General features: G+C 49.9%; 46 protein-coding genes, 1 pseudogene and 1 riboswitch (1 of these 48 running past the window's edge). Of the genes and pseudogenes, 28 read left to right on the top strand and 19 right to left on the bottom strand.

Going from position 1 to position 57,671, the window contains the following annotated elements; genetic code table 11:
• Nucleotides 1–40: 40 nt before the first annotated feature.
• The 7 genes from ACO6V1_RS02020 to aroQ form a co-directional block, all read right to left on the bottom strand.
• Complete coding sequence (locus ACO6V1_RS02020; RefSeq protein WP_422465593.1) at nucleotides 41–1,294, bottom strand: MFS transporter; 1,254 nt, start codon at nucleotides 1,292–1,294, stop codon at nucleotides 41–43.
• Nucleotides 1,295–1,468: 174 nt separating this feature from the next.
• Complete coding sequence (locus ACO6V1_RS02025) at nucleotides 1,469–3,013, bottom strand: hypothetical protein (protein WP_422465595.1); 1,545 nt, start codon at nucleotides 3,011–3,013, stop codon at nucleotides 1,469–1,471.
• On the bottom strand, nucleotides 3,003–4,076 hold the full coding sequence (locus ACO6V1_RS02030) for a hypothetical protein (RefSeq protein WP_422465597.1): 1,074 nt from the start codon (nucleotides 4,074–4,076) through the stop codon (nucleotides 3,003–3,005). The genes ACO6V1_RS02025 and ACO6V1_RS02030 overlap by 11 nt, the downstream gene beginning before the upstream one ends.
• Nucleotides 4,077–4,275: 199 nt before the next feature.
• A complete protein-coding gene (locus tag ACO6V1_RS02035) occupies nucleotides 4,276–6,195 on the bottom strand; it encodes a hypothetical protein (protein WP_422465599.1) in 1,920 nt (639 codons plus the stop codon).
• Between the two features lie 30 nt (nucleotides 6,196–6,225).
• Nucleotides 6,226–6,948, bottom strand: coding sequence for an epoxyqueuosine reductase QueH (locus ACO6V1_RS02040; RefSeq protein WP_422465601.1), 723 nt, complete (start codon nucleotides 6,946–6,948; stop codon nucleotides 6,226–6,228).
• Nucleotides 6,949–7,045: 97 nt separating this feature from the next.
• The gene (locus tag ACO6V1_RS02045; protein ID WP_422446098.1) at nucleotides 7,046–8,293 is read right to left on the bottom strand and encodes a hypothetical protein; all 1,248 of its coding nucleotides are present in this window, start codon (nucleotides 8,291–8,293) and stop codon (nucleotides 7,046–7,048) included.
• A gap of 102 nt (nucleotides 8,294–8,395) precedes the next feature.
• On the bottom strand, nucleotides 8,396–9,205 hold the full coding sequence (gene aroQ / locus ACO6V1_RS02050) for a gamma subclass chorismate mutase AroQ (protein ID WP_422465603.1): 810 nt from the start codon (nucleotides 9,203–9,205) through the stop codon (nucleotides 8,396–8,398).
• A 192-nt stretch (nucleotides 9,206–9,397) separates the two neighbouring features.
• On the opposite strand from aroQ, the gene ACO6V1_RS02055 reads away from it, so the two are divergent.
• Entirely contained in the window at nucleotides 9,398–10,345 is a 948-nt protein-coding gene (locus ACO6V1_RS02055) for a 1-aminocyclopropane-1-carboxylate deaminase/D-cysteine desulfhydrase (RefSeq protein ID WP_422465605.1), read from the top strand.
• Between the two features lie 16 nt (nucleotides 10,346–10,361).
• A complete protein-coding gene (aceK, locus tag ACO6V1_RS02060) occupies nucleotides 10,362–12,167 on the top strand; it encodes a bifunctional isocitrate dehydrogenase kinase/phosphatase (RefSeq protein WP_422460692.1) in 1,806 nt (601 codons plus the stop codon).
• Nucleotides 12,168–12,186: 19 nt separating this feature from the next.
• On the opposite strand, the gene ACO6V1_RS02065 is transcribed toward aceK, so the two are convergent.
• Nucleotides 12,187–12,759, bottom strand: a complete 573-nt coding sequence (locus tag ACO6V1_RS02065; protein ID WP_422446090.1) for a PhnA domain-containing protein — start codon at nucleotides 12,757–12,759, stop codon at nucleotides 12,187–12,189.
• A gap of 149 nt (nucleotides 12,760–12,908) precedes the next feature.
• Nucleotides 12,909–13,913, bottom strand: a complete 1,005-nt coding sequence (locus ACO6V1_RS02070) for a DUF1853 family protein (RefSeq protein WP_422460694.1) — start codon at nucleotides 13,911–13,913, stop codon at nucleotides 12,909–12,911.
• A 148-nt stretch (nucleotides 13,914–14,061) separates the two neighbouring features.
• Here ACO6V1_RS02070 and ACO6V1_RS02075 point away from each other — a divergent pair, with 148 nt between their 5' ends.
• From ACO6V1_RS02075 to pepN, 7 genes are all read left to right on the top strand, one after another.
• Nucleotides 14,062–16,539 (top strand): ShET2/EspL2 family type III secretion system effector toxin, encoded by a 2,478-nt coding sequence (locus tag ACO6V1_RS02075; protein WP_422460696.1) that lies wholly within the window; start codon nucleotides 14,062–14,064, stop codon nucleotides 16,537–16,539.
• Nucleotides 16,540–16,630: 91 nt separating this feature from the next.
• A complete protein-coding gene (locus tag ACO6V1_RS02080; RefSeq protein ID WP_422465607.1) occupies nucleotides 16,631–19,141 on the top strand; it encodes a ShET2/EspL2 family type III secretion system effector toxin in 2,511 nt (836 codons plus the stop codon).
• Between the two features lie 181 nt (nucleotides 19,142–19,322).
• A complete protein-coding gene (locus tag ACO6V1_RS02085) occupies nucleotides 19,323–20,207 on the top strand; it encodes an NAD(+) kinase (RefSeq protein WP_101747476.1) in 885 nt (294 codons plus the stop codon).
• Nucleotides 20,208–20,228: 21 nt separating this feature from the next.
• Nucleotides 20,229–21,095 (top strand): rhomboid family intramembrane serine protease, encoded by an 867-nt coding sequence (locus ACO6V1_RS02090; RefSeq protein ID WP_422465609.1) that lies wholly within the window; start codon nucleotides 20,229–20,231, stop codon nucleotides 21,093–21,095.
• A gap of 11 nt (nucleotides 21,096–21,106) precedes the next feature.
• Nucleotides 21,107–21,376 (top strand): YeaC family protein, encoded by a 270-nt coding sequence (locus ACO6V1_RS02095; protein ID WP_101747473.1) that lies wholly within the window; start codon nucleotides 21,107–21,109, stop codon nucleotides 21,374–21,376.
• Between the two features lie 75 nt (nucleotides 21,377–21,451).
• Nucleotides 21,452–22,330 carry a DUF2797 domain-containing protein gene (locus ACO6V1_RS02100; RefSeq protein WP_422465611.1) on the top strand — a complete coding sequence of 293 codons (879 nt, stop codon included), beginning with the start codon at nucleotides 21,452–21,454 and terminating at the stop codon, nucleotides 22,328–22,330.
• A gap of 49 nt (nucleotides 22,331–22,379) precedes the next feature.
• Entirely contained in the window at nucleotides 22,380–25,037 is a 2,658-nt protein-coding gene (gene pepN / locus ACO6V1_RS02105) for an aminopeptidase N (protein WP_422465613.1), read from the top strand.
• A gap of 130 nt (nucleotides 25,038–25,167) precedes the next feature.
• Here pepN and ACO6V1_RS02110 read toward each other — a convergent pair whose 3' ends face one another.
• On the bottom strand, nucleotides 25,168–25,668 hold the full coding sequence (locus tag ACO6V1_RS02110; RefSeq protein WP_422446075.1) for a lipocalin-like domain-containing protein: 501 nt from the start codon (nucleotides 25,666–25,668) through the stop codon (nucleotides 25,168–25,170).
• 359 nt (nucleotides 25,669–26,027) lie between these two features.
• Here ACO6V1_RS02110 and ACO6V1_RS02115 point away from each other — a divergent pair, with 359 nt between their 5' ends.
• The 4 genes from ACO6V1_RS02115 (at nucleotide 26,028) to ACO6V1_RS02130 (ending at nucleotide 31,880) form a co-directional block, all read left to right on the top strand.
• Nucleotides 26,028–27,059, top strand: coding sequence for a YCF48-related protein (locus ACO6V1_RS02115; RefSeq protein WP_422446073.1), 1,032 nt, complete (start codon nucleotides 26,028–26,030; stop codon nucleotides 27,057–27,059).
• A gap of 89 nt (nucleotides 27,060–27,148) precedes the next feature.
• Nucleotides 27,149–29,518 (top strand): efflux RND transporter permease subunit, encoded by a 2,370-nt coding sequence (locus tag ACO6V1_RS02120; protein ID WP_422460706.1) that lies wholly within the window; start codon nucleotides 27,149–27,151, stop codon nucleotides 29,516–29,518.
• 181 nt (nucleotides 29,519–29,699) lie between these two features.
• A complete protein-coding gene (locus tag ACO6V1_RS02125; protein ID WP_422460708.1) occupies nucleotides 29,700–30,998 on the top strand; it encodes an OmpP1/FadL family transporter in 1,299 nt (432 codons plus the stop codon).
• 156 nt (nucleotides 30,999–31,154) lie between these two features.
• Entirely contained in the window at nucleotides 31,155–31,880 is a 726-nt protein-coding gene (locus tag ACO6V1_RS02130) for a hypothetical protein (RefSeq protein WP_422446069.1), read from the top strand.
• Between the two features lie 47 nt (nucleotides 31,881–31,927).
• Here the strand turns inward: ACO6V1_RS02130 and ACO6V1_RS02135 are convergent, their stop codons facing one another.
• The gene (locus tag ACO6V1_RS02135) at nucleotides 31,928–32,686 is read right to left on the bottom strand and encodes a sulfite exporter TauE/SafE family protein (protein WP_422446067.1); all 759 of its coding nucleotides are present in this window, start codon (nucleotides 32,684–32,686) and stop codon (nucleotides 31,928–31,930) included.
• A 181-nt stretch (nucleotides 32,687–32,867) separates the two neighbouring features.
• Between ACO6V1_RS02135 and ahpC the strand changes: the two genes are divergently transcribed.
• The 6 genes from ahpC to ACO6V1_RS02165 all read left to right on the top strand — a co-directional run bounded on the left by ahpC (nucleotide 32,868) and on the right by ACO6V1_RS02165 (nucleotide 36,733).
• Entirely contained in the window at nucleotides 32,868–33,437 is a 570-nt protein-coding gene (ahpC, locus tag ACO6V1_RS02140; protein WP_422446065.1) for an alkyl hydroperoxide reductase subunit C, read from the top strand.
• Between the two features lie 193 nt (nucleotides 33,438–33,630).
• Nucleotides 33,631–35,214 carry an alkyl hydroperoxide reductase subunit F gene (ahpF, locus tag ACO6V1_RS02145; protein ID WP_422446063.1) on the top strand — a complete coding sequence of 528 codons (1,584 nt, stop codon included), beginning with the start codon at nucleotides 33,631–33,633 and terminating at the stop codon, nucleotides 35,212–35,214.
• A gap of 160 nt (nucleotides 35,215–35,374) precedes the next feature.
• A complete protein-coding gene (locus ACO6V1_RS02150) occupies nucleotides 35,375–35,668 on the top strand; it encodes a DUF1016 N-terminal domain-containing protein (protein ID WP_422446061.1) in 294 nt (97 codons plus the stop codon).
• A complete protein-coding gene (locus ACO6V1_RS02155) occupies nucleotides 35,650–35,955 on the top strand; it encodes a PDDEXK nuclease domain-containing protein (RefSeq protein ID WP_422446059.1) in 306 nt (101 codons plus the stop codon). Before ACO6V1_RS02150 ends, ACO6V1_RS02155 begins: the two co-directional genes overlap by 19 nt.
• A complete protein-coding gene (locus ACO6V1_RS02160) occupies nucleotides 35,952–36,299 on the top strand; it encodes a hypothetical protein (protein WP_422446057.1) in 348 nt (115 codons plus the stop codon). Before ACO6V1_RS02155 ends, ACO6V1_RS02160 begins: the two co-directional genes overlap by 4 nt.
• A gap of 29 nt (nucleotides 36,300–36,328) precedes the next feature.
• A complete protein-coding gene (locus ACO6V1_RS02165) occupies nucleotides 36,329–36,733 on the top strand; it encodes a hypothetical protein (RefSeq protein ID WP_422460710.1) in 405 nt (134 codons plus the stop codon).
• A gap of 14 nt (nucleotides 36,734–36,747) precedes the next feature.
• Here the strand turns inward: ACO6V1_RS02165 and ACO6V1_RS02170 are convergent.
• A pseudogene (locus ACO6V1_RS02170) lies at nucleotides 36,748–36,879 on the bottom strand (SDR family oxidoreductase); the annotation flags it as partial.
• Between the two features lie 158 nt (nucleotides 36,880–37,037).
• The gene (locus ACO6V1_RS02175; RefSeq protein ID WP_422446163.1) at nucleotides 37,038–37,370 is read right to left on the bottom strand and encodes an SDR family NAD(P)-dependent oxidoreductase; all 333 of its coding nucleotides are present in this window, start codon (nucleotides 37,368–37,370) and stop codon (nucleotides 37,038–37,040) included.
• 113 nt (nucleotides 37,371–37,483) lie between these two features.
• On the opposite strand from ACO6V1_RS02175, the gene ACO6V1_RS02180 reads away from it, so the two are divergent.
• The 4 genes from ACO6V1_RS02180 to ACO6V1_RS02195 all read left to right on the top strand — a co-directional run bounded on the left by ACO6V1_RS02180 (nucleotide 37,484) and on the right by ACO6V1_RS02195 (nucleotide 44,164).
• Nucleotides 37,484–38,545 carry a homeobox domain-containing protein gene (locus tag ACO6V1_RS02180; protein ID WP_422446053.1) on the top strand — a complete coding sequence of 354 codons (1,062 nt, stop codon included), beginning with the start codon at nucleotides 37,484–37,486 and terminating at the stop codon, nucleotides 38,543–38,545.
• Nucleotides 38,546–38,658: 113 nt separating this feature from the next.
• Nucleotides 38,659–39,672: a homeobox domain-containing protein gene (locus ACO6V1_RS02185; protein ID WP_422465615.1), complete on the top strand. Its 1,014-nt coding sequence runs from the start codon at nucleotides 38,659–38,661 to the stop codon at nucleotides 39,670–39,672.
• A gap of 478 nt (nucleotides 39,673–40,150) precedes the next feature.
• Nucleotides 40,151–41,719 carry a long-chain-fatty-acid--CoA ligase gene (locus tag ACO6V1_RS02190; protein WP_422465617.1) on the top strand — a complete coding sequence of 523 codons (1,569 nt, stop codon included), beginning with the start codon at nucleotides 40,151–40,153 and terminating at the stop codon, nucleotides 41,717–41,719.
• A gap of 228 nt (nucleotides 41,720–41,947) precedes the next feature.
• Nucleotides 41,948–44,164, top strand: coding sequence for a YgiQ family radical SAM protein (locus tag ACO6V1_RS02195; RefSeq protein ID WP_422446047.1), 2,217 nt, complete (start codon nucleotides 41,948–41,950; stop codon nucleotides 44,162–44,164).
• Between the two features lie 306 nt (nucleotides 44,165–44,470).
• Here the strand turns inward: ACO6V1_RS02195 and ACO6V1_RS02200 are convergent, their stop codons facing one another.
• The 4 genes from ACO6V1_RS02200 to ACO6V1_RS02215 all read right to left on the bottom strand — a co-directional run bounded on the left by ACO6V1_RS02200 (nucleotide 44,471) and on the right by ACO6V1_RS02215 (nucleotide 51,260).
• The gene (locus tag ACO6V1_RS02200) at nucleotides 44,471–45,208 is read right to left on the bottom strand and encodes a hypothetical protein (protein ID WP_422446045.1); all 738 of its coding nucleotides are present in this window, start codon (nucleotides 45,206–45,208) and stop codon (nucleotides 44,471–44,473) included.
• Between the two features lie 120 nt (nucleotides 45,209–45,328).
• Nucleotides 45,329–47,035: an RING finger protein gene (locus ACO6V1_RS02205; RefSeq protein WP_422446043.1), complete on the bottom strand. Its 1,707-nt coding sequence runs from the start codon at nucleotides 47,033–47,035 to the stop codon at nucleotides 45,329–45,331.
• Between the two features lie 139 nt (nucleotides 47,036–47,174).
• A complete protein-coding gene (locus ACO6V1_RS02210; RefSeq protein WP_422446041.1) occupies nucleotides 47,175–48,665 on the bottom strand; it encodes an ankyrin repeat domain-containing protein in 1,491 nt (496 codons plus the stop codon).
• A 129-nt stretch (nucleotides 48,666–48,794) separates the two neighbouring features.
• Nucleotides 48,795–51,260 carry an ATP-dependent helicase gene (locus tag ACO6V1_RS02215; protein WP_422465619.1) on the bottom strand — a complete coding sequence of 822 codons (2,466 nt, stop codon included), beginning with the start codon at nucleotides 51,258–51,260 and terminating at the stop codon, nucleotides 48,795–48,797.
• A 170-nt stretch (nucleotides 51,261–51,430) separates the two neighbouring features.
• Here ACO6V1_RS02215 and ACO6V1_RS02220 point away from each other — a divergent pair, with 170 nt between their 5' ends.
• Nucleotides 51,431–52,018 carry a thymidine kinase gene (locus ACO6V1_RS02220; RefSeq protein ID WP_422446037.1) on the top strand — a complete coding sequence of 196 codons (588 nt, stop codon included), beginning with the start codon at nucleotides 51,431–51,433 and terminating at the stop codon, nucleotides 52,016–52,018.
• Between the two features lie 193 nt (nucleotides 52,019–52,211).
• Here ACO6V1_RS02220 and ACO6V1_RS02225 read toward each other — a convergent pair whose 3' ends face one another.
• The gene (locus ACO6V1_RS02225; protein WP_269674865.1) at nucleotides 52,212–52,817 is read right to left on the bottom strand and encodes a MarC family protein; all 606 of its coding nucleotides are present in this window, start codon (nucleotides 52,815–52,817) and stop codon (nucleotides 52,212–52,214) included.
• Between the two features lie 354 nt (nucleotides 52,818–53,171).
• Between ACO6V1_RS02225 and ACO6V1_RS02230 the strand changes: the two genes are divergently transcribed.
• The 4 genes from ACO6V1_RS02230 to ACO6V1_RS02245 all read left to right on the top strand — a co-directional run bounded on the left by ACO6V1_RS02230 (nucleotide 53,172) and on the right by ACO6V1_RS02245 (nucleotide 56,157).
• Nucleotides 53,172–53,456 carry a hypothetical protein gene (locus ACO6V1_RS02230; protein WP_422446035.1) on the top strand — a complete coding sequence of 95 codons (285 nt, stop codon included), beginning with the start codon at nucleotides 53,172–53,174 and terminating at the stop codon, nucleotides 53,454–53,456.
• Nucleotides 53,435–53,510, top strand: a riboswitch (SAM riboswitch). Its footprint overlaps the gene before it by 22 nt.
• 49 nt (nucleotides 53,511–53,559) lie before the next feature.
• Nucleotides 53,560–54,612, top strand: a complete 1,053-nt coding sequence (locus tag ACO6V1_RS02235) for a methionine ABC transporter ATP-binding protein (RefSeq protein ID WP_422465647.1) — start codon at nucleotides 53,560–53,562, stop codon at nucleotides 54,610–54,612.
• Complete coding sequence (locus ACO6V1_RS02240; RefSeq protein ID WP_422465621.1) at nucleotides 54,602–55,258, top strand: methionine ABC transporter permease; 657 nt, start codon at nucleotides 54,602–54,604, stop codon at nucleotides 55,256–55,258. The genes ACO6V1_RS02235 and ACO6V1_RS02240 overlap by 11 nt, the downstream gene beginning before the upstream one ends.
• Before the next feature lie 74 nt (nucleotides 55,259–55,332).
• Nucleotides 55,333–56,157: a MetQ/NlpA family ABC transporter substrate-binding protein gene (locus tag ACO6V1_RS02245; RefSeq protein ID WP_422446031.1), complete on the top strand. Its 825-nt coding sequence runs from the start codon at nucleotides 55,333–55,335 to the stop codon at nucleotides 56,155–56,157.
• 35 nt (nucleotides 56,158–56,192) lie between these two features.
• On the opposite strand, the gene ACO6V1_RS02250 is transcribed toward ACO6V1_RS02245, so the two are convergent.
• Nucleotides 56,193–57,671, bottom strand: the 3' portion of a protein-coding gene (locus ACO6V1_RS02250; RefSeq protein WP_422465623.1) for a hypothetical protein. It continues 21 nt past the right edge of the window; only the last 1,479 of its 1,500 coding nucleotides appear in the window; the start codon falls outside the window, past its right edge; it ends in the stop codon at nucleotides 56,193–56,195.

Below are 57,671 nucleotides of genomic sequence, written 5' to 3' on the forward strand. Positions count from 1 at the left end.
ATGTTGTGTTTAAGGGTTGAAAGTGATTAAAGGCAGTTCCTCAGCATGCCGGTTTAGCCGTATCTTCGCTTTCCAGGAACTCCTCGGCATCAGAACGCGGGTCAATCTGCGCAACAATGGGTGTTGTTCGGGGTACTGGAATAAAGTGCTGCTCTTCGCTGGTGTAGATCGCAGGACGGTAAGCCATCCGAATCAGGAAGAAAAGACCGGTAACGCCCATCACCGTGATGAAATACAGCATCAGGCCTTCAGGAATATGGCTCATAAACAGTGAAGCGAAGATCGGGCCGATACACGAACCAAGGCTGTAGGCCAGCAGAAGTCCCTGGGTGCCGGCAACAATATCATCCGGGTGCATATGATCACAGCCGTGGCTGATGGCCAGTGGATAGAGCGTGAAGGTAGCGCCGCCAAACAGAAACAGTGCTGGATAATACAGCCAGCTCTCGTGGGAACTGAGGATCAGGGCAAAGCAAATAGCACAGCCAGCCAGGGCAACCAGAACCAACATTTTACGCCGATCAATAATATCGGACAGGTAGCCTACTGGAAATTGCAGTGCCATGCCGCCAATCATGGTGATGGCCAGAAAGAGCGCTACGGTGTGATCATCACTGCCGCTGAGATCGGCCAGGTAGATGGGCAGCATTGAATACAAACCACCCAGTATCAGGCCACCGGCAAAACAGCCGAGTACTCCGGAGGGTGTCAGTTCAAACAGCTTTCTGAATCCCAGGGTAGAAGCCTCTTCAATTTCCGGTGTCGGGATTCGGGTCATGGCCGGTGGGAAGATCGATAATGACAGCAGAATCCCGATCAGGATAAACGGCATCAGACTACTGCTATCCAGGAAGCCAACAAACAGCTGTCCGATAGCGTTGGCACCATAGAGTGACACCATGTAGAAAGACAGCACTCTGCCCCGGTTGGCGCTGTCGCTTTCACAGAGCAGCCATGACTCAACCACAACAAATATGCCCGCCACCGCCATGCCATTAAGGAAGCGCAGTACCAGCCAGCTGGTGGTATTCTCCGACAGTGCCAGGCTCAGTACGGTGGCACAGAGCAACGCCATAAAGCAGGCAAACGAGCGAATATGACCTACCCGGCAAACAATACTTTCTGAGCGAAATGACCCGGCCAGTAATCCCAGATAGTAGGCGGTACCCATAAGGCCGGCCAGAAAGTCATTGCCATCTGTCGCATTGATTCTCAGGGGAATCAGAGTCGTCAGGTATCCGCTGGCCAAAGCGAAAATAAACATGCCTGACAGTGGCGCAACAAAACGTATCATAGTTTGTAGCCCGATAACGGTGTTAACCAAATGAGCGATCTATTCCGGGTTTTATCGGCCTGACAGGAAAGCGGAATAGAGCAGCTCGAAGGGATTGCAGATGTTCTCAGCAACGAACGGGTTAAGATAATATTAGGGTTCAGAATCCGTTATTTTGAGGAACTCTGCAACTGATCAAAGCATTGTACATGCCCACCCCGCTGGAGCATTTTCATGGGCACCAGGCTTCAATATCTTCTTTGGCACCAGCATTGGCCACTCTTTCAGGCGGCCATTGTCGGTGAAGTAGGGGCGCTTCTCGCCGACCACGGTGATACCACGTTTCTTCAGTACTTTCCGGGCTTCCTCCGAAGCCAGCGTTTCCTGCGTCAAGGTGCCCGGATTCATCCGTATACCTTCACTCTTCAGCCGCTGCACCTCTTGCGCCAGTGCCTTTTGCGTTGCCGGGCTCAGCAGTGATGGGTCATGTTCGTACTGCATCTTTTCCAGCAGCGTCATTCCCGCTGGAATCGCCACCTGCCCCAGATCATACCAGCTGTTATGAATGCCATAAGTGACCCCTTTGTTCTGATCAGCCTTACAGGCCAGGTGGTCGGGGTCTGAACAGACAATAATGCCAGCCTCCCGGGCTGTTTTGCGCCGAACATTGTCATTAATAATCTGGTTCATTCTCTGCATTGGCTCAGTTGTCAATTCAAAGTTTTCAGAGATCCCGGAGCCGCAATGGTCATTCAGACCATAGGCTTTGGTGTAGTCTTTTTTGCGATGATCCTGAAGTCGCGTGGTTATCCGCGCCAGATCAGCCGCACCGTGCATGGCGGCTTCCAGGTGACGTTGGAATTCACTCTTGTTGCCAGACTCGGAGGCAAACTCGCCAGTCAGCTTCGCTGGTAAATCAAGACGTGCAGCATCAAAGCCCGGGGGCTCAGTCACCGTGAATCCGGGAAAATCAGCCCCGACCCCAAAACAACGGATAATGTCCAGTCGATCCGCAAAGCGTAATATACGCAGATACCAGCGCACAGGGTCAGGCAGGTTCTGCTCGTCTTTACCCCTGTTATCGTTTTCCTTGCTGACCATCGCCTGGGCCATATTACCCAGCAGCGGTTCAGGGTAGTGCCCGGTCAGGTCCCGTATGAAATAGCCCGCAGACCTTGTTTCTTCCGCTGATTTGTCGACATCTTCGGCAGCGGCATCATGGTAGATAATCGCCAGTGCCAGAAGTTCTTTTTCTATTTTTTCCAGGCGACGCAGCTGAAATTTTTCCAGCAATTCCATATACCAGAGCCCATTATTCCTGGCCCGCAGAACATGACTGCAGCTGTGCAGCGGTTTCCACACGGTTGGCATGGTCTGTCTGCCAAGGCTCTTGATCACCCGTTCCGGTCCCGGGCGGCGGTAATAATGCTGCAACACCGTCAGGATGGTTTTTTCATTATCACCGACATGATCAGGCAGGACCGGCGGTTCGCTGAAAGCGTTCACCACAAACTGTAACGCTGTGGGTGTCTCAGCTGCCAATGATGTTGGCGATGCACCGGAATCGTTCTGATGGAGCGATTGTTTCAGGCGTGCATTTTCACGCTGAGCCCTCTGGACATACGTTGGCCAATTCCGGTACAGAGGATATGTTTCCCGTTGCTCCCATAGATTATCAAGCCATTTGATAAAATCATTTGGAGAAAAATCATCAACAATCATCCTGCCTTCACGATTCAAAACTTCCTTTACGAAAAAAAGGCTGGTGGATTGGCAAACCACTCTGTTTTAATCCCAGAAGTTTCTCGTAACTGTAAAAACGGGGATCACTCACCAGCTGGATGGCCTGTTGCAATTTGTGCTCAACATCTGGTGAGACGGTTAATTCCGAGCTCAGTGCCTGTGTCCGCAAAGACATTGGCAGCAGATTTAACATGGCTCTGAAATTTTCTGGGGGTATGCCCTGTGAAATCGCAAAATAATCCAGAGAATCCGCATTCGTGGCCAGGTGTTTACTGTCCAGCTCCCCATCAAAATAGACCTGAACAGAACCTGTTCGGTGGCAATAAACAACCAGAGGCAATGATTCAAGCTCCAATGCCTCCTCACACTGACGCTTGTGCCGCAGGGTATCGGCAATATTTATCTGTGCATCAAGGTATACAACGAAGCATTTGATGTCTTCTTTGCCGTATTTGGTGAGCACCAGTTCCGGGTAATCCAGTTCAGGGGTGTCATTGCCGGGTTTCAATTTTGGTAAACTGAACGTTCCATCTTTTTGCAGGTGTCCCGAGGTGAAACGATGAGGATAAGCTCTCCAGGTGACTTGTTCGCCATGCTCTCGACGTCTATGAAACATTGTTGGCAGATCAGGCAGTAGCTTTGCTCGCAGTTGTTCCGGAGTCAAGCCAGGCTCCAGCAGCAGACGTTGAGTAAAAGCATCACATTTATAGACATACAGGCATTGTGGATCAACAATGCCTACCATCCATTGGCAATACCTCTTTGGTATGGGCTTGGTGGGCATCATTCCCCCCGGCAGGACGAGGGAGAAGGGTCTTGGTGACCCCTTACCTGAAAAGTACTGTTTTTCTGTATTTAAATAAATTCGCCGAAACGCCAGACGCCCACTCCTGGCGGCCCACAGTAGCGCTTGTCGCTCAGGCTCCCTGGGATGAGGAGTTCGCCGCTTGCAGTTCGATTTGCTGGCACTCCATTGGCCAGAGGCTGTTACGGACTGGGTGTCAGACTTTGGTTGAGGGCACAGGCTTGCGTAAGTCCCTGTTCCGTAGTCAACATCCATGGCAATACTCCATTAAAACTTGTCCTTCATGAGAGTAATTGGTTGGTGAAAAGTTCCATCACGGCCCTAAGGATCCGGCTTCTCTATCTTTCCAACGGTGTCATAACCGATTGAATTGGCTGAACAGGCCAACGAGTTAAGGAATGGAGCGAGTGGTAATTATGCGACAACTTCTAACCACAGAATTGACAGCAAACAATCAGTCAGACATCCGTAGTTCAGTGATCTTCGCTGTGTTACCGCCATGGATGGTCAACACATGGCCATTGATGCTAAAGGTGGCTGATATGATTGCACTATGATGGGAAGTGGTGGCTTTTTCTTCCCATGATCCATCGCTGTTCAGACCATAAACTTTCACTGTTCCATCGAAACTGGCAGTGACCACATGGCGGCCATCGACGCTAAAGGTTGCTAATCTAATATCGTTACCATTGGAGATGACGGCTTTTTCTCTCCATGATCCATTGTTCGTCAGGCCATAGATTTTCACCGTGCGATCTATGCTGCAGGTGATGACATGACGGCTATCGGGGCTGAATGTGGCATAGTAGACACTTTTGTTATGGGTAATGATGTTTTTTTCTTCCCATGATCCATCGTCCTTCTTGCCATAGATTTTCGCTTTGCCATCCGAACTGGAGGTCACCACATGGCGGCTATCGGCGCTGAATTTGGCTGAGTAGACTGTCTTGTCATGGGAAATGATGGCTTTTGCTTTCCATGATCCGTCTTTATCCTGGCCAGAGATTATCACCTTGCCATCGTCACTGGAGGTCATTAAAAAACAGCGACTATCGGGGCTGAATGTGACTGAGTTAACCTTTCCATTGCGGGAAATGATGGCTTTTTTTTCCCATGATCCATCGGCATCCAGTCTATGGATTGTTGCACTGCCCTTTTTTCTGGTGATCACCACATGGCGACTATCAGAGCTGAAGGTGACCGAGACAAAATGGGAAATAATGGCTATTTCCAGCCATGACCCATCGTCCTTCCTGGCATGGATTTTCGCCTTGCTATCCATGCTGGCGGTCACCACATAGCGGCTATCGGGGCTGAAGCTGGCTGTGTAGAGAAGGTCATCATGTGGAATGATGGCTTCTTCTGCCCATGACCCATCGTCTGTCAGGCCATAGATTTTTGCCCTCTTATCCCAACTGATGGTTACTACATAGCGACTATCTTTGCTGAAGGTGGCAAAATCGACCGTATCATCATGGGAAATAGTGGCTTTTTCTTCCCATGATCGTTCGTCCTTCTTGCCATAGATTTTCGCTGTGCCGTCGTTACTGTAGGTCAACACATGGCGGCTATCGGGGCTGAAGGTGGCTGAGCGTACCCAGTGACTGTGGGAAATAGTGGCTTTTTCTTCCCATGTTTGTTCGTCCTTCTTGCCATAAATTTTCGCATTGCCATCCATACTTGCGGTCACTACATAGCGGCTATTGGCACTGAAGGTGATTGATCTGACTTGCTTATCATGGGAGATAGTGCTTTTTGCTACCCATGATTCATCGCTCTCCTGGCCATAGATTTTACAGGCTCCAGAGTCACAGGCGATCACCAGGTGGCGTCCATCGGCGCTGAAGGCAGCTAAGTCCTTTAAACTATGACAGGGGATGCTGGCTAAAGTCTCTAATTTAAATGCTTTACATTGACTCATCAGTTTAGTGAGAGTGGAAAAGAACAGAGCAGGAAAATAAAAACACGCCTGGCGATCCATAATTGACTTGACTAATGCCTTATCCTTTGTAAAACGGCTCAACCAATTCTCGAGTTGACCTTTATTTTTTGCAGTGAGGATTGTTTCCGTAATGGCCAGGTGTGATGAAGCAATCTGGCGATACCACGCCCTTATCATTGATGCATCTTTTTTGAGCGTGTTGTAAATGCATGAATTCACCTGTGTTAAACGGGCAATATCACGAGTCTGCAAATAGGTATAAATTTTGGATTGTATTTCAAAGGGTAAATCGAGCAATAACGAAAGCTCATCCTTGTCACGAACAATGACTTCCCTGCGCGTGCTGATACCACTTCGTGCCCCTGATTGAGATTGAACTGGTGTTGATGAAAGTGCATCACCAATACCGGAACTACTCTTTATGCGATCCATAAATAGTCGACATTATTTGGCGAATGGTTTTCACGAAGATTTAGCGATAATGGCACAGTCCTCTTTTCTGTCCTGTGCATTGGTACTCTGGCCGTAAAAATTCACCAGTCTTTTTATCCGGCTGCGTCCCTGGGCCATTCGGTAGCGGTTGGTGTCCCTCAGGCTGTATACGCAGCCGCAGTATTCCTGTTGATAGAACGCTTCCCGTTTGGACAGCTCAATCATTCTCTGGCTGCCCCCTTGTTTACGCCAGTTGTAAGTCCAGTAGGAAACACCGGGGTAGTGCCCGGCAGAGCGGATGCCGCAGTCATTGATCTGTTCCATGTTCTTCCAGCGTGAAATACCCAGTGTGCTGGAGATCACCGTAAAGTGGTGTTCATAAGCATAAAGGGCGGTTCGTTCAAAGCGCATATCAAAACAGACGGTGCAGCGTTTGCCCCGTTCCGGCTCATTTTCCAGGCCCCGGGTGCGGGCAAACCAGTTGTCGGTATCATAATCAGCATCAATAAACGGAATATTGAGTTTGTCACAGAACCGTTTGTTTTCATCCTTGCGAAGCCGGTACTCCTCAGCGGGGTGGATGTTCGGGTTGTAAAAGAATACGGTCTGCTCAATACCCGATGCCTGAATCGCTTCCATCACTTCACCGGCGCAGGGGGCACAGCAGGAATGCAGCAGGATTTTTTCAGCACCATCAGGAATATTCAGAACAGGACGTTGATAATTTTCCAGGGAGAGAGGGGTGTTTTTCATGGCAGCCATACCAGTCTGACAGGTAGAGTGTTTACACAACCGGTAAGCATAGCAAAATATTGTCGTAAACCTGCTATCCAGCAGCAGAACCGATGGTTTAATCGCTCCTATTGGTAAACAGCATTTGTAATGCCCCCTGATGAGCCTCAAATAATTGATGGTAGTTTTGACAAAAGGCGTCTTCATTCGGTTCCACCAGTACCTCAATGGAAGGCGCTATACCTTTTGCCCAACCGGGTAGGTAGTACCCTTTGGCAGCACACAGTGCATGAATGATCATTTCTACAGTACCACCGGGTCCTCTGGCCGTTGGTGCCAAGTGCACATACCACCAGTGAATGCGAGGGATTACCGAAAGGTCGCCAGCCATCGCCTGATCAATTAAACCCTGAACATGCTGTAACCCCGGATTCAGTTGATCAGGATCCGTATGGATAATTAAAGCAGAGCGCTTATTCTTGCCAACATAATGCAAATAACAGTCACCAAAAAAATATTCAATTCCATAATTCTTGATTCTGGGGCTGGTCACTATTTGGGTTAGATAAACCTTATTCTCTCCTGCATTACCCACAACCACGCCATAATGTATATGATCAATTTCAAGGGGGTTTAGTTTATATTTGTCAGAGATGTGCTTGATAAACCTTTCTCCTGCCTTGGTTATGTGATTGATAAAGGATTTATTATAGGTCAGTTCAACCGCACGTTGTTTAGCACAGGAATAAGTAGAGTCTAGTGGGGTGTGGGTACAAATGGGATAATTACTCACTAATTGCAGATTATTACGAAGAAGGCCAAATTCTTCAGCACAGTCATTATTTCTGGTAATCTCAATGTGTTTACGAGTATTAATTGCTTTCTTAATTAACTCTTCAGCAGTGATTGTTCTTTTAATAATACTGTCTTTTACCCGATCAACAAATAATCTGAATTCTGAGTTAAAAACATCTGGATCACCATATGGAAGCCAATTATCTCTTTTAACCAGATGATTGGAATTTTCCGGCGGAATCATCAAAGGTGACAGCAATTGTTCATTTTTTACTGGCAAAACCTCAGTTTCTGGCGTTTTTTCAGGGATCTTGCTGGACTGCAGAGGATGGTCCAGGGGATTTTCCAGCCTTTTATCAGCAGTTACTGCTATTTTCCTAAGTGCGCCATTATCGGCTTGAGTGCATTGTTCAGGGGAATTACCGGTGGCATGCTGGATATTGACCATTAAATTTCGATTCGATAACTGTTTTACCGGTATTTTCTGATGTTCAACCGATGATGGCTGAGGGGGCAATAAAGATGACTTTGTCTGACTTGCAATAGGGGGGGGATGATTAATTGTGTTCACAACTTTGAATCCTTTGTTTTAGTGGTTATAAAAAATTTTCTGGATTTCAAGTCATCTTCGGCTTAAAAAATTCTTTTAATGTAAGCTGTCAATCAATCAGTTTTAAATCACACGTATCCTCTGAAGACATTCAAACATTTTTTCTTTGTCGTCTTCGGACAGGTGCGTTGCATTTACTAACCTGACAAAGTCTTGCTGCATGTTATTATCAAACTTTCCTCCATTGTAAAGATATGCGCTGATTTGACTCACGATCTGTTTACCAAGCTCTATCAGCCTGGGCCTGACCTCAGAATCCAGGTCACGGTATTTTTTATTTGCTGGCCTGGCAGAAGACCATTGATCAATATACCCCTGTTGAATAGCCTTGGCCGCATTCATCTGTGCCTGAAAAAAATGTTTCATGGAATCCGGGTCTAAACCAGCATTTTCAGCATCACACATGGCCTTCTTAAGCACCATTTTTTCTCTGGTCAAATCTTCAACAGCCCGATTCTCCCTGACCTTGAATAAGGCTACATCTTCCATATAAGTCAGCCGCTGGTTGATTAACTCAAAGATGCCATGTAATTGCTGATTTTTGCCCGGTAAAACCTCAGTTACTGGTGTTGTTTCAGGGGGGGTATCGGGCTGTAGAGTAAAGCCTGTAGAATTTACCAGCCTGTTTTGTTCAGTTATTGCAACTTTTTGAAACGTGCCATCACTGGCTTGGGCACATTGTTTCGGAGAATGCTTGATATTTACCATTAAATCTGGATCTGTTAGCGGTTTTACCGGTTTTTTTTTATCTTCAACCGATGATGGCGGAGGATATTTGGAATTTGTCGGACTTATCGTAGTGGATGCTTGATTAACCGGGTTCACAGATTCGAGTCCTTTGTTTAAGGGATGTAATAATTTTCTTTGATTCAAACCATTTTCAGGCTATCAGCAATACAGCTTAACAGGAGCTATCAATCAACAAACTAACTATGTTGTCAGTAACTCTAACGGACTGTCATTTATGAGGCAGGTTTCGGCGCACATTCAGTGAGATAAGCAGAATGAGCAAGCAGCAGTGCACAAGGCAGGAAATGGCTGGATTTTCATCGGTGGGGCAGGAATATGGTATTCGAATCTATTGAGCAATTGGCCAGGCGGGTTCCTGTTCAGCCAGTGGATACCGGGTGGCTATATGAACTGGGCGTATCCCTGGATATTTTGCGCCTGGATCAACTTGACCCCGAGATCAGCGGTAACAAGTGGTACAAGCTGAAACACAATCTTATTGCCGCGCAGCAGGAGGGCAAATCGGCCATTCTCAGCTTTGGTGGTGCCTGGTCCAATCATATTCATGCACTGGCTGCGGCGGGTCATCGGTTTGGCATGCCAACCATTGGCGTTATCAGGGGAGAGCCGGGGGAATCTCTGTCAGCAACCTTGACCGATGCGGTTAACTGGGGAATGCAATTACACTACCTGTCCAGAAGTGATTATCGTCGAAAGAATGAAGCCGGCTTTGTTCACCATCTTTTGCATCAATCAGGTTTGTCAGCCCGGGATGTGCATGTTGTACCGGAAGGCGGGAGTAATGTGTCCGGTGTGCAGGGTTGCCGCGAAATTCTGGCAGCCGGGGGCATCACTGCGGGGAGCTATGATGAGATCTGGCTGGCTTGTGGCACGGGGGCCACGCTGTCAGGGGTGGCGCTGGCTGCGGCAACAGAGATGCCACAGACGCAGGTGACCGGTGTCGCCGTCCTTAAAGGAGGCGATTTTCTGCGCGGTGATATTCATCACTACACCGGGCAGGCATTGGCTAACTGGACACTGTTGACGGACTATCATCATGGCGGTTACGCTCGCACTACCGAGGCGTTGCTGTCGTTTATCAAATCCTTTGAGATGGAGACGGCAATCCCTCTGGATCCGGTATACACCGGCAAGGTCATGTTTGCCATTCGGCATTCACTGGCGGAAAACCTGAAGCAAGGCCTTCCCTGCCGGGGCAGACGGCTGTTAATGGTTCATACCGGAGGGCTTCAGGGGCGGCGCGGAATTGATATAAAAATATAAGAGCAATGGTGCAGTGATGAATACTTCAATAGCCCGACAGATTGCCAGAATTGTTCTTGAAGGGTTCAGTGACTATCGAACACGCTTTACTGACATCACCCTGGGGGCTCGGGACCGTTTTCTGAAGGCGGACTGGAGTGCTGCACAAAATGCTGCCTCAGACCGGATTAACCTTTACCATGTTGCCGTCACCGATGTGATGACAACCCTGGCATCCCGGATTGAAGCGTCCTATCTCAGCGACAGTAGCTGCTGGCAGGATGTGCATGACGCTTACCTGGATTTGATCTCTTACCGGACCGACCCGGAACTGGCGGAAACCTTTTATAACTCCATCTACCGCAAGTTGTTCAGGGGCGAAGCGGTGAACCCCCGTCACTGTTTTATTCAGTCGGAATTTGATGGTTTTAAGGTGCACAGCGCCAGGGGCATTTATCGATCCTATGCTTTTAATGATAAAAGTAATGACCAAAGCCAGCAGCAGGGGCTGGTCAGCCAGGTTGGCCAGATACTGGATGATTTTCAGTTTGAACTGCCCTGGGAGTACCGGCGCAGGGATATTCGCAATATTATCCATGCGTTGCAGAAAGCTCAGCCATCATGGGTTCGGCGCAGTAATGTTCGGGTGGATGTGCTGAAGTGGGTCTTTTATCGGAATAAAGCCGCTTACCTGGTGGGAAGGCTGGTGGCCGGTGACGACCTGCAACCGTTTGTGCTGGCGGTTCTGAATAATGAACAGGGTGCGCTCTACGTTGACGCCCTGCTCTGTGAAAACGACAGTGTTAGTGTGCTGTTCAGCTTTACCCGCTCTTATTTTCTGGTTGATGCCCGGATTCCCTCCGAGTGTATTGAGTTTTTGCACACGCTGGTGCCTGAAAAAAAACGTGCCGAGCTTTATAACTCCATCGGTTTCTTCAAGCATGGTAAAAGTGTCTTCTATCGGGATTTTCTCCAGCATTTGCACCATTCTGCTGATCAGTTTGTCATTGCACCGGGTGTCAAGGGCATGGTGATGTCGGTGTTTATGCTGCCTTCCCTGGATATGGTGTTTAAAGTCATAAAAGATCATTTCGCCCCGCCCAAAGATATCAGCAAGGCCATGGTTAAAGACCGGTACTATCTGGTAAAAACCCATGACCGTGTAGGGCGGATGGCCGATACTCAGGAGTACTCCAATCTGATATTGCCCCGTTCCCGGTTCAGTGATGAGTTGTTGCAGGAGTTGCGGCAGGTAGCGCCCTCTACCGTTCTTGTCTATGACGATAAGGTGCTGATTCGCCATCTATATACTGAGCGGCGAATGATGCCCATGAATATCTATGTTGAACAGTTGGTTGACCATGGCAACGAGCAGGCACTGGAAGCGGTGCTTGATGAGTATGGCCGGGCGATCAAGCAACTGGCCGCTGCTAATATCTTCCCGGGCGATATGCTGCTGAAAAATTTCGGGGTCACTCGCCATGGTCGTGTGGTTTTCTACGATTACGATGAAATTATCTATCTGACCGAGTGCAATTTTCGCGAGATACCGGAGGCGCTCTATCCAGAGCAGGAAATGTCCGCTGAGCCCTGGTATTCCGTTTCACCGGGGGATATTTTTCCGGAAGAGTTTCCGGTGTTTCTGTTTCCTGATCTGGCCATCCGCAAACGTTTTACCCGTCTTCATGGTGATCTTTTTACCGCCAGCTACTGGCGCAGTGTTCAGCAGCAGATTTCCCAGGGGCAGGTGATGGATGTATTGCCATACACGCCATCACTGCAACTGAAAAAACACCATGTTGACCGGGCTGCGTCCCGTCAAAAAACAGCGCCTGTGGTTTAACAGGCGCTACTTATGGTGTTCACGCTTTTTTCAGGTACTTGGTCAACAGAACAATTCGGACACCATTGACACGGCCTTCGATCTGTTCAGGATTACCGGTCAAAGAGATATTGCGTACAGCTGTGCCGCGCTTGGCAGTAAAGCCAGCACCTTTGACCGGCAGATCCTTGATCAGCGTGACTGTATCGCCCGCATTCAATACACTGCCGTTGCTATCCAGTGTGGGGGCTGCTGATTCTTCACTGCTTAATCCGGACTCTGCCCACTCACGGGTCTCATCATCCAGATACATCATATCCACCAGGTCCCGGGCCCAGCCTTCCGATGACAGACGGTTGAGCAGACGAAATGCCATGACCTGAACGGCGGGAACCTGGCTCCACATACTGTCATTCAGACAGCGCCAGTGATGAGTATCCATGGTATTTGACTGGTTGATCTGCCCAAGGCAGTTATCACAAACCAGAAGGCAGTGGTCCGGATGGGATGCATCGCTCTTTGGCGGCACAGGGTAAACGCTCAGGTCATTTTTTGAACTGCACAGTTCACATTGAGCGCCGCTGCGCTCCATCAGAGTTTGTTCGGTAGTCATAGGAGGGAATATTTGACCAAATGGAGGGAAGGCTAGTATGCCGGTAATTTCAGAAATCTCCAATCAAAGACTTATTAAACACTACCGTAGCAATTTGCAGTTTTCCTTTGCTGTGTGAGTAATACATTGGGTCAGTTCGCCATTGATTGTCACTCATCGGTTTTAGCCACTTTCATCGCTCTCTCAGGCCAGTCATCAGGCACAATAAACAAATGCATCTGCTGTTGCAGCGCCTGATGGATTGCCCTGATATACACCGGTCGTTTTTGCGGTTGCAGCTGGCGTATCAGCGCATCCTGATCGAGCAACTCTGCAACAGGGTTCTGATTCAACCACTGCACTTTCTGAGGTATCTGGAAGCGGATATCCCTGCTGATGGACCGGGTACCCAGAAGGAAATGGCTTTGGGTTAACCAATAACCTTTCAGGTGATTCTGGTTGCAATACTCCGGTGGCGGGCATTGCGCTGTTATATGCTGTTCTGCCTGAGTTATCAGTTGGATGTCGTTCAGTTGCGGTATGGCTGTTTTATCTGTGCGGTACAGGGGATAAAAAAGCCTTCCCTGTATCAGGATCTCTTTAGCAACCGGCTGGACAATACCCAGCGTTAATAATGTTTCCTGCCCTTCATGGCTATCACTCAACAGGGCTTGATGATGGAGCAGGCGATCCATCTTGCGATCCAGCCGGTCCCTGAGTCCGGGACCGACCCAATGTTGCCATGAAGACCCCACGGCATTGTCAGCTTCACCAGGCATACCCAGATAAAATTTAACGGCCAGTTCCCGATGGATAAACCGGTTTTTCCGCTGGTAGATAAGGTCATATTCACCCAGTGTGGCAGGCTGACCATTTTTCTCGCCATTCACCTGCAGGTTAGCGACGATGGTCTGGCTATCAGGCAGCTGGCTCAGCAGGAATTGCCATAAGGTTTCGTTGAAAATGCCGAGCAGGGGATTGCCTTTTTGGTTAACCAGACTTTCCAAAAGGGCCAGTTGCTGTTGATCAAGAATCACCGGGGCTGTTCCGGCCGGTAAGGGGGAGTCCAGAAATAGAGGACTGGCCGTACTATTAAATAATGGCGGGCTGTTTTGTACCCATTCTACTGCCTGTTGTAGAGTGCGATGTATGCTTTGATGTGAAAATCTGTTCATACTGACGTTTATATACTATTACATGGTTTCAATGTAATTGATGGGTTCTTTTTATCAATGGCCTCCAAACTCTGTTCGTCCTGAGGAGCAGAAGTACGCTAAGGGTGAGCGGAGATTGTACACATCAAAATCATCGAAATAATGTACTATGGATAATATCAGTCAGAATCCACCTTGTTCATCTGCTGAAATACCTCAGAAGGATTCTCAATCTGTCAAGACAATCCTCACTGGATTTTCGCGAGCTGTTAAGTCTGTTGATCCAAAAAACATTCCCGGTGAAAAGAAAAGTAAGTCAGTAAATGTTCCCCAACATGTATCTCTGATTAGCCGTAAAGTCGAACAACTTAACCATCAGGGACGCACTTACCTGTTGCAGGTGGATAAGCCCCTGGATAGTGGCAATACAACCACAGAGTCTTCGGCCCTGCCTGTTAATACCTCCGGGATTTTGCAATACGTATCAAAGGGCGACATGAGAAGATTCAACGGCAGGGCGAACAGTCTCTTTGATCATAAACCGATTGCTTGCAGGCATTTGGCCTATGCGTTTGCTACAGGCAAGTTTGGCACGAAAGATGGTGGCAAATTCACGTCCATTGATCGGCTTGATAAAATTTCCCGTCACAGCGGTATTAAAATGGATCAGGCCCTGAATGACACCACGGCTCATGGATATAAAACTGCACAGGAAGGTTATTACTTTGACCGGGCTGGCTTAGGCCAGGCACTTTATGCGGCTTGTCAACAGCAGCTGGTCGATAGCGAACAAAATAAAACCTATCTGTTTTCGTCACCGAACCATTTGATGGCTCTAAAGATAAACTGGTCGCCTGAGCGACCGGAAATAAAACTGGCCTTTTATGATCCCAACGACACCCTGAGAGTCCGACGACTCATCGTCCCTGACCTGCAAACCCTTAAGGCAATTAAAATAGAGCACCTTTTCCCGGATTCTTATTCAATCAAATTATATTACCCCGAGCCTTCTTTGGGGGGATGTTTAACTACGACAACGGTTGAGAGCCGGGCCGGTAACTCGTTGGTCAGGATTCTGGCGGATATGAATTCGTCCATCCTGTTTTTAATGCTCAGGAATGGACATTTTTCTTCGAAAACGGTGGATCAATTCATGGGGCAACTGAACCGGCTTGATCCATATAATCAAAAGATTGCCCTGATGGCGAAATCCGACAGTGGTTTTTCCGGGCTCTACGTAGCACTGCAAAATGGCCATGGTGAGTGTGTGGTGAGTTACCTGGATCGGGTCCTGGCCAGCTCCCTGAGCGACGAGGTCAAACTGAATCTGCTGATGGCGAAGTCCCCCAAGGGTTTTTCCGGGTTCTGTGTGGCGTTGCAAAACGGCCATGGTGAGTGCGTCAGGATTTACTGGGATCGGGTGATGGCCAGCCCCTTCAGCGAGGAGGTCAAACAGGGCTTGCTGAGGGCGAAATCCGACTGGGGTTTCGCCGGGCTCTGCCTGGCATTGCAAAACGGCCACGGGGAGTGCGTGAGGAGTTACTGTGATCGGGTGATGGCCAGCCCATTCAGCGACGAGGTCAAACTGGATCTGCTGATGGCGAAATCCGACAGTGGTTTTTCCGGGCTCTACGTAGCACTGCAGAATGGCCATGGTGAGTGCGTCAGGATTTACTGGGATCGGGTGATGGCCAGCCCCTTCAGCGAGGAGGTCAAACAGGACCTGCTGATGGCGAAATCCGACAGGGGTTTTCCCGGGCTCTGCATAGCACTGCAAAACTGCCATGGTGAGTGCGTCAGGATTTACTGGGATCGGGTGATGGCCAGTCCCTTCAGTGACGAGGTCAAACTGGACCTGCTGATGGCGAAATCTGACAGGGGTTTCCCAGGGCTCTACGTAGCACTGGAAAAAGGCCATGGTGAGTGCGTCAGGATTTACTGGGATCGGGTGATGGCCAGCTCCTTTAGCGAGGAGGTCAAACAGGACCTGCTGATGGCGAAATCCGACTGTGGTTTTCCAGGGCTCTGCGTGGCACTTAAAACTGGCCACGGGGAGTGCGTGAAGAGTTACCTGGATCGAGTCCTGGCCAGCTCCTTCAGCGACGAAGTCAAACAGGGCTTGCTGCGGGCGAAATCCGGCAGTGGTTTTCCCGGGCTCTATGTAGCACTGGAAAGTGGCCATGGTGAGTGCGTCAGGATTTACTGGGATCGAGTGATGGCCAGCCCCTTCAGCGAGGAGTTCAAACAGGACTTGCTGAGGGCGAAATCCGACAGTGGTTTTCCCGGGCTCTCCATAGCACTGCAAAATGGCCATAGTGAGTGCGTCAGGATTTACTGGGATCGGCTGATGGCCAGCCCCTTTAGCGACGAGGTCAAACTGAATCTGCTGATAGGGAAATCCGACAAGGGTTTTCCGGGGTTGTTTAAGGCGCTGCTAAATGGCCATGAGGCGTGCGCCAGGGATTACCTGAGTCTGGTTATGGCCAGTCTCTTCAGCGATGAGGTCAAACAAAACCTGCTGATGGCGACCCGGGGCAATGGTATTTCCGGACTCTACGTGGTGTGGGAAAATGGCAAACGGGAATGCTTCAGGACCTATGTTACAGAGGTTATCTATAGCAGCTTCAGTAACCTTGTTCAGTCTTGATAATGGTTTCGAAGCTTTATTGTGGCTGTTCAGGATGAGTTCTGCACTGTAAATACTGCTTTATTGGCCTTAATGTCTACCCTGAGAGCCTATGTATAGTATCAGGCAGAATCCTCCTCGCTCATTTGCTGGAACACCACAGAAGGATTCTCAATCTGTCAATGAAGCGACAATCCTCAATGGATTTTCGCGAGCTATTAAGTCCGTTGATCCAAAAAACATTCCCGGTGAAAAGAAAAGCAAGTCTGCCAATGTTCCCCAACATGCATCTCTGATTAGCCGTAAAATTGAACAACTTAACCATCAGGGACGCACTTACCTGTTTCAGGTGGATAAGCCCCTGGATAGTGGCAATACACCCATAGAATCCTCGACAGAGGCCCTGGCTGTTAATCCCTCCGGGATTTTGCAATACCTGTCAAAGGGCGACCTGAGAAGGTTCAACGGCAGGGCGAACAATCTCTTTGATCATAAACCGATTACTTGCAGGCATTTGGCCTATGCGTTTGCTACAGGCAAGTTTGGCACGAAAGAGGTTGGCAAATTCACGTCCATTGATCGGCTTGATAAAATTTCCCGTCACAGCGGTATTAAAATGGATCAGGCCCTGAATGACACTGCGGCTGATGGCTATAAAACGGCACAGGAAGGTTATTACTTTGACCGGGCTGGCTTGGGCCAGGCACTTTATGCAGCTTGTCAACAGCAGCTGGTCGATAGCGAACAAAATAAAACCTATCTGTTTTCGTCAATGAACCATTTGATGGCTCTAAAGATAAACTGGTCGCCTGAGCGACCGGAAATAAAGCTGGCCTGTTATGATCCCAACGACACCCTGAGAGTCCAACGGCTTATCGTCCCTGACCTGCAAACCCTGAAGGCGATTAAAATAGAGCACCTGTTCCCGAATTCTCATTCAATCAAATTATATTTCCCCAAGCTTTCCTTTGGTGGATGTTTAACCACGACAACGGTTGAGAGCCGGGCCGGTAACTCGTTGGTCAGGATTCTGGCGGATATGAATTCGTCCATCCTGTTTTTAATGCTCAGGAATGGACATTTTTCGTCGCCAATGGTGGATCAATTCATGGGGCAACTGAACCGGCTTGATCCATATAATCAACAGATTGCCCTGATGGCTAAAAATGACCATGGTGTACCAGGACTGCACATAGCATTACAAAAGGGCCATGGGGAGTGCGTCAGGAAATACCTGGATTGGGTCCTGGCCAGCGCCTTGAGCGACGAGGTCAAACAGGATCTGTTGATGGCGAAATCCGACAGTGGTTCTCCCGGGCTCTACATAGCACTGCAAAACGGCCAAGGGGAGTGCGTGAAGAGTTACCTGGATCGGGTCATGGCCAGCTCCCTGAGCGACGAGGTCAAACAGAATCTGCTGATAGTGACATCCCCCAGGGGTTATCCCGGGCTTTACGCAGCACTGCGAAATGGCCATGTTGAGTGCGTCAGGAATTACCTGGATTGTGTCATGGCCAGCCCCTTCAGCGACGAGTTCAAACATAACCTGCTGATGGCGAAATCCCCCAAGGGTTTTCCCGGACTCCTTGAGGTACTGCGACATGGCCATAGTGCGTGCGTCGCGAGTTACCTGGATCGGGTCCTGGCCAGCGCCTTGAGTGACGAGATCAAACAGGACCTGATCAGGGCGAAATCCAACGATGGTTTTCCCGGGCTCTACGTAGCACTGCAAAATGGCCATGTTGAGTGTGTGAAAAGTTACGTGGATCGGGTCCTGGCCAGCTCCTTGAGCGACGAGGCCAAACAGGACCTGCTGATGGTGAAATCCCCCAAGGGTTTTCCCGGGCTCTGCGTGGCGCTGCTGAAAGGCCATGGGGAGTGCGTCAAGAGTTACGTGGATCGGATCCTGGCCAGCTCCCTGAGCGACGAGGCCAAACAGAATCTGCTGATGGCGAAATCCGACAGTGGTTATCCCGGGCTCTTCATGGCACTGGAAAACGGCCAGGAGGAGTTTGTGCAGAGTTACGTGGATCAGGTCCTGGCCAGCTCCCTGAGCGACGAGGTCAAACAGAATCTGCTGATGGCGACATCCCCCAAGGGGTTACCCGGGCTCTACGTGGCACTGCAAAATGGCTACGTTGAGTGCGTCAGGCGTTACCTGGATCGGGTCCTGGCCAGCGCCTTGAGTGACGAGATCAAACAGAACCTGCTGAGGGCGACATCCAACGATGGTGTTCCCGGGCTCTTCGAGGCATTGCAAAATGGCCATGGTGAGTGCGTCAAGAGTTACTGTGGGCGGGTGATGGACAGCGCCTTCAGCGACGAGATCAAACTGGATCTGCTGCTGGCGAAATCCGGTAAGGGTTTTACGGGGCTGTTCAAGGCGCTGCAAAATGGCCATGAGGCGTGTGTCAGGGATTACCTGAGTCTGATCATGGCCTTCAGTGATGAGGTCAAAAAAAAACTGCTGATGGAGACCTGGGGCGATGATATTTCCGGACTCTACGTGGTACTGGAAAATGGCAAACGGGAATACTTCGAGACCTATGTTACACAGGCTATTGATAGCGTCTTAAGCAACGATTCAAGACAATCAGGGATATCGTCGCCTCAGGTTAACTGAACGAGCTTGTCCCGGATTCTGATTTGCATCAAATGATCTTATGCCGGGCTTTCTTTGAGTGGATCTTACCTCTGTTGTCTGTTGTAGAACCTGTTGAAGAGTATGATGTATGCTTTGATGTAAAAATCTGTTCATGACTAACGTATACTCACTCACATTCTAAGGCGACATCACTGAGTTTATGGAACACTTCAAAATTGTCGGAGTAACCGGCCGCCAGGGGCGTATTCAGGTGGAGGATACTCTAAGACATCTGGCAGACTTTCTGCAGCAGCGGGGGGTGACCGTAGTTCTGGATGAACAGCTGGACGGTCTGTTGCCAGGTCACTCCTTTTCCATGATCAGCCGTGAGCAAATGGGGCAGCAGTGTGACCTGGTGATCGTGGTGGGTGGTGATGGCAGTATGCTGGGCGCTGCCCGCACACTGGCGCTGTACGATATTCCCGTGATCGGTATCAACCGCGGGCGGTTGGGATTTTTGACCGATATCTCCCCGGATGAGCTGGATGACCAGCTGGCAGAAGTGCTTGAGGGACGCTACCTGGCCGAGAGTCGTTTTCTTCTTGAGGCCCGGGTTCGCCGCCAGGGCAAGGTGATTGGCCAGGGGGATGCGCTGAATGATGTAGTGCTGCACCCCGGCAAGTCGACCCGAATCATTGAGTTTGAACTGTATATCGATGGGCAGTTCGTCTATAAGCAGCGGGCTGATGGACTGATTATTGCCACGCCAACCGGTTCAACCGCCTACGCGCTGTCCGGCGGTGGTCCCATTATGCACCCGAGGCTGGATGCCATTGTTCTGGTGCCCATGTACCCCCACATGTTAACCAACCGTCCCCTGGTGGTGGATGGCGATAGCGAGCTGAAACTGGTGATTCGCCATGAAAACACCATTTCCCCGCAGATCAGCTGTGATGGACAGATTCATATCACCTCGGCACCGGGGGATGAAATCACGATTCATAAGAAGTCTCAGCGTTTAAAACTGCTGCACCCTCTGAACCATAATTTTTATGAGTCCTGTCGTTCCAAGTTGCGTTGGAACTATCAGGAAGAGCGCTGTTAATTCAAGGACTTTTGTCACATTATGCATAGGGCATTGGAACTCCCCGGAGACATCGACCTGAGCGACCTATCCTACTTTCTCTATGCCCGGGGGATTCCCCATAAGGTCACAGAAGAGTCAGGCAAACAGGTGGTCTGGACTGAGAATGAGGAAAAGTCCCGTATTGTCACCAGCCTTTACCAGCAGTGGCAGTCCGGTGATTTAAAAGTGCTGGCAGCGCCCCCCAGGCCCGGTGTGAATGCGGGTGCCTTGCTCAAGAGCATTCCCTGGCAGAGCATACCGGTCACCTTGCTGTTGATGGTGGCCTGTATGGTGGTCGCGCTGATCACCCGGGCCGGTGCAAACTGGCAGGCAATAGCCTGGTTCTCCTTTATTCCCTTCGAGGTGGCTAATGGTTATCTCTACTTTGGCAGTTTTGGCATGGGGCTTGAGCAGGGGGAGTACTGGCGGTTGATCAGTCCAATCTTTCTTCATTTTGGCCTGAGCCATCTGGCGTTCAATATGCTGGCTCTGTATATTTTTGGCTGTCGGCTGGAGACTCGTCAGGGGGGTATTCATCTGCTGGCCATCATCGTCTTTACTGCGGTGATTTCCAATGTTACCCAGTACTTCTGGGGGGGCGATGAAACTATTTTTGGCGGCTTTTCCGGTGTGGTGTACGGCCTGATGGGGTATTGCATGACCCGGGAAAAGGTAGACCTGAACTGGCAGTTTGGACTCCCGCCATTTTACTACGGCTTTATGCTGACCTGGCTGGTGGTCGGTTATACCGGCGTTCTGGGTACTATTGGCTTTGGTAATATGGCCAATGCCGCACATACCGGAGGCCTTGTGGCAGGTTGTCTGCTGGGTGCCATTGCCGGTTTACTGTTTAAAGAAAAGGATTGAGATTCGATACCATGCAGTTAGATGCTTTTCTGGAGAAGATGACGCCTGCTATCCATCAGGCATTGAAGTTGGCGCTGGAACTGGGTAAGTGGCCTGATGGACGGGCCATGACGGAAGAAGAACGGGATGTCAGCCTGCAGGCGGTGATTGTTTATGAACACGAACACTTGCCAGAGTCACAACGGGTCGGCTATATGCCCGGCAAGTGCAAATCCGGTGGTACATCTTCTAAAGAGGACAGCTCTGCTGAAGAGGCCACCATCCTTCGTTTCAGGAACTAAAGACTCTCTATTTATGTTGATGTCGCTCTGTTGGTTAATAACAGGGCCGTTCTTACCCTACACAAGAGTACAACTGTGTCCGAAAGTACCATCACCGGATCTCTCAGCAAAATGCATTCAGACCTGTTGACCGGGACTGACAGCAGCAAGAGCCAGGTTACCTACCAACTGCCCGTTGGCGATCAATTGCTGCCATTGAATGAGCTGCTGGGACAAAAGTTGTCCATGCAGTACCAGGGGGAAATTCATTGCTGCCACTGTGGCCGGAAAACCAAAAAGAGTTTTAACCAGGGCTTCTGCTATCCCTGTTTTAAAAAGCTGCCCCAGTGTGACAGCTGCATTATGAGCCCGGAAAAGTGCCATTATCATCAGGGCACTTGCCGTGATCCCGCCTGGGGAGAAACATTCTGTATGACAGATCATGTCGTCTATCTGGCCAACTCATCCGGTTTGAAAGTTGGCATTACCCGGTCAACCCAGGTGCCAACCCGCTGGATTGACCAGGGTGCCACGCAGGCCATGCCATTTATTCGCGTGGCGACCCGTCAGCAATCGGGGCTGCTGGAAGTGATTTTCAAGGAATTTATCAATGACCGGACCAACTGGAGGGCTATGCTGAAGGGGCCCGCTGACCCTCTGGACCTGCAGGACACCGCCCGGGAACTGTTGGACATGAACCATAGTCGGATTACCGCATTGCAGGAGCAATTTGGCCTTCAGGCGATACAACCTTTGGCAGGTGTCAAGTCAGTAGATATCGACTCTTCTGCCGTACTGAATATTGATTACCCGGTGATTGAATACCCCGCCAAAGTGACATCCCGATCCTTTGACAAGGAGCCGTTGATTGAAGGCACGCTATTGGGTATCAAGGGACAGTATCTGATTTTTGATCATGGTGTGGTCAATATTCGTAAACATACCGCCTATCAGGTGAGCGTGGCTGTTAATTAATCACAGTCCCTGTGCAAACGCTTATGAAAAAGACAACAGGATGGACAAGATGAAAGACTCGCAACCAAAAGCGATTTACCTGAAAGATTATCAGGCACCTGACTACTGGATTGATCAGACCAACCTGACCTTTGATCTCTTTGAAGACCATGCGATGGTTACCTCAGTGCTGAGTATTCGTCGTAATCCTGATAACCCGTCAGCCAGCGCGGCAGAAAACGTTCAGGAGAACAAGCTTCCTGAGCTGGTACTGGTGGGGGATGACCTTGAACTTCTTTCTCTTGAAATGGATGACCAGCCATTCACGGACTTCAGGGAAGAGGATGGTTTTCTCAGGATTGCCGCACCCACAGAAGCGTTCACTTTAAAAACCGTCTGCCGCACCAGGCCCCAGGAAAACACCTCCCTGGAAGGGCTCTATAAATCCAATGGTATGTTTTGTACCCAGTGCGAGGCAGAAGGTTTTCGCAAGATTACCTACTACCTGGACCGTCCTGATGTGATGTCCCGGTTTATCACCCGAATCACCGCCGACAAGGCAGCGTATCCGGTGCTTCTCTCCAATGGTAATGATATTGAACGTGGCGAACTGGACCATGGCAGGCACTTTGTCACCTGGGAAGACCCCTTCAAAAAACCAAGTTACCTGTTTGCTCTGGTCGCGGGTAATTTGCAGTATGTGGAAGATCACTTTACCACCATGAGTGGCCGTGAGGTGACGCTGAGGCTGTTTACCGAAGCGCACAATATTGACCAGTGCGATCATGCCATGATCTCTCTGAAGAAATCCATGAAGTGGGATGAACAGGTCTATGGTCGTGAATACGATCTGGATATTTTCATGATCGTCGCCGTTGATCATTTCAATATGGGTGCCATGGAAAACAAAGGGCTGAATATCTTTAATTCAGCCTGTGTGCTGGCCAGTCCGGAAACGGCGACAGATGCCCGCTTTCAGCGGGTTGAAGCGATTGTTGCCCACGAGTATTTCCACAACTGGTCCGGTAACCGGGTGACCTGCCGGGATTGGTTTCAGCTGAGCCTGAAAGAAGGTTTTACCGTGTTCCGGGATTCGGAATTTTCCGCGGATATGAACTCCCGGGGGGTAAAACGCATTGAGGATGTCAATATTCTCCGTACCGCCCAGTTTGCCGAAGATGCCGGGCCGATGGCGCATCCGGTAAGACCTGAGTCGTTTATTGAGATTTCCAATTTCTACACCGTCACCGTTTATGAAAAAGGGGCGGAAGTCGTACGGATGATCCATGGTATTCTCGGGCCAGAGGATTTCCGTAAAGGGTCAGATATTTACTTTGCCCGCCATGATGGTCAGGCCGTGACCTGCGAAGATTTTGTCAAAGCCATGGAAGATGCTTCTGGTCGCGACCTGGGGCAGTTCCGTCGCTGGTACAGCCAGGCAGGTACGCCAGTACTTAAGGTTAGTGATGAATACGATGAAGAGAACAGGCAGTACCGCCTGACCATTGAGCAATCCTGTCCCGCGACACCGGGGCAGAAGGAAAAGCTGCCGTTCCATATTCCGGTACGTATTGGCCTGCTGGACGGAGAAGGTGAGGATCTGCCGCTTAATAACGCAGGAGACACCGATCAGGTACTGGATGTCAAACAGGAAAAGGAAACATTCACCTTTGACAATATAGAAGAGCGCCCACTGCCTTCTATATTAAGAGGGTTCTCTGCGCCGGTGCGGGTCCGTTATGACTACTCCCGTGATGACCTGCTGTTCCTGATGGAAAACGACAGTGATCACTTTAACCGCTGGGATGCCAGCCAGCGCCTGGCCAGTGGTGTGATTGATGAAATGGTGGCGGCCCTGGAACAGGGCCGGGAGTGCAGCCCGGATGAAAGCCTGATCAAGGCGTTTGGGACGATTATCACCGATGAGTCACTGGATCTGGCGGTAAAAGCCGAGATGCTGTCATTGCCATCAGAAGCGTCCCTGGCGGAACAGGCGATTGAGGTTTACCCGCAGTTTATTCATCAGGCACGCTTGACCGTCAAGAATGCGATTGCCTCTGCGCACCGTGAGTCGCTGGAAACTCTGTGGCGCTCTTTAAGCATCAATAAGCCTTACCGACCTGAAGCAGAAGATATTGCTGAACGCACGCTGAAAAATATCAGCCTGTCCTATCTGACCAGTCTGGATGATAAAAGCATGTTGGCGCTGGCGGAGCAACAGTATCACGGCGCGTCCAATATGACCGATCGTTTTGCGGCACTGGTCAGTATCGTTAATGCTGGCTGTCAGAATCGTGAGCTGATTGACGAAGTGCTGGCGGATTTCCTGGAACGTTATCAGGATGATACCAATGTTATGGACCAGTGGTTGTCGGTACAGGCCGCCAGCCCATCACTGGGAACCCTGGAACATATTCTGGCACTGATGCAGCATGAGATTTTTGATGCCACCAGTCCGAATAAACTGCGTTCTGTGCTGGGTGGTTTTGCCGGCAATATGAAGCAGTTTCACCGTGTGGATGGCCTGGGGTATGAGTTTCTGACGGATCAGCTGCTGGATCTTGATAAGAAAAACCCGCAGATTGCTGCACGGCTGATGACGCCTTTAACCCGCTGGCGTAAATTTGAGCCTGGCTGTCGTGAACGTATGCGTAAGGCATTGGAGAGAATTAAAGCAACGCCCGGCCTTTCTTCTGATGTTTATGAAGTAGTCACCAAGAGCCTCTGAGGTTTCGATTTAAGCCGGCTTCCTGAATAAGGTGCCGGCTTCCACAAGAATTCGCCCCATTCGTCCGGCGGCACAATAGCAGCGCTGGTTACATGACCCCAGCTTTTGGCATGTAAATCGATGGCAATGATTAAGCCGTGCGTTTCCACACCAGCTTATCGGCGAAGTCACCATCGGTGGCGCTGAGGGTTAGCAGGTCACCGTCAAACTCATACTTTCTTTCCAGAACAGTACCTGTCCACTGGGGTATCAGACTGTTTTTAATATGGTGTTGTACCATATCTCCGTTCACAGTAAATGGGCCACAATAGGCAACATAACCCATGCCGGAGCGGCAGAAGAGTTCTTTCAGTCGATCAAACTTCTGTTGTTTTTCAGCGGTCAATTCTGGTGCCTGGATACCTGCCGGGGGGGCGAGTTGCATACGAGCGGCAAACAGATGGCGACGATCCTGCGGTACGGGTGGACGATCTGTTTCCATCAGTGTGGCTGATACCCAACCGTTTTCAGTGTAGATAATATGGCCTTCGGAATTACCGTCAAATGGGTAGACAACATAGCCGGATGGTTTGTGGGTAACGGACCATTCCTCAAGAGCCCAGACGCCGACAAAGTCGTTAGTGTCAATCATTCTGTGTTCTCCTGCCAGGGGCTGTTGCCACCTTGGTGCCTTGATAGGACGAGCTGTTTATTATTCATGACAGGTGCCTTTTTTTATTGTTTTTTGCAAATATAAAACCGTTGGCTCGGCTAAAGCAGCCGTATACTAACACAAATTGCCGTTTATTATGCTCAACAGCCGCTGACAAAGCTGGTTGCTATCGGCAGCGATACCCTGCAATGAACACAACATGTTCAAGCGGGCAGATGGCTTTTTTTATCCACAATCGTTTTATTTTCACTATCTGCACCCGGATATACTTCGCTGTTCAATAATGTTTGTTTATACTCGTCTCACTAAAAAAATAATATAAAAAGAAGGGAAGTCGTATGCCTGTTGCCATTCTGTCTTTCGTATTACTGTCTGTTGCCATTCTGTCTTTCGTATTACTGTCTGTTGCAATCTTGTCAGCCGAATCGGTGTATGCCTTACCTTCAAAGTCTCCTGTTGACCGCCCGGCGGTCCAGTCCATAAAGGCAGCCAACAGTCTTCTACTGGATGTGACCCGCACTGATGGTGGTGTAAGGCTGGTTTCTGTCGGTGAGCGTGGTCACATTGTCTACTCCGATGATCACGGGGTCAGCTGGCAGCAGGCCAGTGTGCCAACCATGCAAATGCTGACGGCGGTGCACTTTCCCTCAGAAACGATTGGCTATGCCGTCGGTCACGATGCCATAGTACTGAAGACAGAAGATGGTGGCGAAACCTGGCAACAGGTGTATGTTGATCGTGAGGCAACAGTACCACTGCTGGATGTATGGTTTAGCGACAGCCTTCACGGCTTTGCCGTGGGTGCGTACGGTTACATTATTGAAACGGTAGACGGCGGCAGGAGCTGGGAATTTATCGATGACCGTATCGCCAATGACGATGAGTTTCACTACAACGCTATTAACGACGATGGTCAGGGCAACCTGTTTCTGGCCGGTGAGGCCGGTATCCTCTTTCGCTCTTCTGACGCGGGCCATTCCTGGGTAACTTTGGAGAGCCCGTATGAAGGTTCCTGGTTTGGTGTAAGTGGCGGGCATGGTCGTGTTCTGGTTCATGGTTTGCGGGGGAATATTTATCAGAGTGCGGACCTCGGGGAGACCTGGCAACCACTCAGCTCCGGTACCGATCAAACCCTGTTTGGTTCCACCAAACTGACCGATGGCAGTATTGCGCTGGTTGGCAATTCCGGGGCGGTACTGACCGGGTCTGGCGCGGAGCTGGCTTCAGGTACCAACAGTGGTCTGTCGGTTTCACACCGGCCGGACCGGATGACACTGAGTGCACTGGCACCCAGCAGCGATGGGTTTATTGTGGTTGTTGGCCAGGGTGGTGCCTACCGGATGACCCTGGAAGGCAGGGTGTTGGAGTAAAAACAGCTTTAAACGGTTTTATATTGTACGACTGTGAACGTGTTTGAACCAGACCATAAAAATAATTAAAAAATCCGGGGCAGCCAGTTATGTCGTCTTTTCATCATTCATCCCAATCCTCTCTATCCAGAGAAGGCAGCGAACCAATAGTGGAACGGATGATTTTCAATAATCGTCTGCGGGTTTGCCTGTTGTTCCTGCTGGTATCACTGTTTCTCACCTGGCAGCTGGTGACCGGACTGCGGATGGATGCCAGTTTCCAGAAAATGGTGCCACTGGAACACCCTTTTATCCAGAATATGCTTCGTCACATGGAAGAGGGGGGCAACTCCGGAAATACCATTCGCATAGCGGTGGCTCCCCGGGATGGCGATATTTTTTCCGCTGAGTATATGGAGTTGCTCAAGCAGATTAATGATGAAGTGTTTTATCTTCCGGGGGTTGATCGAAGCAATCTGAAGTCCCTCTGGACGCCATCGGTTCGCTGGATTGAAGTAACGGAAGAAGGCTTTACCGGTGGGACGGTGATTCCTGACACCTATGACGGCAGTCGGGCCAGCCTGGACCAGCTTCGGGAAAATATTCTGAAATCCGGCCAGGTCGGAAGGATCATTGCCAACGATTTCCGCTCCAGTATCGTCAGTGCCCCGTTGTTTGAGAAACATCCGGAAACCGGCGAAAGCCTGGATTACCAGCACCTTTCTGCCCAGCTGGAAGTACTGCGCAGCAAATATGCGGCACAGGGTGTTGATCTGCATATTACCGGAATTGCCAAGATTTTTGGGGATCTGTTTGAGGGTGTGAAAGCCATTGTCTGGTTCTTTATTATCGCCCTTGGCGTTACCAGCCTCCTGTTATTCCTTTATTCCCGCTGTCTGAAAAGCACTTTTATTCCGCTGTTGACGTCCATCATAGCGGTGGTCTGGCAGATGGGTCTGTTGGCTACCCTTGGCTATGGTCTTGATCTTTACTCGGTCCTGGTGCCTTTTCTGGTGTTTGCCATTGGCGTGAGCCACGGTGTCCAGATCATTAACAGTATCAGTGCCGAAACGGCCCGGGGGGCAAACGCCCTGACCGCTGCCCGCCGGACATTCCGAACCCTGTATATTCCCGGTATGGTGGCACTGATTTCTGATGCCATCGGTTTCCTTACCCTGCTGGTGATTGATATTCAGGTGATTCAGGATCTGGCGATTACCGCCAGTATCGGGGTTGCGACCATCATTTTAACCAACCTGGTTCTGCTGCCTGTGCTGATGTCGTTTATCACAGTCAGCAAACGCTCCGTTGACCATGCCAGAAAGAGCCAGCAGAAGGAGTCCCGGGTCTGGCAAGTGGTCGCCAAACTGGCCAGCCCGAAGGTAATGCCGGTGTCTATCCTGATTGCCCTGCTGGGCTTTGCTGCGGGCGCTTACAAGGCAACTGACCTGAAAATTGGTGACCTTGACCCCGGTGCCCCGGAGTTTCATCCGGACTCCCGCTACAACCTGGATAACCTGTTTATTAATAGCCATTACGCCACCAGTGCCGATCTGTTCGTCACCTATCTGGAAACTCAGCCCGAAGGTTGTAGCCGTTATCCGGTGATGGATGCCATCGACCGATATATGTGGCATATGGAGAATGTGCCGGGGGTTCAGTCTGCGCTCTCGCTGGTCACCGTGTCCAAGCAGGTGATTAAAGGGCTGAATGAAGGAAGTTTGAAATGGCAAAGCCTCTCCCGTAATCCTTATGTGCTGAACAACTCGGTGGGGAATGCGGCTGCACTGTTTAATGCCGACTGTTCCAGTGCACCGATTATCCTGTTCCTGGATGATCACAAGGCCGAAACACTGGAGCGGGTGGTTCAGACAACTCAGGCGTTTGCTGCTATCAATAACACCGAAGAGTTCCAGTTTGTGATGGCCAGCGGTAATGCCGGAGTAGAAGCGGCCATCAATGAGATTATTGCCCAGGCGCAGAATAAAATGCTGTTCTGGGTGTATGCGGTGGTCAGTATTCTCTGCCTTATTACCTTCCGTTCTGTGAAAGCGGTGCTCTGCATTATTATTCCACTGGGGCTGACTTCGGTGCTCTGTCAGGCGCTGATGTCCTACCTTGGGATCGGTGTGAAAGTGGCGACCCTGCCGGTTATTGCCCTGGGTGTGGGGATTGGCGTGGATTACGGAATATATATCTACAGTCGTTTAGAGAGTTTTATGAGGCAGGGTATGTCTCTGGAAGAAGCCTATTACGCAACGCTGAAAATAACCGGTAAGGCTGTCACCTTTACCGGGGTGACACTGGCCATTGGGGTCGGTACCTGGATCTTCTCGTCGCTGAAGTTTCAGGCGGATATGGGGATTTTGCTGACCTTTATGTTTGCCTGGAATATGGTTGGGGCTATTTGGTTGTTGCCTGCTTTGGCCAGGTTGTTGCTGGTGCCTCGGGTTGGGGGAGGGGTTTTGGCTGAAACATAAAAAAGTTGGCAGTGGGCAGTTGGCAGTGGGCAGTGGGTAGGTTTTTGTTGGGTAGTTATTTGTTGGTGGTTCATTGCTTTTCAAATTGAAACAAATGTATTAGTATCCGATCACGAAAAGTCACACGACATTCGCACAATAATAAAAATGCACCTTAAGATGTGCCTGAAGGGAATTACTAATGAAAAAAATCAATCAATCCCTCTTTGCCCTGTCGACACTGACACTGGCCATGCAGGCTGGTGCTGCTGGTTTTGCTCTGAATGAATCATCAGCGGCTGCAGCAGGTACGGCTTATGCGGGGCGGAACTCCAATGCGCAAGATGCTTCTATTTTGGCGGCTAACCCTGCGGGAATTGCACTGCTGGAAGAGCGGCAGGTGACTGTGGGTGGCGGTGTGGTTGTGCCAAAAGGTGATTTTAAGGGTACAGGTACCACTCCTTTAGGACCTACTAGCAGTAGTAACGATGAGTTTTTGAATACTTCTGTTATCCCATTTGGCTATTTCTCAATGCCTGTGGATGATCAGCTCTCGTTTGGTTTCGGTATATATGCGCCATTTGGTTCGTCCACAGATTATGATGACGACTGGGCAGGGAAATATTTTGCCGATGAAACTCAAGTTACTATCGTTAATTTCCATCCAACAGTCGCCTATAAGTTTTCTGATCAGCTCTCTTTGGGTTTAGGTGTTTTCGCTACCTATGGAGAAGGAGAACTCAGCCGCTTTGTTAACCCTCTTTCACCCACTGATAATGTTGTGATCAAAGGTGATGATGTGGCTTATGGCTGGAATATTGGTGCGATTTGGCAGCCACAAGAGTCAACATCCATGGGTGTTAGCTATAGATCAAGTATTAAGCTGAAGCTAAAAGGAGATGCTACTGGAACTGGTTCTATCTGGAATGCTTTAGGAGGTAGTGCAACGGAGAAAGCCAAGCTAGACATAACCTTGCCAGAGACCCTGGAGTTCAGTGCTACCCACGAGCTGGATGATCGGTGGACAGTAATGGCCGGAGCAACATGGACTCGATGGAGCCGGTTTGACAAGCTGGTCATTAGTTCTGATCAAGGAACTGGCCCTGTTTCTGGAGGTGATCCTTCAGATGCAGCAGTAATAACATATGTACCTGAAAACTGGAAAAATGTGTGGGCGTTCGCTGTTGGCGGTAGCTATAAATATGATGATAATCTCACCTTAAAAGCAGGTTATGCATTTGATCAAAGTCCAGTTAAAGATGAGTTCAGAACAGCTCGGATTCCTGATAGTGATCGTAACTGGCTGACACTTGGTGCCAAGTATGAGTTGGGCAATGACTGGACGGTAGATGCTGCTTATGGATATATGTTCGGATCCAAAGTAGAGATTGATGAGAAAAACTATCGATCTAATGGAAGCCCCGCAGGAAACCTGAACCTCAAAGGCGAATACAACAACACCGCCCACGTATTCAGCGCATCGGTAACCAAACGCTTCTAAAACCAAAGGGGCTTGTCTGAGCCTGTAAAAGTGATTGTAAAAGAAAAGCCCGGCCGTCGCCGGGCATTATTTTTTCTGCGGGTGGTGAATTTGTTGACTACTTTGTTGATATGAATAAATTAACAAAAGAAATCCCATGGGGGGGTATGAGTGCTAATGTATACACCTGCTTCACTTCAGCTCACCCTGGCGGCGCAGTCACTCCCTTCCGATAGTGAGATTGCCAGTGGCAAACAGGTATCTTCAAGGGCTGAAAAAAATGCTGGTACGTCTTTTTCAGGTCATATAATCAATGATTTCTCAGAGGCATGTTCAGGTACATCGACGTTAATGCCTGACTCAGATGGTGTTGCTGAAGCAAAGTTGGAAACCCCCAGTGACGAGCCAATAGTTTGCCGTTCTGTTACCTCTGCTGACGAGCTTTGCAGGAGAATCCGCCTGTTGACTCATTCAGCTTCCAGACCGTCCACCAGTGCAAATATTTCGCTTCCGGACATAAGAGAAGAGTGTGCTCATGATCCTCAGCCAGATATGGTACAGAAAAAGTATGTCCAGAATTTACATGGAAAATACGATTTCCAAACGCTGCGCATTAGCTTGATTCGGCAACATTTACACCAGGCACTGGAACCATTGCTATCTCTGTTGGCTGAGGACAAAAATGTAAACGGCGTCGTCAGGCATAAGGAGGATCCCCTTGTCGTATCCGTCGATATGGGGGCTTATAATCAGGGAAAGCTCCCTTCCTTAGGGCCCCATTTTGCTTCTCTGCTTATATACGAGGCTGATGATTCCCGCTACCCCTATGTATTCTGGGATACTGAAGGTTGCATTACGGTTAACAACTTGCTTCTGATCCGTTACAGTACGCCGGCTTTTTAATTGCCTGTTGCCGTTAAAAAACCTGTTCCCGTTAAAAAACCTTCTCGTTAAAAGAATAACGCCGCAAAACACCCGCAAACGGTCATTACCAGCAGTAGCTTTTTCAGTGTGTCTGGTTTGGCCTTAATGGCAAACTTTACGGAAAGATGTGCGCCAATGATATAGCCGATGGACAGAACCAATGCCGGAATCCAGGCCACCTGGTCACGGGCAATAAAGACGACCAGGGCCACTACCGTAAAAGCCAGGGTGCAGACCAGTTTCAGGGCATTGCCCCGCACCAGATCGTAACGGAGAACGCCACATACCGCCGCCAGCAAAATAAAGCCGACACCTGCCTGCACAAAGCCGCCATAGAATCCGGCTATGGCCAGGCCGACCCACGATTTCGGTGAGTCTGCCACTTTCAATGGCACAGTGCCTTCAGGTGGAACAATCATGGCTGGCCGCAGTACCATAATCAGGCTCATGGTGACCATGGCTCCCAGCAGCATGGGCTTTAATGCCCACTCCGGGCTGTAAGACGCGGTCACTGCCCCCGCCAGACCTCCCGCCAGGGTAGGGATCATCATGGGCAGAATCTCTCCAGTCTCCAGACGATTATGTTGCCTGAAGCCCAGGGCACCGGTCAGGCTCTGCAGGAAAATGCCAACCCGGTTGCTGGCATTGGCAATATCAGCGGGCATGCCCATGACCATCAGGGCTGGCAGCGTCAGGTTGGAACCTCCCCCTGCCAGTGTGTTGATGATGCCTGCCAGTATGCCCAGTGTAATCAGTATTGCGGATGATACTACCGTGACTTCCATAAATCGTTCCTGTTGTCGCCTTTTTGTTCGGGGAACCGAGGCTTTGTCAATTAAGTAAATCTATTAGGGGTATTCTTTTAATTAATTTTGATGTTCGATGGTTTGGCCGTAATCTTTATCACGTGAAAGACAAACGTTAAACCAGAAAACACTCTCCAAGAGAAGCGAAAAGGAAAATCAAATGACTCAATCTCTGATTAACACTGTGATCAAGCCATTCAAAGCCACTGCTTTCCACAAAGGCGAGTTTATCGATGTGACCGAACATAGCCTGCTGGGCAAGTGGTCAGTGGTCTTCTTTTACCCGGCTGACTTCACCTTTGTCTGCCCAACGGAACTGGGTGATCTGGCTGACCATTACGAGAAACTACAGTCCCTGGGCGTCGAAGTGTACTCCGTGTCAACGGATACCCACTTCACCCATAAGGCATGGCATGACAGCTCTGAAACCATCAAGAAAATCCAGTTCCCGATGATCGGCGATCCAACCGGCACCATCACCCGCAACTTCGGTGTGATGATTGAAGAAGACGGCCTGGCACTGCGTGGCACCTTTGTAATCAATCCTGAAGGTGAAATCAAGGCCATCGAAACCAACGACCTGGGCATCGGCCGCTCAGCCAAAGACCTGGTGCGTAAGGTACAGGCTGCCCAGTACGTCGCTGAGCATGACGGCGAAGTTTGCCCGGCCGCATGGCAGCCAGGTGAAGAGACTCTGGCACCGTCCCTGGACCTGGTTGGCAAGATCTAAGTAATAGATTACCGCTGATAGCCTGCCCGGACAGCCTGTTCGGGCAGGGCTCAAAGGCTGACCAGGAATACTGAATAAACCGTTGTTCAATATTCCTGGTCAGCTTTACAGAGGCTTGTCTGAGAAGCCCGGTCAGAACAAGCCTGATCGAAGCAAGTAAGACACCATTTTTATCATAAACAGGGGTGCGACCATGCTCGACACAAATATGAAAGTCCAGTTACAGAGTTACCTGCAAAACCTGAAAACAGCCGTTGAGCTGATGGTATTTCTGGACGACAGCGATAAGTCAGCGGAAATGGCCGCCTTGGCCAACGACATTGCCAGCCTGTCTGACAAGGTATCTGTCACCAAATCAGACAGCAGCAATGAGCGCAAACCCTCCATGCTGGTTCGCTCGGCGGCAACGGGCAGTGAAATCCGCTTTGCCGGCCTGCCCATGGGCCATGAGTTCACCTCCCTGGTACTGGCGCTGCTACACAGTGGAGGTCACCCCATTAAGGTGGATGATTCCGTGGCAGAGCAGGTAAAAGCACTGGAAGGTAACTACCGCTTTGAAACTTACGTTTCCCTCAGCTGTCAGAACTGCCCGGATGTGGTGCAGGCGCTGAATATCATGTCAGCCCTGAATCCCAACATCACCAATGTGATGATCGATGGTGCCTTGTTCCCGAACGAAGTGGACGAACGGAAAATCATGGCCGTACCCTCGGTTTACCTGAACGGTGAACTGTTTGCCCAGGGTCGTATCTCTCTGCAGGAAATCCTGAACAAGCTGGATACCGGGGTAGCAGCGCGTCAGGCCGAAGCCATTGCTGAAAAAGCACCGTTTGATGTGCTGGTGGTTGGCGGTGGCCCTGCCGGTGCCTCTGCTGCCATCTACAGTGCCCGAAAAGGCATTCGTACCGGTATTGTGGCGGACCGTTTCGGTGGTCAGGTGATGGATACCGTTGGTATTGAAAACTTTATCTCCGTTAAGGCGACGGAAGGCCCTAAACTGGCCGCAAGCCTGGAAGAACATGTCCGCGACTATGACGTGGATATCATGACTCAACAGCGTGCCAGCCGGATTGTGGCGGCGGAGCAGGTCGGTGATCTGATTCAGGTTGAGCTGGAAAGTGGGGCAACATTGCACAGTCGCTCACTGGTTATCGCTACCGGTGCCCGCTGGCGGGAAATGAACGTGCCCGGTGAGCAGGAATACCGGGGTAAAGGCGTCGCCTATTGCCCACACTGTGATGGCCCACTGTTCAAGGGGAAAAAAGTCGCCGTCATTGGTGGTGGTAACTCCGGTATTGAAGCAGCAATCGATCTGGCAGGTATTGTTGAACATGTCACTGTTCTGGAGTTCGACAGCAAACTGAGAGCAGATGAAGTGCTGCAACGCAAGGCCCGCTCCATGGGTAATATCGATATCATTACCGAAGCACTGACCACTGAAGTGCTGGGCGATGGTGAGAAAGTGACCGGACTGCGTTACACCGACCGGGCAACGGATAACAGCAATACAATTGAGTTGTCGGGTATTTTTGTCCAGATTGGCCTGGTACCTAACGCCGAGTTCCTCAAGGGCACTCTGGAGTTAAGCCCACGTGGTGAGATTATCACCGGTGCCCAGGGGGAAACGTCTCTGCCCGGCGTGTTTGCGGCCGGTGATGTAACCACCGCACCTTACAAACAGATCATTATTGCAATGGGCGGTGGTGCAAATGCGGCGTTGGGTGCCTTTGATTACCTGATCCGGACGCCAGAGCCACAGCAGCAGAAAGCGGCTTGATTGTCGGTACTTTGGTATTTTGACATAAAACTTTTGAAGTTGTCATAAAGCTTTATTTTTGACCAAACAGACCTCGGTAACAATACTTCACGTGTTGTATAACCGAGGTCTTTTTTTATGTACTGCAGAAAACCCGGGAAATCCAGGGTTAACAATATTCATGTCGACGACAAATAAACAACCATATTTTGACTGGCCAACCTTGTTTCCCACGGTTATGTATTTCAGGGCTTTTTCACATCATCAAATTGTCTCGACACTGTCTAGACAATTGCACTGGAGCAATTTTCTGGAGCTGATCTACCTGAAAGAGCCGTTGGCACGAGACTTTTATGTGCAAATGTGCGGCATTGAGCGCTGGAGTGTTCGCACCCTGCGAAAACAGGTGGGAAGCTTGCTTTTTGAACGGACTATGGCTGCAAAACAGCCCGAAAAGTGCTTGAGGCGCGACTGAATGCCCTGCAAGAAACTGGCAGTATAGAGCCCGAGGTTTTGCTGAAAGACCCTTATTTACTGGATTTTCTCAATCTCAATGACCGCTACCTGGAAAAAGATCTTGAAGATGCCATTTTGTTGCGGGATATGGAGCAGTTTCTATTGGAGCTGGGCAAAAGCGGTATTCATGTGGCTGACTATCTGACCAGCCTGCCTCCCAGAGAATTACTGGAAGCCCGGTTCCAGCAAGCCATAAACAACGCTCGCCAGCGTCTGGCCAATAAAACCAGTGAGTCGTCTTCATGAGCATGGATGTCAGCAAAGAGATCGAGTTCCAAAATGACATTATCGCCCGAATGCAGGCCAATGGCTGGCAGCTGGGCAAGCCGGAACATTATGATCGGACGACAGCACTCTATACCGCCGATGTACTGTCGTTTGTTAAAGGCACCCAGCCCAAAGAGTGGCAGAAGTTCTGCAAGGTTTATCTGCAGGATTCTGAGGCGCACTTTATCAGGCATCTGGAAGGCACAGGCAGTGTTCAAGTAGAGCTTCTGCAATTGCTGATGCTGTTTTGCGGCAGCTTAAGTAATAGGTTTTATCAAAACCGTCCAGCGTTAATACAGTGCGTGCTGTTTTGTCATGATTAGCAACTCAATATTTTCATGATTGATCAGTAATGGTCTATGTTTCTTTGGATTATAAAAAAATTATTCCAATTGCATGTAAAGGTTATATTGATATGAACACTGTAATAACCAAACAATCCGTTCCAACAAGTCAACCCGATACAACAAGTCAACCCGTTATAACAAGTCAACCCGTTCCAACAAGCCAACACATGCTGCAAAAAGTAAGTGAAAGCCGTGTCAAAAAGGCCGGTAACTGCTTGGCCAATACCGGCGGTGGAGTATTTTTTGGCTGGGTGTGTGCAATGTATTGGGGCGCTAGCTATCCTGCACCCATACTTACCGGGGTACTTGTCGGCTGCTTAGCTACCAGTGGCTCCGAAACAATAACAAAAATTTATAACAGAGTCATAACTTCAAAACCCCCGGCCGAGCAAGCACCTGAAACGGTTTGAACATTTGTTATGGGTTATTGCACCGGTTGACCGGTATGGAGTTCCAGACCGCCTGACACCGGCAGGTTAACGCCATTGCAGGAGCGGGAGGCATCGGAGGCGAGGAAGTACATGGCCTCGGCCACCTCTTGCGGGGTGCAGATGCGTCCTAGGTGGCTGACCGAGAATAGACTGCCCTACTGCGGTGGCAGCAAATTGGTCTAAAAATCCGCTTTTGTTCGGCAAATAGCCCCGCTATTCACCTCACAAAACCGAATTTTTATCCTCAATTTTCTGCCATTCTCGTTACGGGCGCTATTCTCGGTCAGCCTCCCAGGGGGTTAGCCTGGTTGAACTGATCGACGACATCGGTCGGGTTGGCCAGAAACATCGGCGTTGCACTGGCAGAAGGGCAGACATTATTCACCCGAATATTGTACTTGCCATAATCCAGGGCCATTGCCCTGGTCAGATTGACCACCGCTCCTTTTGCAGCATTATTAGCGGCCATGTTGTAGTCACCGTTCAGTTCGGACACCGAAGCGGTGTTGACGATAGTACCACCGCCGTTGGCAATCATGGATGGAACAAAGTATTTACTGGTCAGGAAAATGGATTTCACATCCACAGCGAACAGCGTGTCCCAGTCCTTGTGAATGGATCTGAGTCAGCACAGTGTCACCTTAAATACAGAAAAAACTTTTACAGCTCATTAGATTTTTTGACGCACGCGTCTAGTATGGTTCTACCTACAACAAATTGGCTGATGTTATGGATCCAGCAGCGCTTTCTAAAAAATCACCTGACATGTTGTCTGATGTAGTTAGCTCATCCAGAACAGTTGATACTCGTCTAGCCAGTACACCAGAAGTTAGAAATACGGCAGTTTATGGCAGGTTTTCCATAGCACGAACTTCTGATGCGCAGCCAGTCCATGGCGTGGATAGTGTAATACCCATGGTACCACAGGTAAGGGAACTTTCCCCTCTTTACATGTTTGGTTACGGAGTTTCAAGTGTCGATAATATACCAAGGAATTTGTCCCTGTATAATCATTATGCCATGGCCCCGGCGCTTGACCATTATCACCTGGGAGTACAGGCAGGGTTTGATATGGGCTCTGTTTACCGGTCACCTTATCGGATTGCTACTTCTACCCAGGTAGTGGATGTGGGTGGGGAGCCTTGTTCGTCAGCTTCTGCTGATACGGTAAAGAGCAAAGCTGATACGGTAAAGAGCAAAGCTGATACGAGCGAAATGGATGCCCAGCCAGTAGAACCTGAGTTTCTGGCACGTAGATTGCGGACCACCTTTCAGGATTGGCAACTTCAGAAACTTAATAATGCTTTTAAACGCAACAAGTATTTAACAACGTTTCAAAAGTATTCATTGGCTTCAAAGTTGAAGGTAAAAGAATCACAGGTACAAATATGGTTTCAGAATAAAAGATCGGCCATGAAAAAGCAGGCCTCTTTAGCCAGAGAAAGCAAAAGTGCTCGGTCTGTCACGGCATCGAAAGCAGCTGCTTCCCGGGTCCGTTCGACGAAGCAGCCAATGCCTTCAGCATCACGGCAGGAAGTTGGTGCTCAGCAGAGATATGAATTACTGCGCGAGAGGAAAGTAATCAGCTCGGCTATGGCTCAATCACCAGATGAAGCGTTGCAGTTAATATCAGCGAATCTCAAAGATATTCCTCAGGCACAATCTCCCCTTTCACTTGCTGACTATAGTCAATCCGGCAGTTCCGGGCCCGGACTTCCTGCAACTGCTCCAAGGGTTGAATTAACTGATGCTGATGATGAGTCATATTCTTTCACCTCAACTGAAACATGAGCTGGCAACTAAACGTCAACAGGCTTTACAGAATAACTTCTACCTGTTGACTGGATTTTTTGATGCTTGTATCTATTACCTATAACTAACTGGCTGATTTCATGGACCCTGCAGTGCTTTCCCCCGACCAATCTGGCACATCGTTGCGTGGCGCAGTTAGCGCATCTGAAAATGCTGACCCTCGTTCAGCCTCTGGACCAAAACCTGAAAATGCGACTTTCTGCGGCAGGTTTGCTGCAGCCCATCCTGATACTGAGCCAGTTTATTCCGGGCAAGAACCAGTTTGTTCTGTGGATGGATTATTACCCTGGACGTCACAGGCAAGGGACTTTATTGCGCTGGATAGATTTGGTATGGGAGTTGCCAGTATTGGTAATGTGTCAAGGAATATTCCCCTGCTTGACCAGCCTGCCATGGCATCAGCGTTTCCTCCTTATCACAATAGGCATCAGGGACTGGCTGGGCCTGATATGAGTTCTGGTCCCTGGCCTTTTGACCGGGCCGTTACTTCCACCAGAACAGCGGATGATCCGGTAGGAAGTTGCCAATCAGTTCCTTCAGGGAAGATAACGAGCCAAGCTGATACGAGTGAATCATATCCCCGGCAGGCAAGCACGGAACCTGCAGTACTCAGAAAACGATCATATGTGCCTGAATGGAAAGCTAAACAACTTGATAAGGCATTTCAATGCAGGGCTTATGTAACAATCCAGGAACGAGCTTTTCTGGCTTCAGAGCTTGATATGACAGAAGAGGAGGTTAAATTATGGTTTCAAAATAAAAGAACGAATATTAAAAAACGGTGTTTGTTGGATAGTGTAAAAAACAGCGCTCAAAATATGATGCCATCAAGAGCGGTTTCACGGGCCTTGGGGGATCAACAGCAAAGTGCTTCATTGCCCTGGCGTGGGTTTGGTGTGAATCAGACATATACATTATCTTGTGAGAAGTATGTAATCAGCAGTACTGTGGCTAAATCACCAGTTGAAGCGTTGGAAGATATGTTAGTACACATCGAAAGGAGTCCCGCAGTACGATTTTCCCGTTCAGTCGCTAATTACTGCCAATCCAGGCTTGCTCAACCTGAATCCTCTGCAACGACTTCAAATACTGCTCCGGGGAACTGAATAAGGTTGGTAATAAGCCAACTGTCGGCTTATCCATGATGGGCGACTGCAAAGGGAACACCAGGTGGCTGATAGCCATCTGACCTTTCTCACTGAATCAAGGTAAGGTAGCACTATCTTCATTTTCCACAATCTTCACAATTGCCTCAGGGCAAAAAGGATTTCTTTTAAGTCGGCAGAGTTCAGACCGGCGTAATCAGACGGAAATGGTCTTCTGGGTAGTGACTGATGGGCAACCGGTATGCCTGTGATAGATAACGAGCTGGCCATCTTTTTTCTGCCAAGTCTGCTTTTCAGCAGGCTGAAGCATTACTGCTCCATGCTCAGATAACCTTTACCTTCCTGCCGTTTGTTGATATGGATTTTGACAACATCATCACGTCACAAACCAGTCTGTTTTAAAGTGTCAGTTTGAGCTTTCACCGGTAGGTGTCTATGTTCTGGGGAGTCCATTTTATTTCCCCGGGGTGTTGGTTTCATGCCCAATCTTGCTGATTTCCTGTTCCGGAGCGCTGCTGTTTATCCCGATAAAACCGCCATTGTTGCGGGTGAACGGCGTATCAGTTATCAGGTATTAAAAGATACGGCAGCCACTATTGGTCAGGGGTTGCAGCAAACAGGTATCCGGCCCGGTGACCGGGTGGCGGTCAGTTGCCCGAATATTCCCCAATTCATGATGGTTTATTACGGTATTCTCAGTGCCGGTGCGGTTGTGGTGCCGTTGAATATTCTGCTGAAGCCAAAAGAGATCGCCTATCATCTTACCGACAGTCAGGCTGTCGCCTATCTGTGTTTTCAAGGTTCGGATGAACTGCCATTGGGGCAGTTTGGACTTGAAGCCTGTCAACGGGTGAGCAGCTGTGAACACTTTTTTGTTATTACCGTAGACCTCAGCCAGGATGAATGGCGAGGTGAGTCCACGCTATCCGCATTGCTATCCGGCGGCTCAATGGCCGACCCGCAGGACAGGGCCCCGGAAGATACTGCCGCCATTCTCTATACGTCCGGCACCACCGGACGGCCAAAAGGTGCTGAGCTGACTCACTATAACCTGTCGATGAATGCGCTTATCTGCTCGGCCTTATTGATGACCGGTGTCAATGATAGTCATCTGGTGGTTTTGCCGTTGTTCCATAGTTTTGCCCAGACGGCCCATATGCTCCATGCCGTGGCATCAGCATCCACCATGGTGTTGATGGTTCGTTTCGAGGCATTGACAACCCTGAAGCTGCTGGCGCAGGAGCAGATCAGCTATTTCGCTGGTGTACCCACCATGTATATTGCCCTGAATGGTGCGCAGGCGGAGTTGTCTGCCGGTGAACGACAGGCCATTACCGATAAGTTGCGGTTGTGTGTCAGTGGTGGAGGCCCTATGCCTGTAGATGTTTTGCAGGCATTTGAGGGCAATTTCAACGTCACCCTTCTTGAAGGTTATGGTCTCTCGGAGACGTCGCCGGTCGCCTGTTTCAATACTCTGGATCAGGCACGCATTCCCGGCTCCATTGGTCGGCCGATTCCCGGTGTAGCACTGAAAGTGGTTGACGATGAGGGAAATGCTCTGCCTTTTGGTCAGGATGGTGAGCTGGCCATTCGTGGTCATAACGTGATGAAAGGGTACTTTAACAAGCCGGAACAGACGGCAGCGGTGTTGCAAGATGGCTGGTTCCGAACCGGCGATATTGCCCGCTGTGATGAAGCGGGTAACTACTACATAGTAGACCGGAAGAAAGATCTGATTATACGTGGCGGTTTTAATGTTTACCCCCGTGAGGTTGAGGAGGTGTTGCTCGCTCATCCCGATATTATGCAGGCGGCGGTCATTGGGGTACCTGATGATTATTACGTTGAAGAGATTATGGCCTGCCTGATCCTGCGTGAAGGTTGTGAGCTGTCGCCGGAATTGGTGAAGACCTGGGCACGGCAACAGCTTGGGGACTACAAATACCCGCGCTATGTACGGATTTTTCAGGAATTCCCGCTCAGTGCCACGGGTAAAGTATTAAAGAGAGCGTTGCGAGAGCAGGTGAAGGGAGAGCACTTACGGTAGACATTAAAAAGTAACCGGTTTTCTGACATGAATTCCTTAATGTCTACCCTGAGAGGGAGAGCATAAAGGGCTGTAGTCTTCGTTGTATTGACAGTTTTTTATGGCAATGGGCCGGTTTGTCTTATTAACCTTTCGCTATTTGGTGGTTGTTGATTTAAATACCGGGGTAGGACTGACGGGCGATTTCTGTGAAAATAGCCGGTTTTTCATCACAGCACCCAAGAATCCATGCCCACACCGAAAACCGCACCGGACCTTTTCTCCTATCCCAAGTACTGGGCTGAATGCTATGGCACGTCGCCCTGGTTGCCCATGTCCCGTAAAGAGATGGATGCGCTTGGCTGGGATTCCTGCGACATTATTATTGTGACCGGCGACGCCTATGTTGACCACCCCAGCTTTGGTATGGCGGTGATTGGCCGTTTCCTGGAATCCCAGGGTTTTCGGGTTGGGATTATTGCTCAGCCGGACTGGAGCAACCCGGAAGATTTCAAACGGCTGGGCAAGCCAAACCTGTTCTTCGGTGTGACTGGCGGCAACATGGACTCCATGATTAACCGCTACACTGCCGACCTGAAAGTGCGTAATGACGATGCCTATACACCGAACGCACAGCCGGGCAAGCGACCGGACCGGTCGGTGATCGTCTATAGCCAGCGCTGTAAGGAAGCATACAGTGATGTTCCGGTGGTGCTTGGTGGTATTGAAGCCAGTTTGCGTCGTATTGCCCAGTATGATTACTGGAGTGATGAAGTGCGTCGTTCCGTATTGATCGATGCCACCGCCGATATTCTGCTTTATGGTAATGCCGAGCGGGCGCTGGCCGAAGTGGCGGATCGATTGGCGAAAGGCATGACCATTCGGGAGATTGATGATATCCGGGGAACCGTGGTGATAAAACCGGCGCTGCCTTCCGGCTGGACTGAAATTGATTCATCACGGATTGACTGGCCCCGGGATATTCAGTCCCTGGAAGAAGCTTATGGCCTGAGCCCTTATGCTGAGGTAGAAGAGACGGTTTGTGATAGCAAAACCGGCAATCAGCCTGAGTCAGCGGGTGAGAATGACGTGCAGCCGGTGCGCATTATCCCCATGCCTCTGCATCGCAACCAGCAGCTGGACCCGGCCTCCACCTGCATACGGTTGCCATCATTTGACAAGGTGCGCAAAGACCCGGTGCTTTATGCCCATGCTTCCCGGGTACTGCACCAGGAATCCAACCCCCATAATGCCCGGGTGCTGGTACAGAAGCATGGCAACCGTGAACTCTGGGTGAACCCGCCACCCATCCCCCTGGCAACCCCTGAGATTGATGGTGTGTTTGGCCTGTTTTACCAGCGTCGTCCACACCCGTCTTATGGCAATGCCAATATTCCGGCCTACGAGATGATCAAAACCTCGGTCAATATCATGCGTGGCTGTTTTGGAGGGTGTTCTTTCTGTTCCATTACTGAGCATGAAGGTCGTATTATCCAGAGTCGCTCCCATGAATCGGTGATTGCCGAACTGGAAGATATTCGGGAAAAAGTACCGGGCTTTACCGGGCAGATATCCGACCTGGGTGGTCCAACCGCCAATATGTACTATCTCAATTGCAAGGATGACAAGATCCAGGCCAGTTGTCGTAGACTTTCCTGTGTCTTTCCGGGGATTTGTAAAAACCTGAAAACCTCCCACAAGAAGACCACAGAGCTGTATCGGAAAGCCCGTGCCCTGCCGGGTATCAGGAAAATTGCCATTGCCTCCGGCCTGCGCTATGACCTGGCGGTGGAAGACCCGGAATATGTGGAAGAGCTGGTGACGCACCATGTGGGTGGCTATTTAAAGATTGCCCCGGAACATACGGAAAAAGGCACCCTCGATCTGATGATGAAGCCGGGGATGGGCACCTATGACGCCTTTAAAAAGATGTTTGAACACTTCTCCCAAAAGGCAGGTAAAAAACAGTATCTGATTCCTTACTTTATTGCCGCTCACCCCGGCTGTGAAGATGAAGATATGTTGAACCTTTCTTTATGGCTGAAGAAAAACAAGTTCCGTGTGGATCAGGTGCAAACGTTTTATCCATCGCCCATGTCGCTGGCCACGGCCATGTATTATGCCCAGAAGAATCCGCTGAAGCGGATCAGCTACAAAAGCCCCCGTTTGTATACGCCAAGAACATTGGATCAGCGTCGTTTGCAAAAGGCCTTTCTCCGTTACCATGATGCGAAAAACTGGCCCTTCCTGCGCCAGGCCCTGCGGGATATGAATCGTTCCGACCTGATTGGTTCCGGTAAGCATCAATTGATTCCGGAAGAGGAAAACAAGGGGCAAAGAAGATCTGGCCAGCGGATACAATCGCAGGGTGATTTCCAGAAAGCCCGGGGCGGTCAGTGGGATAATCGCAATTCCAGAACATCAAAGAGTCCAACATCCCGGCAGAAAAAAGGTCGGGGCAGGTAAACTTAATGACCGTTTAAATATCTCCCGGGCATGGGAATGAACATTGTGTACATGGTTTCAATGAGTTTGACGAGCACAATCTCCGTTCACCCTGAGCGGAGTCGAAGGGTGCTTGGCACGATCTATCAGAGTCCGGAGTTTCCGCCTTTAGGCCCTATGGGTCCTTTGACAGGCTCAGGACGAACGAAGTGCGGAGGCACGACAACCCGTCAAACTCATTGACACCATGTGTCAGGCCAGTCCGGATGTCCGGACTGGCCTGTCTGTTAAAATAGCGCTGATTTTTCATTCTTAATGATATGCGCTTTATCTTCCTTGCATGTTCAGTAATCTATTCAGCAGATTGATTGCATAGTTGTGGGAAACAGCGCAGTTGACCGGATTACTCAACATGATGTCCCCTTTGTAATGGAACAGGTATTGTTCTGCGGGATTACTCTCGTCCGGAGTGTACTGGGGGTGAACAAACAGGCATGAATCTGCCGGATTCAGTTGTTCTGTTGCCAGGTACTGCTGATAGATGTCGGCCGCGTAATTGATCAATGTGTTCATTGTTTCAGGTTTTCCCAGCATAATTTCCAGAACACTGGTACGCTGTATGGGTGGGTACTGGGAAGGGCTGGCATTGGAATTTTCCCGTAAAGACACAGTTAGTCCCAATTCCTCTGCTTTTGCCTGCAATACATCGTATAACTCATCAAATCGGCCGTTATCCTTGTGCTGATGGTCGAGGTGCATGTGTATTGCATCCGGTTCCCGGGGGGTAAAACCGGAAATCAATTGGTTGATTTGATGATGGACCTGTTTGGCTTCGGCACTGTCCACTTTTGTCATGGATTCAGCTTCAACATGGGCGTAGTAGGCAAATAGCTGGGATTCAGATGGATAATACACTTGGCGTTCAATACCAAGCTTTGCCGCAAAGGATTCAGTTTCAGGGCTTTGTCCATGAAAGATTGGCTCTGATGCGAAACTGATACTGATCAGGGCAAAGGTACTTAGAAGGCCCAGGGCAAGAGATTTCATCTTGATATAATTCAACATATTAATGTTCCTTTTTGTTATCTATTTAATTATTTTTTCCAAGCTATTATATTTTTTGAGATTTTAAACTGACCTCCTGGTTAGTATTGCTAACAATCAATCCGTCAGTGGCAGTAACCGCTATAGGTATTGCCGGATCATAGTGTCCAAATCCTCAGCAGAAGATGGAATCCCGCGCCCGTGCATGGCGACAGCCATGTTGCATAACAGGAACAGGTTCAATGTGCCATTTTCCTGCAGTTGAGGGTGATCGAGGAGTTGTTCCAGTCCTCTTAATTGGGGTAACCCCTGTTTGTGCATCATGCCCGCAATGGCGCTGAAAAGGGTCATGTTCACTGCGCCATTTTCCTGCAGGTGAGGGTGATTGAAGAGTTGGTCCAGCTCCCTCAACTGGGGTAACCCCTGACTGTGCATCATGCCTGCAATAGCGCTGAAAAGAGGTATGTTTAATGCACCATTTTCCTGCAGGCGGGGGTGATTGAGGAGTGGCTCCAGCTCCCCCATGCGGGGTAACCCTTGATGGTGCATCATGCCTGCAATGGCGATGAAAAGGGGCATGTTTAATGCGCCATTTTCCTGCAGGCGAGGGTGTTTGACCAGTCGTTCCAACTCACGCAATCCAGGAAACCCGTGCCCATGCATCATGCCAGTAATGGCGTAGAATAGGGGCAGGTTATATGTGCCGTTTTCCTGCAGGCAGGGGTAATTAAGGAAGCGGTCCAGCGGACTCATTCGGGGCAACCCGTGATAGTTCCTCATGCCCGCAATGGCCCTGAAAAGGGGCAGGTTCAAGGTGCCATTTTCCTGCAGGCGAGGGTGATTGAGGAGTGCCTCCAGTTCCACCATTTGGGGTAGCCCACGACGTGGCATCAGTTCTGAAATGACTCTGAAAAGGCGCAGGTTCAATGCGCCATTTTCCTGCAGGCGGGGATGATTGAGGAGTTGCTCCAGCTGCCCCGTTCGAGGTAACCCGCGCCCGCCCATCATGCCTGCAATGGCTGTGAAAAGGGGTATGTTCACTGTGCCATTTTCCTGCAGGCGGGGATGATTGAGGAGTCGGTCCAGCTGCCCCATTGGGGGTAACCCACGCCTGTCCATCATGTCTGCAATGGCTGTGACAAGGGGCATGTTCAATGCGCCATTTTCCTGCAGCCGGGGGTGATTGAGGAAACGGCCCAGCTCACTTATTCGAGGTAACCCACGCTCGAACATCATTTTTCTAATGGTGCAGAAAAGTGACAGGTCCACTGCGCCATTTTCCTGCAGGCGGGGGTGATTGATGAATAGTTCCAGCGCCCTCATTTGGGGTAACCCTCGCCCTCGCATCATGCTTGCAATGATCATAAAAAGGGGTCGGTTCAATGCGCCGTTTTCCTGCAGGCAAGGGAGACTGAGGAGTTGGTTTACATGCGTCATCCGAAGAGAGCTGCGCCCGCTAGTCATGCTGGCCATGGCTCTCATAACGTCATGGTCCTGCAGGCTGGGGTGAGCGCCGGTTTGGCTCAACCAACTCATCAGGCCGGAGGGGAACCAGCGCCCGGGGCGGGCGGCAAATAACGAACGGGTGTTTGGATCTGGATAAGGGGTGTAGCGCTCGACGATAGGCCTTTGTTGGGCGCTCCTCTGGTTAAGAGTGGCTCTACATAGAGGACAGATATTTTCTTCCAGCCGCCAACGCCTCAGGCATTTTCTGTGAAACATGTGACGACAATCAGTCACCACGACTCTTTTTCCTGCAAACGGCGAAAGACAAACAGGGCAGTTGTCCAGCTCAGTTTGATAAGAAGTCGCTGGCTGGTTATTTTGGGCCGAGCCTGGTACTTGCATGTGCTTTATCTGACTTGAATCGGTTTGCGTTATCTTATTTGGTTCCCCGGGAGGCATTTTTCTGTGGCAACCAACGCTGAATGAATGCAATGCCAGTGTTAACCGGGTCCCGCTAATTTGTCGGCTGGTGTTCCAGATGTCAGGCCCCGAATACAATCAGGAGATCCATGCACCGTCTGTGGCCATGGATGGTCGCCAGGCTAAGAGCCGACATACCATCGTCAGTATGCTCATCGATCTGGATGCCCGGAGTGAACAGCATCGCTTCGATACACCTGAAGTGGCCGTGTGTTGCCGCCAGGTGGAGAGCCGTCCTGCCATTAACCTTTTTATTGACCTGGATACCGGGAGAGGCCAGTAACGCTTTGAGAGATCCTGTATTGCCGTGTTTAGCAGCGATCTGGAGAGCGGTCCAGCCCTTGTTGGTTTTCATATTGACCCGGATGTCTGGATTGGCCAGTAGTGTCTCGACGGACTTTGTATTATCGTATTTTGCAGCGATGTGGAGAGCGGTCAAGCCCTTGTAACTCCGCTTATTGACCCGGGAGCCGGGAGTGGCCAGCAACACCTTGAGGGACTCTGCACAGTTATTTATGGCCGCTAAGTGGATAGCCGTAAAACCATAAATATCCTGCCTGCTGACCTTGTCGCGTTGAACATGGGGCAGTAACAAATCGATGGCGTCTGGACAGTCGCTTAAGGCAGCGAAATGGAGAACTGTCCAGTTTATATTATCGGCGATATTGCTATCTGCTCCTGCGTCGAGCAGCAATTTCAGATGCTCGGATTTGCCCCATAATGCTGCGATCATCTGGGGCGTGACGCCATCGTAATTACTGGCATTGGTATTTACTTCGCTGTTAGCAAGCAGCTCTTTCAGGCATCCTGTGTCGTTTTCTTTTTTGCTGGTATACGGTTTGAGCATCCGGTAGCCAAAGAAGGCTTCATTGATATTTAAGCCCCTGGCAACGTATTGTTGACGGACCTCGGTGATGCCGATTTTGGTGGCAATATGCAGGGGCGTTTCGCAGAACTTATTGGTGGCATTGACACTTGCTCCATGGGTAACCAACCATTTCAGGCACTGGACGTTGCCATTCTCAGCCGCAATGTGCAGGGGCGTCCGACCCTCCTGATCAGCGGCTTTGACATCGGCCTGGTGGTTGATCAGTGCCTGGGCGCAATCGATATGGCCGGAATCAATGGCGATAGCTAACGGGTATACAGCCCAATCGGTGACCGCCGAGAGGTAAATCTGTGCTGCCAGACTGGCATCAAGGGCCAGAAGCTTGTTCAGTGTTGTCAGATCCCCGGTACGACAGACATGAAGCACCAGGGATTCACAATAAAATGAATCATTTTCCAGGATGCGGCTCCCGTTCACACGAACCAGCGGCAGTGCCGGTTGTTTGCAATCACAGCATTGGCGTTGATCGAGGCTTTTTCCCTTTTGCAGGTCACCGTCAAGCCATTCGGTGATGCATCCCAGGTGGAAAAAATGAGGTTTTGGTTGGCAGGAAGTTCGGACCGGTGTTTTGTGCCAGGCAGATTGCCCTGTGGTGACTTCGTTGCTACCAAGGCAGATAGAACAGGTAAATGAGGGATTTGTGTTGCTGCTGACGCTATTCATTTCTTTGGGCTGTTTTGATGCAGATAATGACTAGGACTGAAAACAGCAGGAAAAATTCCATAAAACAGCATTATGAACAAGGTGTTTCTGGATAAGCGTTTATAGTCGTATAAAAACAGCCACGGTAATTCAGAGCACGCTGAATAGATGGCGAACCTCTTCAATTCTGGCAAACCGTTTGACGCCGTGTTGGCGACTGTCAAAACGGATGGAGAAATTACGGTCATTAACCTCAATCACTTCTCCGCGACCAAAGATGGCATGATCAATAATGGCCTTGAGCTGCCATGGCGCGTCGGAGGGTATACTGGCTCCTGTGTTGGCAGAGCCCGTGGATTCGTCGTTTATCGCAATGTCGGGCACTGCTTCCAGTCGTTCGGCCAGTGTCGCCCGGGCTGAGCAGACGTAACGTCTTGATACTGGCGTAAGACCGATTTTATCGATGCCTTCAGCCAGGTCGTCATCGGCATCTTCATGGAGCAGGTTGCCCAGGGATAAGACATGGGGCAGGTTCATTTCCAGTAAAAAGGGGCTGATGCTGTCCTGGTGATCTTTTCCGGCAAGGGGTTGGCCATCAGCTGACCGTGAACGTTTTCCGGAATCTTTTTTGGCATCTTTGTTGGCATCTTTGTTGGCATCTTTGTTGGAAAGACGGGTGAGCTCGCCCTGTGCGGTAAACAGGTGTAATTGCTGTCTGGCACGGGTCATGGCGACATAGAGCAGGCGACGCTCAGACTCAATAGCATTACTGGTCCTGGCCGACAGGTTAGCCATTTCATCTTCCCTGAGGAACGGCCAGTATTGGCGGGTCAGTCCCGGGATTAACACAACCGGCCATTCCAACCCCTTGGAACGATGGCAGGAGCTGAGCTTGATGCCGTGAGTCGATCGTTGTCTCTGATCTTTCTGTTGCTTCTGCTTCTCGATTAATTCAGCAATGTGCAGGCAACAGTGGGCGGTGTCTTCGTTCAGCTGTTTGAGGAAACGATGAAAACCTTTGATTGCCAGAATCTGTTCATCCGTTCTCTGTTCATTGAGGCTCATGGATTTGAGGCTGTCGTATATTTCGGATTGTTGAATATACCGGGCGATCAGCGTATGGGCCTTGTGTTTGTTGCCATTGTGCTCCAGCCATGAGAACAGTTCTGCCCTTTGTGTCAGTTTTCGCACCTGAAAGTCACTGATGTCTTTGATGTTGGTTGCTAGCTTGCCCAGGGTTTTACCCAATTGGTGGCTCTGGTCCTTCAGCTGCTGGCAAAGCCAGTCAATATACTGTTGTTTAAGGCCGATATGGGGCAGGGTCAGAAGTCTTGCCAACTTATGGGAACGAACCTCTGGCAGTAGCCCGGCAAAGCCACCACTGGCCAGGGTCATGGCATCGATCAGTGAGGCAATTTCCGGCCTTTGAAACAGCGAGGGGCCGTCACTGCTGTAGGGAAGGCCCATTTCCAGCAGGTTCAGCTCAATGGGCACGGCCTGGGCCCAGACCCGCACCAGAATGGCAATATCTTCCGGTGGTGTTCCGGATGCCAGATATTCGGTCAGCGCCTCAACCACAAAACGACTGTCGTCTGCACCCGGTTGACTGATGCGAATCAGGGAGGGCGCGTTGTCCGGATGGGCAATGCAGAGCACATTTTTGCGGGACCGGTTCTGGCTGATTAAATGGCTGGCAGCCAGGGCAATACTGTGACCATAGCGAAAGGTGTGGGGCATGGTGAGTTCTTTAACGTCACCGGTAGTGCCATAGTCCTGCTGAAAATGGTTCAGAATGTTGTCGATATTGGCACCGGCGAATTCGTAGATCGTCTGGTCGGGATCGCCAACGGCAATCATTCGGGCGCGCTGTCCGGCAATCAGCCGGGTAAACTGATGCTGAAGGGTTGAGGTATCCTGGTATTCATCAACGATGATAAAGTCCATTTTATCAGCCACTTTGGGCACCAGTTCCGGATGTGCCCGGATCAGTGTCACCGGGTCGTACAGCATATCGGTGAAGGTGATTGATCGCTGTTGATGGCGCCACTGCTCAAACTGATGAAACAGTTTGATGAAAAAGCGATAGTCATCGGTATAACCGGATTGCTCAAACCATAGCTCAGGGCTGGTTAAATGGGCTTTGACCGATTCAATAAAGCTGATGGCCGCTTCGATCAGACGGGCAGCATCCGAGCGCATCCGGTCCTTAATGGTTTCCGGTGCCAGTTTCAGGATCAGTGTCCTGACCTGTAGCTCAACGACTTTCTCCGATAACGGTTGTTTGTTGTAGGGGGGTCTTATCTGCCAGCCTTCCAGAGTTCTGAGCAGTTTCAGCCCTGTGGCGTGGTAGGTTCTGATTTCCGGGAGCTGCCGCTGGTTTTCCGGCAAGTCTGCCAACGGACTACTGGTCAGAGTGCGAAGCTTTTTGGCAAAGTCGATCTGGGCCGCTTTGTTAAACATCATCACCATCAATCGACGCGGGTCAGCCCCTTTGCACAGCAGGTTGCTGACCAATTGTGCCAGGGTTGAGGTTTTGCCCGAGCCAGCCACGGCAATACAGAGGGCATGGTCTTTATCGTGGTCGGCAACTGCTTGCTGGTGGGGCGTCAGTTTCATTCAGTCAGGTGCTGTTGATAGCGTTTGGAAAGTGCAAGGCTAGCAAAATTTGCGCGACTTCCATAGATAGCGCATGCGTCATCTTCCGAAGCCGGGGTACGGAAATTTCGGTGGAGATAAAGCGACAATGACGGAATAATGAGGCCATCAACACCAAGGATCACCGTGTAATGGCTTCACTTTATTTCTATTTTTCTTCCATGGATTCGGGCAAGAGTACCTACCTTCTGCAGTCAGCTCATAATTATGAGAGTGCCGGTAAACGGGTGTTGTTGCTGGCTCCGGTGATTGATGACCGTTTTGGTGTCGGCAGAATCACCTCAAGGATTGGCCTGCAAAGTGAAGCGGTGGCCATTTCCCAGAGTGATGACCTGAAGCAGCAAATTGCCAGAGAGCACAGTGAAGACTATATCGCCTGTGTTATGGTCGATGAAGCACAGTTCCTGACCCCGGAGCAGGTGTGGCAACTGTCGGATGTGGTGGATGTGCTGGGTATTCCGGTACTTTGCTTTGGCCTGCGCACCGATGCTTTTGGTAAGGCGTTTGCCGGCAGTGAAGTGTTGCTCAGTATTGCTGATGAACTTACCGAGCTGAAAAGCATCTGCAAGTGCTGTGAGAAAAAGGCCAATATGCAGCTGCGTCTTGACGGTGACGGTAAGCCGGTAAAAAGCGGCAGCCAGGTGCAGATAGGGGGCAATGACCGCTATCTTTCTGTTTGTCGAAAGCACTATAAGTCGATGATGGGGCTTGGGAGCTAAGGAAATAACTTCCCTATTTTCATTGCCTGACTCCGTTCGGACTGAGCTTGTCGAAGTTCGGTGGCACGACCCTTCGACAAGCTCAGGGTGAACGGAAATAAAAGACAATTCCTAAGCGCTTCCCGTTGCCCGCCTCCCGCATAAGCATAAGCAGGCTGTCTTTTTCGGGCGGCAGGCAGCTTATTGACCATTCCTAACTCATCCAGCGCTGAACCCCTAGGGCGGTCATCACCAGTTCTACCGACAGTGCGGCCAGTATCATGCCCATTACCCGGATGATAATGGCCGAGCCATTGTGGCCAATCACCCGAAAGATCCGGTCGGCAAACAGCATCAGGCCACAGGTGACCAGTAGTACCAGCGTCATGGCACCGGCGGTCATGGCCTGCTGGCTGAAGGTTTTGACGTGATTGTCGGTCAGTACAATCACCGCCATAATCGCCCCGGGGCTGGCAATGGAGGGGACCGCCAGAGGGAATACGGCCAGTTGGTGACCGGGTTCCCTGGACCCGGAACTGTCTTCAGGATCAGAAAAAATCATCTGCAAGCCGAACAGAAACAGGATGATTCCGCCTGCCAGCTGCAGGGAGATCAGCTGAATGTTCATCGCCTTTAGAATAATCTGACCAAGAACCAGTGCCGAAAGGAGGATGACAAAGGCGTAAATGGTTGCTTTCAGGGCGACTCGGCGTTTTTGTGTTTCTGACAGTCGTGCCGTCAGTCCAGTGAACAGTGCCAGAGTGCCGACCGGGTCAATGGTGGACCAGAGCATGATAAAGTCTTTGAAGAAAAGCTCCATAATAGTACCTGCCCAGTTGGTTATGGGTGTTATAGGATGAAGCCGGGCAGCCATTCCTGGGAATAGCGGTCAAACTGCGCAAATACCTGACGACATCTGTTCGTTATTTCATGGTTCCTGTACACATCCAATATCTGGAAAAATGGCAACCATGACTGAATAAAAATATTCCTTCTTCTTCAATTAAATAAGACAAACGTCAATTGTCCAGTGATTAGGTACACAGCAGGAAAAAAAAGTGACCAGTACCTATGTTTTGGCTATCGCTAACTATATATAATTTATTCTTATTTTTTTATTCGAAAAAACAATATAACAGAGCCTGAGTTAATTTCTAAGGCTGGATGTCGTTGCATGGAACTGTCACTTCTGCACGTTGTTGCTGCCATGGGGGTTGTTGGCCTGGGGGCTATTGTCCAGGGAACCATCGGCTTTGGCATGGCGGTTGTTGCCGCACCTTTTCTCTATCACATAGATCCTGCCCTGATACCGGGACCGCTGATTTTTTCCGTGCAGTATTTCAGGTATAACCGCTATTCTGTCTGCCGTTTGAAGGTATCCGGAGGTGAGACCGGGAGAGTGAGAAAGTTGACAGAAATCACTATTTTGGATAGTTTGTCACGCCATGCGCTGATTTGACCTTGGCTTGCGGGCGCATTACAAATTCCGCTAAAAGAAGGGTTTCAATTAAGAATTCCTTATGAAACCACTCTGTTAGCATCAGGGTGGTTTTTTTATGCATATGATTGAATTGAATAACCTGACCAAGGTGTTTGCCGCCGGGGACACCGAGGTCAAGGCCATTGACGGAGTAAATCTGTCGGTGCCTGAAGGTGCCATCTACGGTGTGATTGGCTCCAGTGGCGCAGGGAAAAGCACGCTGATTCGCTGCGTCAACTTACTGGAGAAACCGACTTCAGGCCAGGTGCTTGTGGATGGTCAGGACCTGACTCTGCTACCTGAGAAATTATTGCGCCAGGCCCGTCACAACATTGGAATGATTTTTCAGCATTTCAATCTGCTGTCCAGCCGCACTGTGTATGATAATGTCGCTCTTCCCCTGGAGTTGGCCGGTGCCAGCAAATCAGAAATAGAACAGGCCGTTCTGCCCCTGCTGGAACTGACCGGGCTGGACTCAAAAAGAAACAGTTATCCTGCCCAGCTGTCCGGCGGTCAGAAACAGCGGGTGGCCATTGCCCGGGCCCTGGCCAGTAAGCCGAAAGTGCTGTTGTGCGATGAAGCCACGTCCGCACTGGACCCGCAGACTACCCGGTCAATTCTTGCCCTGCTGAAAGACATCAACCGTCAGCTTAAAATTACCATTCTGATCATTACCCATGAGATGGATGTGGTGAAAACCATCTGTGATCGAGTGGCCATTATGAGCTTCGGCAAGATCATTGAAGAGAATGAGGTAGAGCAGTTCTTTCTCAACCCCCGGACGGATCTGGCCAAAGAGTTTGTGCGCAGTGCGATTCATGAAAAGCCGGTGGCAGAAATTGAAGCCCGGTTCCAGTCTGAACCCTGTGAAGGTGCCAGGCCGGTGGTGCGCATTACCTTTGTCGGGCAGGGGGTTGTCCAGCCGTTGATTACCAGGGCGGCAAGACAGTTCAATACGGACTTTAATATCCTGCAGGCGGATATTGAAACGGTCAATGAAAAAGCCATGGGCTTTTTGATGGTGGAAATTATGGGTGAGCCGGAAGGCATTGAGCAGTCGCTGCAGTTTCTGCAGGGCTTGCATAACTCACCAGACAATACGGTCCAGGTAGAGGTGATTGGTTATGTCAGCTGATGCATGGTCACTGTTGTTCAAGGCGCTCTGGGAAACCCTCTATATGGTGGCCTTTTCCGGAGGGATCAGCTTTCTGCTTGGTATCCCGCTGGGAGTGCTGCTCTACGTGACCCGGGAAGGACGTATTCTGGAAAACCGGGTTGCCAACCTGGTTCTGGGCGGTATGGTCAACGCCGGACGTTCCATTCCTTTTATTATTCTGATGGTGGCTATCATCCCGTTGACGCGACTGCTGACCGGTACTTCCATTGGAACCACCGCTGCGATTGTGCCACTGACCGTGGCGGCGATCCCGTTTGTTGCCCGCATTGCCGAAGGTGCCTTGAATGAAGTGCCTTCCGGATTGGTGGAGGCCGCCCAGTCCATGGGTGCCAGCCCGTTGCAGATTGTTACCCGGGTGTTGCTGCCGGAGGCCAGGCCCGGGCTGATTAATGGCATGACCATTACGCTGGTAACGCTGGTGAGCTACTCGGCCATGGCCGGTGCCATTGGTGGCGGAGGCCTTGGTGACCTGGGCATCCGTTATGGCTACCAGCGGTTTGATGGGGTCATTATGCTGGCCACGGTGGTGGTGTTGATTGCCCTGGTGCAATTGCTGCAGATGGTGGGTGATCGCCTGCAGCACTATTATGATCGCAGTCACTAATAATCATTTGTAAGGTGGGAATCCATCAACGTCACTAATGTTGATGGCATGTTGTTAAAGTCCGGGAGTAATCAATGACTTTTAATATTCTAAAAACAGTAAAAATCCTGGCCAGTTCGGCGGTATTAGCGTCAGCAGCATTGCTGGCAGGCTGTGGTCAGTCGGATGATCCAGAAGGTCCGCTGAAGGTGGGGGTGATGGCGGGGCCTGAGGCCGATGTGATGAAAGTGGCGGTAGACATCGCCAGACAGGACCATAATGTGGCTGTGGAGCTGGTGGAGTTCTCTGATTATGTGTCGCCAAACGTAGCGCTGTCGGACGGCAGTATTGATGCCAATGCATTCCAGCATCGCCCTTACCTGGACAGTATGGTGCGTGACCGGGGCTTTAAGCTGGTTGCCGTTGGTAACACCTTTGTTTATCCCATTGCCGCTTACTCAAAGACGTTGAAAGACATCAGTGAGTTGCAGGATGGAGCCAAAATCGCTATTCCCAATGACCCAAGTAATGAAGGCCGTACACTGATTCTTCTGCATCAGCGTGGCTTTATTAAGCTGAACGATGTGAATAATCTGGAAGCAACACCGGCAGATATCATTGAAAATCCCCGTGACTTCCAGTTTATTGAACTGGATGCGGCTCAGCTGCCCCGCTCACTGGATGATGTGGATATGGCCTTTATCAACAACACCTATGCGGTACCGGCGGGTTACACCCCAACCCGTGATGCCCTGCTGGTGGAAGATAAGGACTCTCCCTATGTGAACATCATCGTCACCCGTGAAGATAATCAGGCAGACCCGCGTGTACTGGCCCTGGTTAAGTCGTATCAGACGGATGCGGTGGAAACCAGGGCTGCGGAGCTGTTTAAAGGGAGTTCTGTGGCTGGCTGGAAGTAAATGTTCTACATGCTGGAAGCGGTTTGCTTCCGGCATTATTTATGCTTTATGGCCTTGAGGCCGTTAATCATCGTTACCCCTTCGTGTAAAGTGACCATCATCTGCCTCTTCTGGGATACTGATACCACTGGCCGGTTGGTTTGCGTTTGCGTTTGCTTTAGACGCTCAAGGTTCTTTATGACTTGTTGAGAAAGATGGTTGACCTTTAGAATCGTTATTTCACTTTCACTTTCACTTTCACTTTCACTTTCTTCTCTTGTTTCTTTTTCTATAGAATGGCTTTGTGCAGTTTGGCTGCCAGTGTTGTCACAAGTGACCTCATCCGTATCATCAACAGTTGATTCGTCGCTGTCGTAATCAGTTGATTCGTCGCTATCATAAACAGTTGATTGGTCGCTGTCGCAAACAGCTGAGTCGTCGGTATTACTGCATGATGGCACATAATCTTTGGCATTTATCTCTAAGAAGGTACTGTGGTTTTCTCGCAACTGCTCATTTCTGACGGGTAAAACCTCAGTTTCTGTCGTCAGTTTATTGATTTTACTGGGCTGTAGAGGATCGCATGTAGAATTTGTCAGTCTTTTTTGAGGCGTTACGTTTTCTCTACACGAAGAAGCATCCACCAAAGGTTCTTTATTGTTCTGGCTGGTTGGCTGTTCAATTCCGGCATCATGCTCAGCATCGGGCTGTGCTGAGGTTCTCTCCAAATCTGATGGTTTTTGTGTATCGGCCTTTTTCTGTTGATTATCTGGCAAACACTGATGATTGTTACCGGAACCTGAAAGCGTAATGTTTACGGCTGAGGGGGAGGCGTCGTTTTTTTCTTCAACTCTCAATTTTTTGCGCGGCCGTGGTATGAGTATTTCAGGAATTGGTTTTCGTTTATGTCTTTCAGGTCGACATTTTACAACGGCAAAATCTCTCCATTTGAACAGATCTTTTCTATGAAAGTCCGGAGACATTGCATTTGATAACTCAACCCAAAGCGCCAAAAGGTAATAGCCATTGCGATCAGCTGAAATATTTGGTCCGTCTTTCATTCCCAGGGAAATATCTCGTAGAAACTTGAAGTGATCTCCGTCACTGTTCCTTTTTAAAAAATCCAGGAGTTTTTCTTTCTTTGGCCTGAATTTCCAGGCGCTTTCCTCAATGAAATCGTGATACTTAAACGCTTTTCCAATCATTTCATAGGCAGCTTCCACCCTGGTATTATCAGACTGACATATTTTCCTCAGAATGGGAGGAGTGAAAAATTTTTTGACCAGCCTGGGGGTTCTCTGATCCACGGTATTTTTTGTTAAACCAGTAAAACAGAAACGCTTGCCATCAAGAATGTAAATGGTTTGGTCATCATCTTCACACGGAGGAATTTTTTTGGAGCCAAAGTGGACATCAACATCCCGAAAGCCAAAGCTCCTGGCCTTTTTCAGTACGTCCTCAGCACTGGAGGTAGTCTTGGTAACAAAGTCCTCAAAAGTTCTGGGTTTGGAATATGTGTGATCAGTAGCAAATGC

The organism is Endozoicomonas sp. ALC013 (assembly GCF_049310205.1).
Lineage (GTDB): Bacteria > Pseudomonadota > Gammaproteobacteria > Pseudomonadales > Endozoicomonadaceae > Endozoicomonas.

Coding starts and splice junctions, on each gene's coding strand:
- ACO6V1_RS02020 (WP_422465593.1), bottom strand. CDS start 1,294: ATGATACGTTTTGTTGCGCCACTGTCAGGCATGTTTATTTTCGCTTTG.
- ACO6V1_RS02030 (WP_422465597.1), bottom strand. CDS start 4,076: ATGGATGTTGACTACGGAACAGGGACTTACGCAAGCCTGTGCCCTCAA.
- ACO6V1_RS02035 (WP_422465599.1), bottom strand. CDS start 6,195: ATGGATCGCATAAAGAGTAGTTCCGGTATTGGTGATGCACTTTCATCA.
- ACO6V1_RS02040 (WP_422465601.1), bottom strand. CDS start 6,948: ATGAAAAACACCCCTCTCTCCCTGGAAAATTATCAACGTCCTGTTCTG.
- ACO6V1_RS02055 (WP_422465605.1), top strand. CDS start 9,398: ATGGTATTCGAATCTATTGAGCAATTGGCCAGGCGGGTTCCTGTTCAG.
- aceK (WP_422460692.1), top strand. CDS start 10,362: ATGAATACTTCAATAGCCCGACAGATTGCCAGAATTGTTCTTGAAGGG.
- ACO6V1_RS02065 (WP_422446090.1), bottom strand. CDS start 12,759: ATGACTACCGAACAAACTCTGATGGAGCGCAGCGGCGCTCAATGTGAA.
- ACO6V1_RS02070 (WP_422460694.1), bottom strand. CDS start 13,913: ATGAACAGATTTTCACATCAAAGCATACATCGCACTCTACAACAGGCA.
- ACO6V1_RS02075 (WP_422460696.1), top strand. CDS start 14,062: ATGGATAATATCAGTCAGAATCCACCTTGTTCATCTGCTGAAATACCT.
- ACO6V1_RS02080 (WP_422465607.1), top strand. CDS start 16,631: ATGTATAGTATCAGGCAGAATCCTCCTCGCTCATTTGCTGGAACACCA.
- ACO6V1_RS02085 (WP_101747476.1), top strand. CDS start 19,323: ATGGAACACTTCAAAATTGTCGGAGTAACCGGCCGCCAGGGGCGTATT.
- ACO6V1_RS02090 (WP_422465609.1), top strand. CDS start 20,229: ATGCATAGGGCATTGGAACTCCCCGGAGACATCGACCTGAGCGACCTA.
- ACO6V1_RS02095 (WP_101747473.1), top strand. CDS start 21,107: ATGCAGTTAGATGCTTTTCTGGAGAAGATGACGCCTGCTATCCATCAG.
- pepN (WP_422465613.1), top strand. CDS start 22,380: ATGAAAGACTCGCAACCAAAAGCGATTTACCTGAAAGATTATCAGGCA.
- ACO6V1_RS02110 (WP_422446075.1), bottom strand. CDS start 25,668: ATGATTGACACTAACGACTTTGTCGGCGTCTGGGCTCTTGAGGAATGG.
- ACO6V1_RS02115 (WP_422446073.1), top strand. CDS start 26,028: ATGCCTGTTGCCATTCTGTCTTTCGTATTACTGTCTGTTGCCATTCTG.
- ACO6V1_RS02120 (WP_422460706.1), top strand. CDS start 27,149: ATGTCGTCTTTTCATCATTCATCCCAATCCTCTCTATCCAGAGAAGGC.
- ACO6V1_RS02125 (WP_422460708.1), top strand. CDS start 29,700: ATGAAAAAAATCAATCAATCCCTCTTTGCCCTGTCGACACTGACACTG.
- ACO6V1_RS02130 (WP_422446069.1), top strand. CDS start 31,155: ATGTATACACCTGCTTCACTTCAGCTCACCCTGGCGGCGCAGTCACTC.
- ACO6V1_RS02135 (WP_422446067.1), bottom strand. CDS start 32,686: ATGGAAGTCACGGTAGTATCATCCGCAATACTGATTACACTGGGCATA.
- ahpC (WP_422446065.1), top strand. CDS start 32,868: ATGACTCAATCTCTGATTAACACTGTGATCAAGCCATTCAAAGCCACT.
- ahpF (WP_422446063.1), top strand. CDS start 33,631: ATGCTCGACACAAATATGAAAGTCCAGTTACAGAGTTACCTGCAAAAC.
- ACO6V1_RS02150 (WP_422446061.1), top strand. CDS start 35,375: ATGTCGACGACAAATAAACAACCATATTTTGACTGGCCAACCTTGTTT.
- ACO6V1_RS02160 (WP_422446057.1), top strand. CDS start 35,952: ATGAGCATGGATGTCAGCAAAGAGATCGAGTTCCAAAATGACATTATC.
- ACO6V1_RS02165 (WP_422460710.1), top strand. CDS start 36,329: ATGGTCTATGTTTCTTTGGATTATAAAAAAATTATTCCAATTGCATGT.
- ACO6V1_RS02180 (WP_422446053.1), top strand. CDS start 37,484: ATGGATCCAGCAGCGCTTTCTAAAAAATCACCTGACATGTTGTCTGAT.
- ACO6V1_RS02190 (WP_422465617.1), top strand. CDS start 40,151: ATGCCCAATCTTGCTGATTTCCTGTTCCGGAGCGCTGCTGTTTATCCC.
- ACO6V1_RS02195 (WP_422446047.1), top strand. CDS start 41,948: ATGCCCACACCGAAAACCGCACCGGACCTTTTCTCCTATCCCAAGTAC.
- ACO6V1_RS02200 (WP_422446045.1), bottom strand. CDS start 45,208: ATGTTGAATTATATCAAGATGAAATCTCTTGCCCTGGGCCTTCTAAGT.
- ACO6V1_RS02205 (WP_422446043.1), bottom strand. CDS start 47,035: ATGCAAGTACCAGGCTCGGCCCAAAATAACCAGCCAGCGACTTCTTAT.
- ACO6V1_RS02210 (WP_422446041.1), bottom strand. CDS start 48,665: ATGAATAGCGTCAGCAGCAACACAAATCCCTCATTTACCTGTTCTATC.
- ACO6V1_RS02215 (WP_422465619.1), bottom strand. CDS start 51,260: ATGAAACTGACGCCCCACCAGCAAGCAGTTGCCGACCACGATAAAGAC.
- ACO6V1_RS02220 (WP_422446037.1), top strand. CDS start 51,431: ATGGCTTCACTTTATTTCTATTTTTCTTCCATGGATTCGGGCAAGAGT.
- ACO6V1_RS02225 (WP_269674865.1), bottom strand. CDS start 52,817: ATGGAGCTTTTCTTCAAAGACTTTATCATGCTCTGGTCCACCATTGAC.
- ACO6V1_RS02230 (WP_422446035.1), top strand. CDS start 53,172: ATGGAACTGTCACTTCTGCACGTTGTTGCTGCCATGGGGGTTGTTGGC.
- ACO6V1_RS02235 (WP_422465647.1), top strand. CDS start 53,560: ATGATTGAATTGAATAACCTGACCAAGGTGTTTGCCGCCGGGGACACC.
- ACO6V1_RS02240 (WP_422465621.1), top strand. CDS start 54,602: ATGTCAGCTGATGCATGGTCACTGTTGTTCAAGGCGCTCTGGGAAACC.
- ACO6V1_RS02245 (WP_422446031.1), top strand. CDS start 55,333: ATGACTTTTAATATTCTAAAAACAGTAAAAATCCTGGCCAGTTCGGCG.